This window comes from Mesorhizobium sp. P2_F7 (genome assembly GCF_056403695.1).
The window spans coordinates 53212-109551 of sequence record NZ_JBFUFA010000003.1 but is presented as its reverse complement, the minus strand read 5'-3'; the positions used below and the strand labels follow the sequence as shown (position 1 = coordinate 109551).

General features: G+C 63.4%; 53 protein-coding genes (2 of these 53 cut by a window edge). 27 read left to right on the top strand and 26 right to left on the bottom strand.

All coding sequences use genetic code 11. The features are described 5' to 3' along the window. On the top strand, positions 1–555 hold the 3' portion of the coding sequence (locus AC1DZ8_RS10305; protein WP_477303741.1) for a hypothetical protein. The gene continues 327 nt to the left of window position 1, outside the view; the window shows 555 of its 882 coding nt (coding positions 328–882); its start codon lies beyond the left edge, outside the window; the stop codon is at positions 553–555. 146 nt (positions 556–701) lie between these two features. On the opposite strand, the gene AC1DZ8_RS10300 is transcribed toward AC1DZ8_RS10305, so the two are convergent. Further along, entirely contained in the window at positions 702–908 is a 207-nt protein-coding gene (locus AC1DZ8_RS10300; protein WP_477303743.1) for a hypothetical protein, read from the bottom strand. A gap of 286 nt (positions 909–1194) precedes the next feature. Here AC1DZ8_RS10300 and AC1DZ8_RS10295 point away from each other — a divergent pair, with 286 nt between their 5' ends. Further along, complete coding sequence (locus AC1DZ8_RS10295) at positions 1195–3240, top strand: alginate lyase family protein (RefSeq protein WP_477303745.1); 2046 nt, start codon at positions 1195–1197, stop codon at positions 3238–3240. 4 nt (positions 3241–3244) lie between these two features. On the opposite strand, the gene AC1DZ8_RS10290 is transcribed toward AC1DZ8_RS10295, so the two are convergent. The 5 genes from AC1DZ8_RS10290 to AC1DZ8_RS10270 form a co-directional block, all read right to left on the bottom strand. After that, on the bottom strand, positions 3245–3649 hold the full coding sequence (locus AC1DZ8_RS10290) for a hypothetical protein (protein WP_477400843.1): 405 nt from the start codon (positions 3647–3649) through the stop codon (positions 3245–3247). Positions 3650–3731: 82 nt separating this feature from the next. Further along, positions 3732–4721: a hypothetical protein gene (locus AC1DZ8_RS10285; RefSeq protein WP_477400841.1), complete on the bottom strand. Its 990-nt coding sequence runs from the start codon at positions 4719–4721 to the stop codon at positions 3732–3734. Further along, on the bottom strand, positions 4666–5634 hold the full coding sequence (gene fcl / locus AC1DZ8_RS10280) for a GDP-L-fucose synthase (RefSeq protein WP_477400839.1): 969 nt from the start codon (positions 5632–5634) through the stop codon (positions 4666–4668). Before fcl ends, AC1DZ8_RS10285 begins: the two co-directional genes overlap by 56 nt. Before the next feature lie 9 nt (positions 5635–5643). Further along, positions 5644–6714, bottom strand: a complete 1071-nt coding sequence (gene gmd / locus AC1DZ8_RS10275; RefSeq protein ID WP_477303751.1) for a GDP-mannose 4,6-dehydratase — start codon at positions 6712–6714, stop codon at positions 5644–5646. 102 nt (positions 6715–6816) lie between these two features. After that, a complete protein-coding gene (locus tag AC1DZ8_RS10270; RefSeq protein ID WP_477303753.1) occupies positions 6817–7971 on the bottom strand; it encodes a dihydrodipicolinate synthase family protein in 1155 nt (384 codons plus the stop codon). A 229-nt stretch (positions 7972–8200) separates the two neighbouring features. On the opposite strand from AC1DZ8_RS10270, the gene AC1DZ8_RS10265 reads away from it, so the two are divergent. The 14 genes from AC1DZ8_RS10265 to AC1DZ8_RS10200 all read left to right on the top strand — a co-directional run bounded on the left by AC1DZ8_RS10265 (position 8201) and on the right by AC1DZ8_RS10200 (position 24207). Next, on the top strand, positions 8201–9253 hold the full coding sequence (locus AC1DZ8_RS10265) for a LacI family DNA-binding transcriptional regulator (RefSeq protein WP_477400836.1): 1053 nt from the start codon (positions 8201–8203) through the stop codon (positions 9251–9253). Continuing rightward, a complete protein-coding gene (locus AC1DZ8_RS10260; protein ID WP_477303757.1) occupies positions 9250–10266 on the top strand; it encodes a Gfo/Idh/MocA family protein in 1017 nt (338 codons plus the stop codon). The genes AC1DZ8_RS10265 and AC1DZ8_RS10260 overlap by 4 nt, the downstream gene beginning before the upstream one ends. Beyond that, entirely contained in the window at positions 10263–11864 is a 1602-nt protein-coding gene (locus AC1DZ8_RS10255) for an acyl CoA:acetate/3-ketoacid CoA transferase (RefSeq protein ID WP_477303759.1), read from the top strand. The genes AC1DZ8_RS10260 and AC1DZ8_RS10255 overlap by 4 nt, the downstream gene beginning before the upstream one ends. Then, positions 11857–12633, top strand: a complete 777-nt coding sequence (locus AC1DZ8_RS10250; RefSeq protein ID WP_477303761.1) for an enoyl-CoA hydratase/isomerase family protein — start codon at positions 11857–11859, stop codon at positions 12631–12633. Before AC1DZ8_RS10255 ends, AC1DZ8_RS10250 begins: the two co-directional genes overlap by 8 nt. A gap of 10 nt (positions 12634–12643) precedes the next feature. Beyond that, positions 12644–14155: an aldehyde dehydrogenase family protein gene (locus AC1DZ8_RS10245; protein ID WP_477303763.1), complete on the top strand. Its 1512-nt coding sequence runs from the start codon at positions 12644–12646 to the stop codon at positions 14153–14155. 59 nt (positions 14156–14214) lie between these two features. Continuing rightward, positions 14215–15468: an ABC transporter substrate-binding protein gene (locus AC1DZ8_RS10240; protein WP_181057433.1), complete on the top strand. Its 1254-nt coding sequence runs from the start codon at positions 14215–14217 to the stop codon at positions 15466–15468. Between the two features lie 156 nt (positions 15469–15624). After that, positions 15625–16575: a carbohydrate ABC transporter permease gene (locus tag AC1DZ8_RS10235; RefSeq protein WP_477286142.1), complete on the top strand. Its 951-nt coding sequence runs from the start codon at positions 15625–15627 to the stop codon at positions 16573–16575. After that, entirely contained in the window at positions 16572–17516 is a 945-nt protein-coding gene (locus AC1DZ8_RS10230) for a carbohydrate ABC transporter permease (protein ID WP_477400834.1), read from the top strand. The genes AC1DZ8_RS10235 and AC1DZ8_RS10230 overlap by 4 nt, the downstream gene beginning before the upstream one ends. A gap of 21 nt (positions 17517–17537) precedes the next feature. Then, a complete protein-coding gene (locus AC1DZ8_RS10225) occupies positions 17538–18653 on the top strand; it encodes an ABC transporter ATP-binding protein (RefSeq protein WP_477400832.1) in 1116 nt (371 codons plus the stop codon). A 5-nt stretch (positions 18654–18658) separates the two neighbouring features. Then, entirely contained in the window at positions 18659–20161 is a 1503-nt protein-coding gene (locus AC1DZ8_RS10220; RefSeq protein WP_477303770.1) for an FAD-dependent oxidoreductase, read from the top strand. Next, positions 20158–20919, top strand: a complete 762-nt coding sequence (locus AC1DZ8_RS10215) for a 3-ketoacyl-ACP reductase (RefSeq protein ID WP_477303772.1) — start codon at positions 20158–20160, stop codon at positions 20917–20919. The genes AC1DZ8_RS10220 and AC1DZ8_RS10215 overlap by 4 nt, the downstream gene beginning before the upstream one ends. Positions 20920–20931: 12 nt before the next feature. Further along, positions 20932–22560: a GMC family oxidoreductase gene (locus AC1DZ8_RS10210; protein ID WP_477303774.1), complete on the top strand. Its 1629-nt coding sequence runs from the start codon at positions 20932–20934 to the stop codon at positions 22558–22560. Positions 22561–22580: 20 nt separating this feature from the next. Next, a complete protein-coding gene (locus AC1DZ8_RS10205) occupies positions 22581–22898 on the top strand; it encodes a Dabb family protein (protein ID WP_477303776.1) in 318 nt (105 codons plus the stop codon). 91 nt (positions 22899–22989) lie between these two features. Then, complete coding sequence (locus AC1DZ8_RS10200) at positions 22990–24207, top strand: MFS transporter (RefSeq protein WP_477303778.1); 1218 nt, start codon at positions 22990–22992, stop codon at positions 24205–24207. Between the two features lie 12 nt (positions 24208–24219). Here the strand turns inward: AC1DZ8_RS10200 and AC1DZ8_RS10195 are convergent, their stop codons facing one another. The 3 genes from AC1DZ8_RS10195 to AC1DZ8_RS10185 form a co-directional block, all read right to left on the bottom strand. Beyond that, positions 24220–25065, bottom strand: coding sequence for an EamA family transporter (locus tag AC1DZ8_RS10195; RefSeq protein WP_477303780.1), 846 nt, complete (start codon positions 25063–25065; stop codon positions 24220–24222). A 7-nt stretch (positions 25066–25072) separates the two neighbouring features. Further along, positions 25073–25981, bottom strand: coding sequence for an endonuclease/exonuclease/phosphatase family protein (locus AC1DZ8_RS10190; protein ID WP_477303782.1), 909 nt, complete (start codon positions 25979–25981; stop codon positions 25073–25075). A gap of 87 nt (positions 25982–26068) precedes the next feature. Beyond that, positions 26069–27622: a cation:proton antiporter gene (locus AC1DZ8_RS10185; RefSeq protein WP_477303784.1), complete on the bottom strand. Its 1554-nt coding sequence runs from the start codon at positions 27620–27622 to the stop codon at positions 26069–26071. Positions 27623–27747: 125 nt separating this feature from the next. On the opposite strand from AC1DZ8_RS10185, the gene AC1DZ8_RS10180 reads away from it, so the two are divergent. Both AC1DZ8_RS10180 and AC1DZ8_RS10175 read left to right on the top strand, forming a co-directional pair. Then, on the top strand, positions 27748–28374 hold the full coding sequence (locus tag AC1DZ8_RS10180) for a glutathione S-transferase family protein (RefSeq protein ID WP_477303786.1): 627 nt from the start codon (positions 27748–27750) through the stop codon (positions 28372–28374). Between the two features lie 72 nt (positions 28375–28446). Continuing rightward, positions 28447–28992 (top strand): hypothetical protein, encoded by a 546-nt coding sequence (locus AC1DZ8_RS10175; protein ID WP_477303788.1) that lies wholly within the window; start codon positions 28447–28449, stop codon positions 28990–28992. Positions 28993–29036: 44 nt separating this feature from the next. On the opposite strand, the gene AC1DZ8_RS10170 is transcribed toward AC1DZ8_RS10175, so the two are convergent. The 10 genes from AC1DZ8_RS10170 to AC1DZ8_RS10125 form a co-directional block, all read right to left on the bottom strand. Then, positions 29037–30101, bottom strand: coding sequence for an ABC transporter ATP-binding protein (locus AC1DZ8_RS10170; protein WP_477303790.1), 1065 nt, complete (start codon positions 30099–30101; stop codon positions 29037–29039). 30 nt (positions 30102–30131) lie between these two features. Beyond that, a complete protein-coding gene (locus AC1DZ8_RS10165; protein ID WP_112559241.1) occupies positions 30132–30923 on the bottom strand; it encodes an ABC transporter permease in 792 nt (263 codons plus the stop codon). Then, positions 30920–31834, bottom strand: a complete 915-nt coding sequence (locus tag AC1DZ8_RS10160; RefSeq protein ID WP_112559240.1) for an ABC transporter permease — start codon at positions 31832–31834, stop codon at positions 30920–30922. The genes AC1DZ8_RS10165 and AC1DZ8_RS10160 overlap by 4 nt, the downstream gene beginning before the upstream one ends. Positions 31835–31897: 63 nt before the next feature. Continuing rightward, positions 31898–33004: an ABC transporter substrate-binding protein gene (locus tag AC1DZ8_RS10155; RefSeq protein ID WP_142866056.1), complete on the bottom strand. Its 1107-nt coding sequence runs from the start codon at positions 33002–33004 to the stop codon at positions 31898–31900. Positions 33005–33245: 241 nt separating this feature from the next. Further along, positions 33246–34418 carry an iron-containing alcohol dehydrogenase gene (locus AC1DZ8_RS10150; RefSeq protein ID WP_352556036.1) on the bottom strand — a complete coding sequence of 391 codons (1173 nt, stop codon included), beginning with the start codon at positions 34416–34418 and terminating at the stop codon, positions 33246–33248. A 17-nt stretch (positions 34419–34435) separates the two neighbouring features. Continuing rightward, positions 34436–35824: an aldehyde dehydrogenase family protein gene (locus AC1DZ8_RS10145; RefSeq protein WP_477303793.1), complete on the bottom strand. Its 1389-nt coding sequence runs from the start codon at positions 35822–35824 to the stop codon at positions 34436–34438. Between the two features lie 131 nt (positions 35825–35955). Further along, the gene (locus AC1DZ8_RS10140; RefSeq protein ID WP_477303795.1) at positions 35956–37326 is read right to left on the bottom strand and encodes a glutamine synthetase family protein; all 1371 of its coding nucleotides are present in this window, start codon (positions 37324–37326) and stop codon (positions 35956–35958) included. A gap of 86 nt (positions 37327–37412) precedes the next feature. After that, the gene (locus AC1DZ8_RS10135) at positions 37413–38969 is read right to left on the bottom strand and encodes an amino acid permease (protein ID WP_477303797.1); all 1557 of its coding nucleotides are present in this window, start codon (positions 38967–38969) and stop codon (positions 37413–37415) included. Between the two features lie 76 nt (positions 38970–39045). Beyond that, positions 39046–40590 carry an amino acid permease gene (locus AC1DZ8_RS10130; protein WP_477303799.1) on the bottom strand — a complete coding sequence of 515 codons (1545 nt, stop codon included), beginning with the start codon at positions 40588–40590 and terminating at the stop codon, positions 39046–39048. An 18-nt stretch (positions 40591–40608) separates the two neighbouring features. After that, positions 40609–41427: an N-formylglutamate amidohydrolase gene (locus AC1DZ8_RS10125; protein ID WP_477303801.1), complete on the bottom strand. Its 819-nt coding sequence runs from the start codon at positions 41425–41427 to the stop codon at positions 40609–40611. Positions 41428–41573: 146 nt separating this feature from the next. Here AC1DZ8_RS10125 and AC1DZ8_RS10120 point away from each other — a divergent pair, with 146 nt between their 5' ends. The 3 genes from AC1DZ8_RS10120 to AC1DZ8_RS10110 all read left to right on the top strand — a co-directional run bounded on the left by AC1DZ8_RS10120 (position 41574) and on the right by AC1DZ8_RS10110 (position 46853). Continuing rightward, entirely contained in the window at positions 41574–42398 is an 825-nt protein-coding gene (locus AC1DZ8_RS10120) for a MurR/RpiR family transcriptional regulator (protein ID WP_203278607.1), read from the top strand. Between the two features lie 169 nt (positions 42399–42567). Then, positions 42568–43725 carry an efflux RND transporter periplasmic adaptor subunit gene (locus AC1DZ8_RS10115; RefSeq protein WP_477303804.1) on the top strand — a complete coding sequence of 386 codons (1158 nt, stop codon included), beginning with the start codon at positions 42568–42570 and terminating at the stop codon, positions 43723–43725. Then, the gene (locus AC1DZ8_RS10110; protein ID WP_477303806.1) at positions 43722–46853 is read left to right on the top strand and encodes an efflux RND transporter permease subunit; all 3132 of its coding nucleotides are present in this window, start codon (positions 43722–43724) and stop codon (positions 46851–46853) included. The genes AC1DZ8_RS10115 and AC1DZ8_RS10110 overlap by 4 nt, the downstream gene beginning before the upstream one ends. A 29-nt stretch (positions 46854–46882) precedes the next feature. On the opposite strand, the gene AC1DZ8_RS10105 is transcribed toward AC1DZ8_RS10110, so the two are convergent. From AC1DZ8_RS10105 to AC1DZ8_RS10085, 5 genes are read right to left on the bottom strand one after another with little or no spacing between them, the layout of a single operon-like run. Next, entirely contained in the window at positions 46883–47383 is a 501-nt protein-coding gene (locus tag AC1DZ8_RS10105; protein ID WP_477303808.1) for a hypothetical protein, read from the bottom strand. A gap of 26 nt (positions 47384–47409) precedes the next feature. Further along, positions 47410–48447, bottom strand: coding sequence for a zinc-binding dehydrogenase (locus AC1DZ8_RS10100; protein WP_477303810.1), 1038 nt, complete (start codon positions 48445–48447; stop codon positions 47410–47412). 10 nt (positions 48448–48457) lie between these two features. Further along, a complete protein-coding gene (locus AC1DZ8_RS10095; RefSeq protein WP_477303812.1) occupies positions 48458–49426 on the bottom strand; it encodes an NADPH:quinone oxidoreductase family protein in 969 nt (322 codons plus the stop codon). A 4-nt stretch (positions 49427–49430) separates the two neighbouring features. Beyond that, complete coding sequence (locus AC1DZ8_RS10090; protein ID WP_477400824.1) at positions 49431–50672, bottom strand: acyl-CoA dehydrogenase family protein; 1242 nt, start codon at positions 50670–50672, stop codon at positions 49431–49433. Then, entirely contained in the window at positions 50669–51310 is a 642-nt protein-coding gene (locus AC1DZ8_RS10085) for a TetR family transcriptional regulator (protein ID WP_477303816.1), read from the bottom strand. The genes AC1DZ8_RS10090 and AC1DZ8_RS10085 overlap by 4 nt, the downstream gene beginning before the upstream one ends. Before the next feature lie 140 nt (positions 51311–51450). On the opposite strand from AC1DZ8_RS10085, the gene AC1DZ8_RS10080 reads away from it, so the two are divergent. From AC1DZ8_RS10080 to AC1DZ8_RS10055, 6 genes are all read left to right on the top strand, one after another. Continuing rightward, complete coding sequence (locus AC1DZ8_RS10080; RefSeq protein ID WP_477303818.1) at positions 51451–52266, top strand: SDR family oxidoreductase; 816 nt, start codon at positions 51451–51453, stop codon at positions 52264–52266. Further along, on the top strand, positions 52263–52778 hold the full coding sequence (locus tag AC1DZ8_RS10075; RefSeq protein WP_477303820.1) for a MaoC family dehydratase: 516 nt from the start codon (positions 52263–52265) through the stop codon (positions 52776–52778). Before AC1DZ8_RS10080 ends, AC1DZ8_RS10075 begins: the two co-directional genes overlap by 4 nt. After that, entirely contained in the window at positions 52775–53812 is a 1038-nt protein-coding gene (locus AC1DZ8_RS10070) for a phosphotransferase family protein (RefSeq protein WP_477303822.1), read from the top strand. The genes AC1DZ8_RS10075 and AC1DZ8_RS10070 overlap by 4 nt, the downstream gene beginning before the upstream one ends. An 18-nt stretch (positions 53813–53830) precedes the next feature. Beyond that, positions 53831–54607 carry an SDR family NAD(P)-dependent oxidoreductase gene (locus AC1DZ8_RS10065; RefSeq protein WP_477303824.1) on the top strand — a complete coding sequence of 259 codons (777 nt, stop codon included), beginning with the start codon at positions 53831–53833 and terminating at the stop codon, positions 54605–54607. 124 nt (positions 54608–54731) lie between these two features. Continuing rightward, positions 54732–55376: a TetR/AcrR family transcriptional regulator gene (locus AC1DZ8_RS10060; RefSeq protein ID WP_477303826.1), complete on the top strand. Its 645-nt coding sequence runs from the start codon at positions 54732–54734 to the stop codon at positions 55374–55376. 195 nt (positions 55377–55571) lie between these two features. Next, positions 55572–55805 carry a DUF680 domain-containing protein gene (locus AC1DZ8_RS10055; RefSeq protein WP_477303828.1) on the top strand — a complete coding sequence of 78 codons (234 nt, stop codon included), beginning with the start codon at positions 55572–55574 and terminating at the stop codon, positions 55803–55805. Between the two features lie 120 nt (positions 55806–55925). Here AC1DZ8_RS10055 and AC1DZ8_RS10050 read toward each other — a convergent pair whose 3' ends face one another. Both AC1DZ8_RS10050 and AC1DZ8_RS10045 read right to left on the bottom strand, forming a co-directional pair. Next, complete coding sequence (locus tag AC1DZ8_RS10050) at positions 55926–56156, bottom strand: hypothetical protein (protein ID WP_477303830.1); 231 nt, start codon at positions 56154–56156, stop codon at positions 55926–55928. Positions 56157–56234: 78 nt separating this feature from the next. Next, a protein-coding gene (locus tag AC1DZ8_RS10045) for a sarcosine oxidase subunit gamma (protein WP_477303832.1) crosses the window boundary here: on the bottom strand, positions 56235–56340 show its 3' end. The gene runs 467 nt beyond the window's last position; the window shows 106 of its 573 coding nt (coding positions 468–573); its start codon lies off the right edge, out of view — the gene reads right to left on this strand; the stop codon is at positions 56235–56237.

Below are 56340 nucleotides of genomic sequence, written 5' to 3'. Positions count from 1 at the left end.
TACTGCCCAGCCATCCCGTTTCCGTATTCAAATGCCGGCGGCCGGCAGATCGACGTTCTGACCAACATCATCAACACCCGCGAGCCGAGGCGGGCAGCCGTGATCGAGAAGCTCGAGGGATTTCCGGGCTACCGGAACGCGCAAGGCATTTACGACCTGCCTGGGCTGCAGTCGCTGTACCGGAGCGCGAAGATCGTCGTGAACCCGCACCAGACCTGGCACCATCATTCGATCGAAGAGTTCAGGGTGCTGCCGGCGCTGTCGCAAGGCTGCCTCGTCATCAGCGAGGAGGTGCCGCTGCGAACGCACATCCCCTACCATGAGCATGTGATCTGGTGCCGTTATGAAGACATCCCGGGCGTCGTCGCCGCCACGCTTGCCGATTATGACGCCATCGTCGACAGGCTGCACGGTCCCGCGCTGCAGGCGTTGCTGGCGTCGATGGTGACCGAATTCGAACGGTCGATGGATGCGGTGTTGGCAGCCGACGCCGTCCGGTCTTCTCGGGTTTCGAGATTTCTTTCAGCCATTCGGCGCACTCTGACCCGGGCATGATCCCGAAAAGTGGAACCCGGTTTTCGAAAAAGATCATGCTCAAACAAAGAGATAGAGTGGTTCGGCGTTTTCCTGAAACGATGAACCGCTCTAGGGAAAACCGGGAAACGTCCCGGCGCGAAACCGGGACGATTCAGGCTCGTGGATCATTGCGGCCGCGGATCGGGCCTGTCGGGCTTGTCATGAGGGGCGTTGCGGCCTTCACGGCACGGGGTTCCGATGCCGCAGCATTTGCCGTTATAGGTGACACCAGGCTTGGTCTTCTCGCATTCCCTCGGCGGTGCCGTCTGACACCCCGCCAGCACCGAAACGGCGATGGCGGCGAGAAGGACGTTTCTTGAAGTGATAGACATGGACGTTCTCTTTGATGGACCGTGTTTGCTACACAGCGCTTGGTCGCGGGCGGCACCGAAATGGTTCACGAGCAAACTGAATTGCCGGCAAAGCCTTCCCGGCGCAGGCGGCTGAGCGGGCACGACAAGGCCTGGGACAAATTTTCAGTCGTGACGCCCGGGCGCGATGGCTTTAAGGCTGGGGACAGACGCGATGTTCGGGGGGAACAATGCGAATGACGACATCAGGATGGTCGAGGATCGGCTGCGGCCGTAACCATCGGCGCGCTCGCTTCGGCGGGTGGCCATGACGTCAACTCCGGCGGAGCGGAAGCCGGCCTGGCAACGCATCTACCTCGAGCTCAAAAGGGCGAGGAAATATCTCCAATCGCCAGGCGCGAGCCTTGGCGGCGTCCTGGTTGCGGCAAAGCGAACGCTCGAACACAGGCGCGATGTCAGGCTTCGCATCAGGGCGGCACGTGACGCATACCCCGCCTTGCCGATTGCGGCGACGAAGGACAGCTTCATGCTCGTCCGCATCATTGGCAACGATCTCGAGCCGCGGCACCGCAAAGGCCAGTCCTTCGACAATGCCCGCTTCATCCTGGACAACGAGCCCGCCTTTCCTGACTGCGACAAATTCTGGATCGTCAATCGTATAGCCGATCCAGATGAGGAGGCCCGCATCGTCCAGCTGCTGGAGGGGCGCGGCCAGAGCTTTCTGCGCATCCCTTTCGATCTCGAGGCCTATGGCAGGATTGCGTGGGACATCGACAGGCTGGCAGCAAAGGAAATCCGGTTTTCCGGCAAAAGCGGCCAATCGGCTGAGCTCACAGCGCGCTACGAAACGCTCATCAGGCGCAGCAAAAACCGTTATCTGATGAACAACAACGGCGCCCGCAACAAGGCGCTCGAGATCGCACGCACACGGGCGAAGTGGCTGATGCCGTGGGACGGAAACTGCTATCTGACCGAGCAGGCATTCCGGCAGATACGCGAAGCAATCGAGGCGCGGCCGTATCTGCCCTATGTCATCGTGCCGATGGCGCGCATCGTCGAAAACGCGGGCCTGCTCGACGAGAATTTCAAGCCGCCGGCCAGGGAAGAGCCCCAGATCATCTTTCGCACCGACACGACTGAGCTGTTCGACGAAAACTATGCCTATGGCCGCCGGCCCAAGGTCGAAATGCTGTGGCGGCTCGGCGTTCCCGGACCGTGGGACCGTTTCCGCGACGACCCGTGGGATTTCCCACGTCCGTCGCTGGCCCCCGATGCCGGGCTTTTCCAGAATGCCGGCTGGGTGGCGCGTCTGGATTCCGGGCGCGCGCATCTGGAAATCGGCAAGGTCGGTTTCGTCGCCCGCTGGAGCAGCCGCGACGAAGCGATCGTCGACATGATCGACCGCTGCGATGCCCTCGCAACCGCCGCCAGGCTCGATCCGTCGCGCCTGTTTTTTTACGATGACGCTGCTCTTGCCGCGGCATCCAGAAACCATGACGCCGAGCTTCGCCGCCAGCTTGAAACGGCCGCGAGCGAGGTGCTGGCCCGCGCTCATCGCACCGATCTCCATCAAGCAGGCGATCCTGCCCGCCTGCCCCATGTCCTGCAAGACATCACCGTGCTGGCGCTGGCGGCGGCCGTGCTTGGCGAGCAGCGCTTTGCCACCCATGCCGCGCAAGGGATCCGCGCCTGGTTCATCGACCCCGGCACAAGGATGAAGCCGCCTTACGCGCAGCAAGATGTCCTGGGGCTTGGCGATCTCCACTTCCTCCTCGATGCCGTCCGCCTTGTTGAACGCGCCGGGGTGCTGGATGGGCAGGCCCGGGAGGATTTCCAAGCCTGGCTTGCCAGCTACGGCAAATGGCTGGCCACCGCGCCGGCGACGGCGTTTGGCAATCGCGGTGTCGTCAGCGATCTGCAACGGGCATCGATCGCACTGTTTCTGAACGACGGCGCGACGCTGGCCAGGGTCCGCCTCCACGCCCGCGAAAGGCTGGTTGCCGAGATCGCATCCGACGGCTCGCTTTTGAACGAACCGTCCAGCCTGCACGACGCCATGTTCGCCTTGCAGGCTTGGACTTCCCTGGCGCGGCTCTTGTCCTCGGTCGGCGACGATCTGTGGCGGCACAAGGCTGCCGAGGGACAGGGGCTGGTCATGGCGCTGCGGCGGTTTGCAGCCGATATCGGCAGGCAAGATATCGAGACCATCGACCAGGATCTGGCCCTGCCGCTGCTGTTCGATCTCGCGCGCCAGGACCCTGAGGCGACAGCGCTTGCCGATCTCACCGCCGGGAGACCGCTTTTCCATCCCGACCGGGGCATCGCGCCGTTCTGGGTCTGGCGAAGGCAGTGATGGACTAAATCCTGATCCCGGCCTTCCAAAGACGCAGCCGCGCTTTCAATAGCGGGCTGGATTCACGCGTCGCGATCGGCCGGATGTAGCGCCTGATCTTTTTGAACAATGCATTGGCCGGTTCGGCAGCCTGCGATCCGGCGATCATCTCGAGCGCCGGTTTCAGTTCGCCAAACCCGTCATGCAGAATATGGGCCGCGCAGGCCGTGGCAAAGGGATGACCGGCCTTCGCCGCGGCAAAATAGAACGCGAAATCCTTGCCCATGGCGTGGCCGTGCACTGTTTTGCGCGACAGGGCCGAGAGCATTGGCAGCGGCACCTTGGGACACGCCTCGAATTGTGCAGTCATGCGCGATTTCAAAATGGCTTCGCCTGCAGCGTAATCCCCCTCGCGAAAATAGGAGGCCACGATCTTCAGCGCATAGGCATCGTTTTCAGGATCGAGCGCGCAGCCTTTGCCGAGAATGTCCCTTGCCCTGGCCGGGCTGATTTCATCCTCGACAGCCAGGAACGCCGACAGATAGCCGAAGGCCGCTTCGAACGGATGATAGTCGGACTGATGCTGCGCCAGCTCTTCGAGCATGAGTTGCGAGGCGCGGGGCGGGCTGAACAGAGCGGTGGTCTTGATGCGCGGAGAACCGCCGATCACCGAGGCCACCGATGCGAACACGCTGCTGCCGGCATAGATCCGCTGGCAGCGCGCCAGAAGCGCCATCTCGAAAAATGCCCTCAGCGTCTGATCCTCGAATGCGTTGGCGCCGAAATCGTCGGTCAGCAACGCGCCGGTTTGCGATCTCAAATAGTCGAGCGTCGCTCGGTCCTGGCCGACCAGCAGCGCCCTGTGACGCGAGCTCCGCCACAATCGCCTTGGCCAGGGTCGAAGGAATCACCTTGCCGTTGAAATTGAGCGTCGAACGGTATTTGCCGCGAACGATATCGCCGCTGCGCAGGTGCAGCCCGGCCATTTGCCCCGGAAATTGACAGGACTGGGCCGCGCGCAGCGCGTGGTTCACCGGCTCGGCAAAGCCGATCGTCCTGATCGTGTCGGATGTCGCGAGCGGCTTTCCCTTGTCGCGAAAAGATTCCAGAACGTTGAAATCGTTGCAGAGCCAGCCGCGAAAAAAGCTTCGCCGGGCTGACGCGTTCAGGCTTGCGCGGGTAAATTTCCCTTTCTTGAGAATCTCAAGAGATGCGCCTGTGATCTTTTCGCCCAGCCAGTGCTTTTCGATGAAGTTGGGAGCAAATATTTTGTCGACCGTATCGACAATGTGAAACGTCTTGTCCGAGACGGCTCGCTTCCAGGTGAAACCGAAGCGGTGGCCTGTTGCATCGGCAAGCGCCTTTGCGTTGACCATGGCCAGAAGCCGGCCGCCCAGCCCGTCATCCCGGGTCGCGGCAATCAACTTTGCATGCCGAGGATTGCGATCAGGCCGCGCCGAGGCGGACGTCACCCTTCTCAACATGCTGGAGAAACCAGGCATATGTCTGTTCCAATCCACTGCGAAGCGCGTATCGCGGGCGCCATCCCGTAGCAAACAGCCGCGACACATCCATCAGCTTGCGCGGCGTGCCATCGGGCCTCGTCGTATCGAAGGCGATCGTAGCCTCGACGCCGGCGACGGACGCGACGGTTTGGGCGAGTTCGGCAATGGTGACATCCTCCCCCGAACCGACGTTGACGTGGCTGTCGCCGGCATAATTCTTCAACAGCCAGACCAGCGCATCGGCTGCGTCGTCGACATGCAGCAATTCGCGCCGCGGTGTGCCCGAGCCCCAAACCTCGAGGCTGGTGTCGCCGCTCAGCGCCAGCGCATGCGCCTTCCGCATCAGCGCCGGCACCACATGGCTGCTCTGCAGGTCGAAATTGTCACCCGGGCCGTAAAGGCTGGCCGGCATTGCCGAGATGTAATCGACGCCGTATTGGCGCCGATAGGCCTGGCACAGTTTAAGCCCGGCGATCTTGGCGATCGCATACCATTCGTTGGTGGGTTCGAGCGGGCCGGTCAGCAGCGCGTCTTCCCGGATCGGCTGCGGCGCGAGCCTGGGATAGATGCAGGACGAGCCGAGAAACAGCAATTTGCCGACCTCGCTGCGAAAGGCGCCGTCGATGACGTTGCTCTGGATCACCAGATTTTGCTGCAGGAAGTCGACCGGGAAGCGGTCATTGGCCAGGATGCCGCCGACCTTGGCGGCCGCCATCACCACGGCGTCCGGGCGGTGGTCGGCCATCCAGCGCCGCACCCCTGCCTGGTCGAGCAGATCGAGCCTGTCGCGGGACACGGTGAGCACTTCGCAGTCCTCGCTCGCCAGTCGTCGCACGACGGCCGAACCGACCATGCCGCGATGCCCGGCGACGAAGACGCGCTTGCCTTTCAGCTCAAATGTCGCGTCCATCGGCCTGCCTCACGCAGAGCGGCTGTTCTGTAGCGTGCCGCCGGCAGCGCGCGCCAGATCGGCCTGCACCATTTCCGCCACCAGATCCCTGAACCCGGTCGTGTGCGACCAGCCAAGTCTTGCCTTGGCCTTGGCGGGGTCGCCGAGCAAAAAGTCTACCTCGGTCGGCCGGAAATAGCGCGGATCGATGCGCACCAGGACGGCGCCCGAACCGGCATCGACGCCGACCTCGTCGACACCCTCGCCTTGCCAGCGAATGGCCCGTCCGGTCTCGGCGAAAGCCAGTTCGACGAATTCGCGCACCGAATGCGCCTCGCCGGTCGCCAGCACGAAATCGTCGGCTTCGCTGTGCTGCAGAATGCGCCACATGCCTTCTACATAGTCGCGCGCATGGCCCCAGTCACGCCTGGCGTCGAGATTGCCGAGATAGAGCGTGTCCTGCAGGCCGTGTTGGATCGAGGCGACGGCCCGCGTAATCTTGCGGGTGACGAAGGTTTCGCCACGCGTCGGGCTTTCGTGGTTGAACAGAATGCCGTTGGCGGCGAACATGCCGTAGGCTTCGCGGTAATTGACCGTGATCCAGTAGGCATAGAGCTTCGCCGCAGCATAGGGCGAGCGCGGATGGAACGGCGTCGTCTCGGTTTGCGGTACCTCGCGCGCCCTTCCGTAAAGCTCCGAGGTCGAGGCTTGGTAGAAGCGCACCGACTTCTCCAGCTTGAGGATGCGGATCGCCTCCAGCAGCCTGAGCGTTCCCAGAGCATCGGCATTGCCAGTGTATTCGGGCGTCTCGAAACTCACCTGCACATGGCTCTGGGCGCCGAGATTGTAGATCTCGCTGGGCTGCGTCTCCTGCACCAGACGAATGAGATTGGTTGCGTCGGTCAGGTCGCCATAATGCAGGAAGAAGCGTGCGCCGCGCTCATGCGGATCGACATAGATGTCATCGACGCGCTCGGTGTTGAACGAGGACGAGCGGCGTTTGACGCCATGGACAACATAGCCCTTCCGCAGAAGCAGCTCTGCAAGATAGGCCCCGTCCTGCCCGGTTACACCGGTGATGAGCGCCACTTTTTCCGTCATTGCCGTATTCGTCCGCTCCCAATCCCGGCAACGGAATACAGATTTGGCGCGAGAACGCAAATCCCCCATACGGGGGATACTTTTCAGACGGCTATGCTGTTCTCAGGCACCCGCGACCGCGCAGAAATGCTTCATTCTGGTCAGCGCAAGCGCGGGATCGGCCAGCAAGCCTGCCTGGTCGGCAAGGCGGAAGATGTCGGCATAGTGCAGGACGCCGCGTGCCGACTGCATGCCGCCGACCATTGTGAAATGGTCCTGGCGGCCGTTGAGCCAGGCCATGAAGACGATGCCGGCCTTGTAATACTCGGTCGGCGCCTCGAAGATTTTGCGCGAAAGCGGCACCGTCGGCGCCATCAGCGCGTCATAGCCGGCGCGGTCGCCGTCGGCCAGCTTCGCCAGGGCCGCATTGGCGACCGGGGCTATGGCGTCGAATATGCCGAGCAAGGCATGCGAATGCCGCTTCCCGTCGCCGGCAATCAGTTCGGGATAGTTGAAATCGTCGCCGGTGAACATGACGACGCCTTCCGGCAGCCGGTTGCGCAAGGCGACCTCCTTGTCGGCATCGAGCAGCGATATCTTTATCCCCTCGACCTTGCCAGCATGGCGCTCGATGATGGCGACGACGGTATCGAGCGCGGCCTCGAAATCGCCGCTGCCCCAATAGCCCTTCAGTGCCGGATCGAACATGTCACCCAGCCAGTGCAGGATGACCTTGCCGGAGGCCTGGCTGAGAATGCGGTCGTAAACCCTGACATAATCATCCGGGCCTTTGGCGACCGCCGCCAGCGCCCGGCTGGCCATCATGATCGCCTTGCCGCCCTCGCCCTCGATGAAAGCGAACTGCTGCTCATAGGCGGCGATCACATCGTCCAGCGTTCTGGTGGCCGTCGGCGCCAGATGATCGGTGCCGGCGCCCGATGCCAGATCGGCGCCTTCGACGCTGCGTGCCTCGGCGATCGAGCGCCGGATCAATTCCTGCGCATTCGCCCAATCGAACCCCATGCCGCGCTGCGAGGTGTCCATCGCCTCGGCGATGCGGAAGCCGAGCCGCCACAGATGATGACGAAACGCCATCGTCTTGTCCCAGTCGACTGCAGGCTTCGACCACGGATTGGTCATGGCAAGCGGGTCGGCGACGACATGGGCCGCGGCATAGGCGATGCGCGGGAAAGCAGCGCCTATCCTGGGCTCCACCGGGTCACCCACGAGCTTGTAGCTGACGCGGCCGCCATTCTCCGCAGGCAGGGCAATATCCATGGCAACCTCCGTTTCCGGCATCCTATAAATGGAACGTTCCAATAAATCAAGAACCTTTATGATTCCTGAGATTGAACCGGTCCAAATGCCGAAAAGAGGTCAAGAGCCTTGCTGAGCACCGCATTCATCAATTTTTTGATCCTCGCTAGAATCCTGATTGACTCTCGTTTGGCACAGTGATTAGAACGTTCCAATAGATTTTCCAATTCAGGCGGAGGAAACCACCCATATGGCCAGCCGGCCCAAGGCAACGATCCTGGACATCGCCCGCGAGGCCGGTGTGTCCAAATCGACGGTGTCGCTCGTGCTGCAAGGCTCGGGGCTGATCCGGCCTGAAACCGCGGTCAAGGTTCGCAAGGCGATCGAGGATGTCGGCTATGTCTACAACCGCGGCGCCGCCAATCTGCGCAAGGCCCACTCCAACGTCATCGGCATGGTCATCAACGATCTCACCAACCCCTTTTTCGCCGAGCTGGCTGTCGGCATGGAGCGCGTCTTCCAGTCGGCCGGCATCGTGCCGTTCATCGCCAACACGGCGGAAAATCCGGTGCGCCAGGAAGAAGTGCTGAAGTCGCTGATGGAACAGGGCGTCGCCGGGCTGATCGTGTCGCCGGCGCGCGGCACCACGCCGGGCGCCTTCCGCCGCCTCGAGACGGCGGGCGTGCCGGTGGTGTTCGCCATGCGCCGCCTGCCGGACAGCCGCATCCCGGTGATTGCGCCCGACAACCATCGCGGCGCGTACCTCGCCGCCGCCCATCTTATCGGCAAGGGCCACCGCCGGCTGGCCTTCTTCGGCGGCTCGTCCGATCTGGTCGTCTATCAGGAGCGCCTGGGCGGTTTTCGCGAGGCCTGCGAAACATCAGGCATTGCCCGGCGCGACGTGCTCGTCGTCCAAGGCGAAACCAGCCGCAAGGGCGGCATCGCTTGCCTGGAGACCGCCCTTGCCCTGGCTGAACCGCCGACGGCCGCGCTTTGCTTCAACGACGCCGTCGCCTTCGGCGTCATGCTGGCGCTACGCAAGCGCGGGTTGGAGCCCGGCGCGGATTTTGCCGTCGTCGGCTTCGACGACGTGGTCGAGGCCGAGCATTACATGCCGGCGCTGACCAGCGTCTCGGTAGACACGGCAGGCCTTGGCGAGCGCGCCGCGCATGTCATGCTGAAGATGATCCAGTCGCGTACCACGCGCGCCGAGGACCATATCGGCGCCGTCAATCTGGTCGTCAGGGAAAGCTGCGGTCCCGATCGCCACGCCCAGAACACCGGAATGGGAGACGCGGCATGAGCGTCAGATGGGGACTGATCGGCGCCAGCACGATCGCCAAACAGTTCATGATCGGTGCCATCCGTGCCCAGGAAAACGGAGAAATCGCCGCGGTGATGAGCTCCAGCCCGGAGCGGGCCAAGGCCTATGCCGCGGAACAAGATATTCCGCTCGCCGTCTCGACGCTGGACGATCTGCTCGGCGCCGGCATCCACGCCGTCTACATCTCGACCACCAATGAACTGCACCTCGAACAGGCGCTGGCCGCCATCAAGGCGGACAAGCATGTTCTGTGCGAAAAGCCGCTAGCGTTGACCAGCGCTGGCGCGCGCAAAATGGTCGCCGCGGCCAAGGCAGCCGGAATCGTGCTGGGCACCAACCATCATTTGCGCAATGCCGGCGCCCATCGCGCCATGCGTGACGCCATATCGGCCGGCCGCATCGGCAAGCCGATCGCCGCCCGCGTCTTTCATTCCGTCTACCTGCCGGAAAACCTGCAGGGCTGGCGCATCACCAGGCCGGAGGCCGGCGGCGGCGTGGTGCTCGACATCACCGTCCACGATGCCGACACGCTGCGCTTCGTGCTCGGCGACGATCCGATCGAGATTTCGGCTTTCACCCAGTCGGCAGGGATGGCCGGCAGCGGGTTGGAAGACGGCGCCATGTGCATCTGGCGCTTCAAGTCCGGCCTCATTGCCCAGTCCCATGAAGGCTTCACCACCCGGTACGCCGACACCGGCTTCGAGGTGCATGGTTCCGAAGGCTCGCTGATCGCTAAAAATGTGATGACGCAGAAGCCCATCGGCTCGGTGCTGCTGCGCACAGCCAAGGGTGAGGAAGAACTGAGCTTCTCCCGCGAAGACCTCTATGTCCGGTCGCTGCGCAAGTTCCATGCAGCCATAAGCCGCAAGGGCCAGCCTTCCGCCACCGGCGAAGACGGCGTCTGGTCGCTGGCCTCGGCCGAAGCGGCATTGCAATCGGAGAAATCCGGCAAAGCGGTCGCCATCGATCCCAAGCTCGGGAGTGCCAAGTGAGCAAACTCGTTTCCGCCGCCGAAGCCGCCGGCCTGATCAAGGACGGCATGACCGTGTCCGTCTCGTCGTCGAGCGGCCTCGGCTGCCCGGATGCGGTGCTCGCCGCCATCGGCGAGCGCTTCGATAGCGAAGGCCATCCGAAAAATATCACCACGCTGCATCCGATTGCCGCCGGCGACATGTATGGCATCAAGGGCATCGACCATCTGGCCAAGCCCGGCCTGTTGAAGCGCACGCTCTGCGGTTCGTACCCGTCGGGCCCCTCCTCGTCCGAACCGCCGCAGATCTGGAAGATGATCGGCGACAATTCCGTTGCCGCCTACAATGTGCCCTCCGGCATCCTGTTCGACATGCATCGCGAGGCCGCCGCCAAGCGGCCGGGTGTGCTGACCAAGGTCGGTCTCGACACTTTTGCCGACCCGCGCCATCAGGGCTGCGCCATGAACGCGGCGGCCAGCGAGCCGATCGTGTCGGTGCAGCAGTTCGACGGCGAGGAATGGCTCTATTTCCGCTCGATCGTGCCTCACGTCTCGATCATTCGGGCCACCACAGCCGACGAACGCGGCAACCTCACCTATGAGCATGAAGGCGCCTATCTCGGCGGCCTCGAACAGGCGCTCGCTGCCCGCAACAATGGCGGCATCGTCATTGCGCAGGTCAAGCGCGTCGTCGAAAACGGTACGCTGAAGCCGCATGACGTGCGCGTGCCCGGCGTGCTGGTCGACCATATCGTGGTGGCGCCCGACCAGTTGCAGACGACGCTGACGCCTTACGACCCGGCGATTTCGGGCGAGATCTTCCGGCCGCTGTCGAGCTTCCGCAATGCCGAGATGAACGTGCAAAAGGTCATCGCGCGCCGCGTCGCCATGGAATTGCGCGACGGCATGGCCGTCAACATCGGCTTCGGCATGTCGGCCAACGTGCCGCGCATCCTTCTCGAGGAAGGCCAGCACGGCAAGGTCACCTGGGTGATCGAACAGGGCGCCGTCGGCGGCGTGCCGCTGCTCGACTTCAAGTTCGGCTGCGCCTCCAACGCCGAGGCGATCATGCCCTCGCCGCACCAGTTCATCTATTTCCAGGCCGGCGGCTTCGACGCCTCGCTGCTGTCCTTCCTGCAGATCGACCGCCATGGCTCGGTCAATGTCTCGAAACTTTCGGCAAGGCCGCATGTCACCGCCGGCGCCGGCGGCTTCGTCGACATCACGGCGCGGGCCAAGAAGATCGTCTTCTCCGGCTTCTTCAACGCTGGCGCAAAGCTCTCGCTCGCCGATGGCGGCATCCGCATCGACGCCGAAGGCAAGGTCAAGAAGGTGGTCAACGAGGTCGAACACATCTCCTTCTCAGGCAAGCGAGCGGTCGCTCAGGGACAGGACATCACCTATGTCACTGAGCGCTGCGTGATGAAGCTGACGCCGGACGGGCTGATGGTGACGGAACTGGCACCCGGCATCGACCTCGAGCGCGATGTGCTGGCGCAGTCCGAAACACCGCTCGGCGTCGCCAACGACCTCAAGGTCACGCCGACGGCCCTCTACCAGGATCGGCCGATCGGCCTGTCGCTCAATGGCGGCGCTTCGCTCGGAGGCGCGCATGGCTGAGCGCCCCGTCACCTTCGAGCAGGACGGCGCCATCGGCATCGTCACGTTGCGCCGGCCGGAAAAGTTCAACGCGTTGGACATTCCGATGCTGCGTGCTCTCGAAGCAGCGCTCGACGAAGCCGAGATGGCTGAAGGCGTGCGCGTCGTGCTGGTCCGCGCCGAAGGCAAAGGCTTTTGCGCCGGCGGCGATGTCGAGGCCTGGGGCGAGATGAGTGCTGCCGATTTCCAGGTGCAATGGGTGCGCTACGGCCACCGCGTGTTCGACCGGCTGGCAAGGCTCAGGCAACCGACCATCGCCGTGCTCTCCGGCCATGCGCTGGGCGGCGGGCTGGAACTGGCGGTCGCCTGCGACTTCCGTGTCGCGGAAACACAAATTAAGCTTGGCTTCCCCGAGACATCGATTGGCGTCGTCCCCGGCTGGTCCGGCACGCAGCGCGCCGTGCGCCGCTTCGGTGTCCAGATCGTCCGTCGCATGGCGCTTGGCGGCGAGGTTTTTGCCGCCCCCGACGCGCTTGCCCTCGGCATTGTCGACCGCGTGGTCGCGACCGGCCAGGCGCTGGCAGAGTCCAAGACTTGGGCGCAAAAAATCGCCGAGCGCGGACCGCTCGCAACCGAAGCCGCCAAACTGATGATCGCCGTCGCCGAAGGCGAGGAAAGCGCTGCCGCCATCGAGGCGCTCGCCAGCGGCTTCATTGCGCTGACCGGCGACATCAAGACCGGCGTAAGCGCCTTCAAGGCCAAGCAGAAGCCGGCCTTTTCGAGATCCTAGAGAAAGCACGATGAACGCACCGCTCAACATTTCCATGCCAACTGAGGCGTCCAGGACGCCGAAGACTTATAAGCTCCTGATCGACGGCAAGCATGTCGATGCCCATGATGGCCGCACGCTGGAGCGCAACAGCCCCGGCCACGGCTTCACCGTCTCGCGCTATGCACAGGCCGGCGAGACCGAGGTGGAAGCGGCCATGCAGGCCGCGCACAAGGCTTTCGAGACCGGCCCGTGGCCGCGCATGAAGGCGGCCGAGCGCGCCGCCATCCTGCTCAAGGCCGCCGATCTGATCGAAGCCCAACTCGAAGACATCGCCCGCCTCGACGCATTGGAATCCGGCAAGCCGATCGCCCAGGCGCGCGGTGAGATCGGCGGCGCCGTCGACATCTGGCGCTATGCCGCCTCCCTCGCCCGCACGCTGCACGGCGAGAGCTATGCCAATCTCGGCGACGCCATGCTGGGCGTGGTGCTGCGCGAGCCGATCGGCGTCGTCTCGATCATCACACCTTGGAATTTCCCCTTCCTCATCGTCAGCCAGAAACTGCCCTTCGCGCTCGCCGCCGGTTGCACGGCGGTGGTGAAGCCGAGCGAAATGACCTCGGCTTCGACCTTCGTGCTCGGCGATATCCTGATGCAGGCCGGCCTGCCCGCCGGCGTCGTCAACATCCTTGCCGGTCTCGGCGCCGATGTCGGCGCGCCGATGGTCAGCCACCCGCTGGTCGAGATGGTGTCCTTCACCGGCTCGACCCGGGTCGGCAAGATGACCATGGCGTCCGCCGCGCAGTCGCTGAAGAAAGTCTCGATGGAGCTCGGCGGCAAGAACGGCCAGATCGTCTTCCCCGATGCCGATCTCGAGGCTGCCGCCGATGCGGCGGTGTTCGGCGGCTTCTTCAATGCCGGCGAGTGCTGCAATGCCGGCAGCCGGCTGATCGTGCATGAGGCGATTGCCGACGATTTCCTCGCCGCCGTAAAGGCCCTGACCGCCAAGGTGAGGGTCGGCGATCCGCTCGACGACCAGACCAAAGTCGGCGCGATGATTTCCGCCGATCATCTGAATAAAGTCGCGGGTTACGTTACGGCAGCGGCAAAAGACGGCAGCAATGTCTACAGCGGCGGCGCGCAGCGGGCCTCCAATGCCGGACAATACCTCGATCCGACCATCATTCGCGGCGTCACCGAAGACATGGCCATTGCGCGCGAGGAAGTGTTCGGCCCGGTGCTTTCCGTGCTGACTTTTGAATCGATTGAAAAGGCGTTGCACATCGCCAACAACACGCCTTATGGTTTATCCGCGGGTGTGTGGAGCGCCAGCATCGACACGTGCATGTCGGTGGCGCGTGGTGTGCGTTCGGGGACGGTTTGGGTGAACACATTCATGGAAGGCTACCCCGAGCTGCCATTCGGGGGCTACAAGCAGTCCGGCATCGGACGCGAACTCGGCAAACGCGCTGTCGAGGATTATACCGAGGAAAAGACAATCCAGTTTCATCGCGGCCAGCGCACCGGTTGGTGGGTCGGCTGAGTTTGGAAGAACCCGGCGGGCATCCGTCGGTTATGTGACTGCAACAAGGGAGGTAGTACATGTTGCGCAAACTGCTTATCGGAACGGCTCTTGCGACGACCTTTGCTTTCTCGGCGCATGCCGAGGACGTCAAGGAAGTGCAGATGCTGCATTGGTGGACGTCGGGCGGCGAAGCGGCTGCTCTCAACGTCCTCAAGGGCGACCTGGCCAAGGAAGGCTATGCCTGGAAAGACGTGCCGGTGGCCGGCGGCGGCGGCGACGCCGCCATGACCGCGCTGAAGGCAATGGTCGCGGCCGGCAATTACCCGACGGCATCGCAGATGCTCGGCTACACCGTGCTCGACTATGCGGCGGCCGGCGTCATGGGCGACCTGACCGAGACGGCGAAAAAGGAAGGCTGGGACAAGTCGGTTCCGGCAGCCCTGCAGAAGTTCTCCGTCTATGACGGCAAGTGGGTCGCGGCTCCGGTCAACGTCCACTCGGTCAACTGGCTTTGGATCAACAAGGCGGTGATGGACAAGATCGGCGGCGCTGAGCCGAAGACCTTCGACGACTTCGTCGCTTTGCTCGACAAGGCCAAGGCGGCTGGCGTCATCCCGCTCGCTCTCGGCGGCCAGAACTGGCAGGAAGCCACCATGTTCGATTCGGTCGTTCTGTCGACCGGCGGACCTGAGTTCTACAAGAAGGCCTTCAACGACCTCGATGACGCTTCGCTCAAGTCCGACACGATGAAGAAGTCGTTCGACAACCTCGCCAAGCTCGTCACCTATGTCGACCCGAACTTCTCGGGCCGCGACTGGAACCTTGCCACCGCCATGGTCATCAAGGGCGACGCCCTTGTCCAGGTCATGGGCGACTGGGCCAAGGGTGAGTTCCACGCTGCCAACAAGACCCCGGGCACGGACTTCCTGTGCTATCGCTTCCCGGGCACCGACGGCTCCGTGATCTACAACTCCGACATGTTCGGCATGTTCAACGTTCCGGACGACCGCAAGGCCGCCCAGGTCGCGTTGGCCACCGCCACCCTGTCAAAGAGCTTCCAGTCGGCCTTCAACGTGGTGAAGGGTTCGGTTCCGGCCCGTACCGACGTTCCGGACACCGACTTCGACGCTTGCGGCAAGAAGGGCATCGCTGACCTGAAGGCTGCGAACGACGGCGGCACGCTGTTCGGCTCGCTCGCCCAGGGCTATGGCGCGCCTCCGGCAGTCGCCAATGCCTACAAGGACGTCGTGTCGAAGTTCGTCCATGGTCAGATCAAGACCTCGGACGAAGCCGTGACCGAACTGGTCAAGGCAATCGACGACGCCAAGTAAGCACTACGCCTAAAAACACCTTCCCCGCTTCGGCGGGGAAGGTATCCATCTCGCAATTGGCCGGCTTGAACACCATGCCGACTGAAGACCCGTATGCACGGGGCCGCCTTGCCGCCTGACGGCAGAGCATGGACGACCCGAAACGGGAGGAGCCTCATGAGCAGTGTAGCGACAAGCCAGATCAAGCTGACGCCGGAGCGGTCGCGCCCCTCGGTGCGCTCGCGCCTGCAGGACGCGCTGCCGAAGATCGTGCTGGCGCCGAGCTTCGCCATCACCATCGTCTTCGTCTACGGCTTCATCCTGTGGACAGTCTATCTGTCCTTCACCAATTCCAAGACCTTCCCGTCCTATGTCATCACCGGACCGCGCGCCTATCAACGGCTATGGGGCTGGACTTTCGACTCTGACCCGCCATCGAGCTGGTACACGTCGATCGTCAATATGGGCATTTTCGGCTTTCTCTACATCGCCATTTGCCTGGCGCTCGGCCTGTTCCTAGCCATCCTGCTCGACCAGAAGATCCGCGGCGAAGGCGTCTTGCGGCCGATCTATCTCTACCCGATGGCGCTGTCCTTCATCGTCACCGGCGTCGCCTGGAAATGGTTCCTCGATCCGGGTCTCGGCCTCGAGCAGACCTTGCATCAATGGGGCTGGACGAGCTTCCATTTCGACTGGATCAAGAACAAGGATTTCGTCATTTACACGGTGGTCATCGCCGGCGTCTGGCAGGCCTCCGGCTTTATCATGGCGATGTTCCTGGCCGGCCTGCGGGGCATTGACGGCGAGATCATGAAGGCGGCGCAGATCGACGGCGCCACCACCTTCCAGCTTTACCGCCGCATCGTCATTCCGCTGCTGCGCCCCATCTTCCTGTCGGCCTTCATCGTGCTCGCTCACCTCGCCATCAAGTCGTACGACCTTGTCGTCGCACTCACCAGCGGCGGCCCTGGCGGCTCGGCCTGGCTGCCGTCCAACTTCATGTATGAGTACACCTTCAAGCGCAACGAAATGGCGGTCGGTTCGGCAAGTGCCGTGATCATGCTGATGACCATCGTCGCCATCATCGTTCCCTATCTCTATTCCGAACTGCGGGAGAAGCCGCGATGAACGCCGTCGCCACCCCTGCCCGCCAGGCCTCCGGCGGCATGAGCACCAAGACCCTCAACCGTGTCGTCATCTACGGGTTGCTGGCGCTGTTTGCGCTGTTCTACCTGATGCCGCTGTTCGTCATGCTGGTCACGTCGTTCAAGACCATGGACGAGATCCAGAACGGCAACATGCTGGCGCTGCCCAAAGCGCCCACCTTCGACCCCTGGCTGAAGGCCTGGGGCGAGACCTGCGTCGGCCTGACCTGCGCCGGCATCAAGGGCTATTTCTGGAACTCCATCAAGATGGTGGTTCCGGCCGTGCTGATCTCGACCATGCTCGGCGCGCTCAACGGCTACGTCTTGACCAAATGGCGTTTCCGCGGCGCCACGCTGGTGTTCGGGCTGATGCTCTTTGCCTGCTTCATTCCGTTCCAGTCGGTGCTGCTGCCGATGGCGACCATCCTCGGCAGCCTGGGACGCTTCGGCGTGTCGTTGCAGAACTCGGTCGGCACCAGCTTCGGCCTCGGCAACCCGACGGTAAATCTGGTCTTCGTCCACGTCGTTTACGGCATCGGCTTCACCACGCTGTTCTTCCGCAACTATTACGAAGCGTTCCCGAACGAACTGATCAAGGCGGCACAGGTCGACGGCGCCTCGTTCTTCCAGATCTTCCGCCGCATCATGCTGCCGAACTCGATGCCGATCTTCGTCGTCACCGTGATCTACCAGTTCACCAACATCTGGAACGACTTCCTGTTTGCCTCCGCTTATGCCGGCACAGGCGACTCCATGCCGATGACGGTGGCGCTCAACAACGTCGTCAACACCTCGACCGGCGTCGTCGAATACAATGTCAACATGGCGGCCGCGATGATCGCGGCCCTGCCCACCCTGATCGTCTATGTCGTCGCCGGCCGCTATTTCGTGCGCGGGCTGATGGCAGGTGCGGTCAAAGGCTGAGCTATCAGGAAGGAATAACCCATGGCTTTTCTGGAAATTGATGGGCTGAAGAAGCGCTTCGGGAATGTGGAGATCCTGAAGGGCATCGATGTCGAGCTCGAAAAGGGCGGCTTCCTGGTGCTGGTCGGCCCGTCCGGCTGCGGCAAGTCCACTCTGCTCAACACCATCGCCGGCCTGGAGCAGATCACCGAGGGGGAGATCCGCGTCGACGGCCGCGCCATCAACGATCTGCATCCTTCCAAGCGCGACATCGCCATGGTGTTCCAGAGCTATGCGCTCTACCCGAACATGACGGTGGCCGGAAACATCTCCTTCGGCATGGAGATGCGCGGCGTACCGGCCGACGAGCGCCAGAAGGCGATCGACAAGGTGGCCAAAGTGCTGCAGATCGGCCACCTGCTCAACCGCAAGCCGAGCCAGCTTTCCGGCGGCCAGCGCCAACGCGTCGCCATGGGCCGCGCGCTGGTGCGCGACCCCAAACTGTTCCTGTTCGACGAGCCTTTGTCCAACCTCGACGCCAAGCTGCGCGTCGACATGCGCATCGAGATCAAGCGCCTGCATGCCACCACCGGCACGACCATCGTCTACGTCACCCACGACCAAATCGAGGCGATGACGCTGGCGACCAAGATCGCCGTCATGCGCGACGGCGAGGTGCAGCAGTTCGGCACCCCGGCCGAGATCTACAACAACCCGACCAATCTGTTCGTCGCCGACTTCATGGGCTCGCCGGCGATGAACCTGATCCCGGCGACCATTGCCACGTCGGGCAATGCGCTGTCCGTCGTCTTGCAGCGCGAGGCGCGCGAGCCGATCACGCTGCCGATGGCCAATGCACCGGCGGGTCTCTCGGCCTTCCAGGGCAAGCCGATCATCTTCGGCGTGCGGCCTGAAGCGCTGACCGATCCGGAAGGTGCGGAACGCAACGCCTCCAACATCGCCACCGCCGACCTGCACATCGAGGTGGTCGAGCCGGCGGGCTCCGACACGTTCGCGGTCACCAATCTCGGCGGCAAGCCCGTTGTGGCGCGGCTGCGCGCCGACGCCAATATCCAGCCGGGCACCAGCACGCCGCTCGCCTTCAACCTAACCAAGGCAGTGTTCTTCGATCCGGCGACCGAACACCGCATCCGCTGATCGAGATGAACAGCCCCGATATCGTCATCATCGGCTCCGGCATCGGCGGCGCCACGATCGCCTCCGGTCTGGCCGGCAGTGGCGCCTCGATCCTGATGCTGGAGCGGGGCGAACCCTTGCCGGCAACGCCACATGCCCGCGACACGCGCTCGATCTTCGTCGATGGCCACTACCGTCCCAATGAGATGTGGCGCGAGGCCGGCGGCGCCGCCTTCAACCCCGGCAATTACTACTATGTCGGCGGCAATTCGAAATTCTACGGCGCGGTTCTGATCCGCTATCGCAAGGAAGATTTTGCGGCCATGGAGCACTTCGGCGGCGTGTCGCCGGCCTGGCCGTTTTCCTATGACGAGTTCGAGCCCTGGTATTCGAAAGCCGAACAACTGTTTCGCGTCCGCGGCACGCTGGGCGAAGACCCGACCGAACCGTTCCATTCAATCCCTTATGCCTTCAAGCCGGTACCCGACGAAGCGCCGATCGCGCGCGCCCGCGCCGAACTCAAGAGCCTCGGCCTGCACCCGGCCTCGCTGCCGCTCGGCGTCGACATCGACACATGGCTGAAGGAAGGCAAGACCGGCTGGGATGCTTTCCCGAACACCGGCCAGGGCAAGATGGACGCCCAGACGGCACCGCTGGCGGCAGCGCTCAAGGACAGCAACATCCGGCTCGAGACCGGCTGCTATGTCGAATATCTCGAGGCTGCGTCGGACGGCAAAAGCATATCGGTCATCCACTACCGGCAGAATGGCGAGCTGAAGAAAGTGTCGCCGAAGCTGATCATCCTGTCCGCCGGCGCCGTCAATTCCGCCGTGATCCTGCTGCGTTCGCCATCCTCAGATGGCAAAGGTCTCGCCAACCGCTCCGACCAGGTCGGCCGCAATTTCATGAACCACAATTCGAGCGCCATGCTGGCGATCGATCCGCGTCGCCGCAACGATTCCGTCTACCAGAAGACGCTGATGCTGAACGACTACTATCTCTCCGACGGCAAGGGCGGCAAGCCGCTCGGCAATGTCCAGTTGCTCGGCAAGATCGACGGCAACATGCTGAAGGCCAATGTGAAGTCAGTGCCGAAATTCGTGCTCGATTACATGGCCGGCCACGCCGTCGACTGGTATTTGATGTGCGAGGATCTGCCCGATCCGGAAAGCCGTATCATGGTCGACGGCAAGGACATCGTCATGCAGTGGCGGCGCTCCAACATGCAGTCGCTCGACGGGCTGACCAAGGTCATGCGCGAACATTTCCGCGCCTGCGGTTATCCCATCGTGCTGTCGCGTCCCTTCGACAAGCGCACGCCCTCGCATCAATGCGGCACGGTCAAGATGGGCGACGACCCAGCGACGTCGCCACTCGACCCCTTCTGCCGCGCCTTTGATCATCCGAATCTGTTCGTGGTCGACGCTGGTTTCCTGCCGAACTCGGCCGCGGTGAATCCCGCGCTGTCGATTGCAGCACAGGCACTGCGGGTTGCCGATCATATTCGCCGAACGGACCTCGCGGCATGACCCGCCCCGCGGCAATCGTCACCGGCGGCGCGCGCGGCATTGGGCTGGCCTGCGCCGAGGCGCTGGCCGATGCCGGCTTCGACATTCTGGTCGCCGATCTTGCCGACAAGGCCGCTGACGGGCTGTCAGAGAACATCACCGGGCGCGGCGCGACGTTCGCCTATACCAGCTGCGATATCGCCGATCTCGCCGGTCACGCCGCGCTGGTCGACAAAGCCACAAGCGCCTTCGGCCGCATCGACTGCCTCGTCAACAACGCCGGCGTCGGCGCCGTCGTGCGCGGCGATTTGCTGGAGCTGAAACCGGAAAATTTCGACCGCGCGCTCGGCATCAATCTGCGCGGCACTGTCTTCCTCAGCCAGGCCGTCGCCAAGGCGATGCTGGCAGCGCCCGGCGATCTTCCCCGGTCGATCATCACCATCACCTCCGTCAGCGCCGAAATGGCCTCGCCGGAACGCGCCGACTACTGCATCTCGAAAGCCGGGCTTTCCATGTGGGTGAAGAACCTGGCGCTCCGCCTGGCACCTGAAAACATCGGCGTGTTCGAGCTACGCCCGGGCATCATCCGCACCGAGATGACGGCGGGCGTCACCGCCAAATACGATGCCTTGATCGATGGCGGGCTGGTGCCAGCAAAGCGCTGGGGCGAAGCATCCGACATCGGCGCTGTGGTGGCGACGCTTGCTGCCGGCAAGCTCGGCTTTTCGACCGGCTCGATCATCAATGTCGACGGCGCACTCTCCGTGCCGCGACTGTAAGTGGATGGTGTCATGACCGACTATATCATCGTAGGCGCCGGCCCAGCCGGCTGCGTTCTGGCCAACAGGCTGAGTGAGGAACCCTCAAATTCGGTTCTGTTGCTGGAAGCCGGCGGCAAGGACTGGCACCCCTATATCCACATGCCGGCGGGCTTTGCCAAGATGACCAAGGGCATCGCGTCCTGGGGCTGGTCGACCGTGCCGCAGAAGCACATGCAAGACCGCGTCTTCTGGTACACGCAGGCCAAGGTGGTCGGCGGCGGCTCGTCCATCAACGCCCAGATCTACACGCGCGGCAACGCCCGCGATTACGACGCCTGGGAGAAGGAAGAGGGCCTCGCGGGATGGGGTTACCGCGACGTGCTGCCCTATTTCAAGCGGGCCGAGAACAACCAGCGCTTCGCCAACGATTTTCATGGCGACCAGGGGCCGCTCGGCGTGTCGAACCCGATTTCGCCGCTGCCGATTTGCGAGGCCTATTTTCGCGCCGGCCAGGAGATGGGTATTCCCTTCAACCCGGACTTCAACGGCGCCAGCCAGGAAGGGGTCGGCTACTACCAACTGACCCAGAAGGACGCCCGGCGTTCATCCGCTTCGGTCGCCTATCTGAAGCCGATCCGCGCCCGCAAGAACCTGACCGTCAGGACCGATGTGCTGGTGACCCGCATCGTCGTCGAGAAAGGCCGCGCCATCGGCGTCGAGATCGTCGACAAACCCGGCGGCCAGAAGACCATCCTGCGCGCCGAACGCGAAGTGATCGTCTCGTCCGGCGCCATCGGTTCGCCGAAGCTGTTGATGCAGTCCGGCATCGGCCCGGCCGATCATCTGAAATCGGTTGGCGTGACGCCGGTGCATGATCTGCCCGGCGTCGGCTCCAACATGCAGGACCATCTCGATTTGTTTGTCATCGCCGAATGCACCGGCGACCACACCTATGACAACTACGCCAAGCTGCACCGCACGGCATGGGCCGGCTTGCAGTATCTGCTGTTGAAGAAAGGACCGGTCGCCTCCAGCCTGTTCGAGACCGGCGGCTTCTGGTACGCCGACCCGACCGCCGCCTCGCCCGACATCCAGTTCCATCTCGGCCTCGGCTCCGGCATCGAGGCCGGCGTCGAGAAGCTGAACAACCCGGGCGTCACCTTGAATTCGGCCTTCCTGCGCCCGCGCTCGCGCGGCACGGTGCGGCTGAAGAGCGGCGATCCGGCCGACCACCCGCTGATCGATCCCAACTACTGGTCTGACCCTTATGACCGCGAGATGTCGGTCAAGGGCCTGAGACTGGCGCGCGAAATCATGCGGCAGAAGGCGCTTGTCCCTTACGTTCTGCGCGAGGTGCTGCCTGGCCCGTCGCTTGCCGGCGATGACGAGCTGATCGATTACGCCTGCCGCACCGCCAAGACCGACCATCATCCGGTTGGCACCTGCCGCATGGGCAATGATGCCATGGCCGTGGTGACGCCGGATTTGCGCCTGCGCGGCATCGAAGGCCTGCGTGTCTGCGACGCTTCGGTGATGCCGCGCGTGCCCTCCTCCAACACCAATGCGCCGACCATCATGGTCGGCGAAAAAGGCGCCGACATCATCCTCGGCCGCGAGCCGCTGCCGCCGGCGGTGTTTTCCGGCAATCGCGCCGCATAGCCACTCAGGAGAGCCAATCAATGATCAGGCACTGCGTCTTCGTCCGCTTCCGCAGCGATGTCGCCGACGCCGAACGGGCGACAATCCACGCCGATCTCGAGGCGCTGCGCTCCGTTGTCGACGGCATGGACACAGTCCATTTCAGCGCCAATGTCAGCCCGGAGCCGTTCGCGCGCGGCTTCAGCCATGGCTTCACCATCGACTTCCGCGATGCCGCCGCCCGCGACGCCTATCTGGTGCATGAAGCGCATCAGCGCGCCGGCGCCCGCTTGGTCACCGCACTTGAAGGCGGCACCGACGGACTGATGGTATTCGATCTCGATATCTCGAAAAAGTGACCGCGCTTCTTTCAAAAGCCGGCTGACCACCTGTTCTCTTTTGCGGCCCGAGGAACATATCGTTGCCTGGGGGGTGCATTGGAGCAACGTCGTGGCCCTCACCTCGCAACAGAAGAAAACCGTCCTTGCCTCCTTCCTCGGCTGGACGCTCGACGCTTTCGATTTCTTCCTTCTGACCTTCCTGCTCACCGACATCGCAACCGAATTCAACACCGACGTTCCTGCGGTCTCCAAGGCGCTGTTCCTGACGCTGGCGACGCGCTTCATCGGCGCCTTCTTCTTTGGCATGCTCGCCGACAAATACGGCCGCAGGCCCATCCTCATGCTCAACATCGTCAGCTATTCGGTGATCGGCGCGCTGGCCGCCTTCTCGCCCAATCTCGGCATTTTCCTCGCGCTGCGCGCTCTGTTCGGCATCGCCATGGGCGGCGAATGGGGGCTGGGCAGCTCGCTCGCCATGGAGTCCATTCCGCCGAATGCGCGCGGCATGGTCTCGGGCATCCTGCAATGCGGCTATCCGACCGGCTATCTGCTGGCGGCCGTGGTCTATGGCCTGCTCTACCAGCAGACGATCGGCGGCTACACGATCGGCTGGCGCGCCATGTTCCTGCTCTCCTTCCTGCCGGCGCTGATCGTTCTGTTCATCCGCTCGCACGTGCCGGAATCGCCGGCTTTCGTCGAGGCGCAGAAATCCGTCAAACCGGGACTTCTTGAAACGCTGCAGAAGCACTGGGGCGTTGCCGTCTATGCGGTCGTGCTGATGATGTTCTTCAACTTCTTCAGCCACGGCACGCAGGATCTCTATCCGACCTTCCTGAAGAAGCAGCATGGCTTCGACCCGCATACGGTGAGCTGGATCACCATCGTCGCCAATATCGGCGCCATCGTCGGCGGGCTTGCGTTCGGCGCGCTGTCGGAGAAGATCGGCCGCATCAACGCGATCACGCTCGCCTGTCTGATCGCGCTGCCGGCGATCCCGCTCTGGGCTTACAGCTCGACCCCCTTCATGCTGGCCATCGGCGCTTTCGTCATGCAGGTCGCCGTGCAAGGCGCCTGGGGCGTCATCCCGGTGCACCTCAACGAGCTGTCGCCGGGTGCGGTGCGGGCGACCTTGCCCGGCTTCATCTACCAGGCCGGCAATCTCGCGGCGTCCTATGGCGGCCCCTACCAGGCCGGCATCGCCGAGGCGCCCGGAGGCAGCTATGGCTACGCGCTGGCGCTGTTTGCCGGCGTGGTCGCCGTCTGCATCATCGTCGTCATCCGCTTCAGTCCGGAGCGGCGCGGCCGGGTGATGACGGTGCTCGGCTGAAGAACTAGGCCCTCATCCCATTCTGAGGGCCACGACGCCGGCGACGATGCTGAGCGCAGCGGCGCCGCGCCAGCCAGTCATCTTTTCGCCCAGCGCGAAGACCGAGATCATCATGGCAAACAGGATCGAGGTCTCGCGCAGCGACGCCACCGAGGCGATCGGCGCCTTGGTCATCGCCCACATCACGATCCAGTAGGCGGCACCGCTGAGCACGCCGGTGAACAGCCCCGCCTTCCAGTCGCGCGCCAGCACGGGCAGTGCCTTGGGCCCGCGGAAGACGAGGCACAGCACCAGCGCGCCAAAGGCGTCGCAGATGAACAGCCAGGCGGCATAGCTCTGCGCCGTCGCCGCCAGCCGAGCACCGCTGCCGTCGGAGAGCGTGTAGCTGGAGATAAAGATCGAGGTGCCGAGCGCAAAGCCGACCGCGCGAAGATTGAACCGCTCCAGATGTACGCCGCCGCGAAACGACATCACCAGCGTTCCGGCCGACAGCAGCAGGATGCCGAGGATGGCGAAAGGCGCCGGCATCTCCTGCACCACGACAATGCCGCCGAGCGCGGTCAGCAGCGGCGCCGTGCCGCGCGCCAGCGGATAGGTCTGGGCGAAATCACCCGCCTTGTAGGCGCCGATCAGGAAGGTCCGGTAGCCCATGTGAAAGATCACCGAGGCGATGATATAGGGCCACACTTCGACCTTCGGAAACTCGACGAAAGGCAGCACGAACAGCGCGGCAAAGCCCATGCCCAGCGTCATCAGCGTGATCGACAGGAAGCGGTCGAGATGCACCTTGACCAGCGCGTTCCAGATCGCATGCATGGCGGCAGCGGCAAGCACCGCGAAGAAGACGAAAAGCGTCATGGAGGGCTCAACGACCTCCCGAGCCCAAAGGCGTTTCGAGGTCGATGTCGACCCGAACCGGGAAGTGATCGGACGCCACCTCGCCGATATCGGCACGGACCGAGCGGACGCGGTCCGAGAACATGCCACCGAGGAAGCAATGGTCGAGCCGGCGCTTCGTCACCTTGCCGTCGATGGTCTTTACGTGGGTGTGGAAATCCGCCGTCGGCTCGCTGGCGACCGAAGCCGCATCGACAAAGCCATCGAGATAGGCGGCGCCGCGATGGTATGGCGTGCTGCCGACGATGCGGCGATACTCGGCACTTCCCGGTTCCATGTTGAAATCGCCCATCCAGATAGCTGCCGTCGGGCTTTCCGGCTCGGCTTCCCCGCTGGTCCAGTTGCGCGAAGGCTCGTCGTCGATGCCGCTCCACGGTCCGCCTTCGGACGGCGCGCGGCGATGCTCGTTGAGCAAATAGTCGATCTGTTCCAGCCGCTCCTCCGCCGCGATATGGGCGAGATGCAGCGACAGGAAACGCACCGGGCCGGCCGGTGTGCGGATCATGCATTCGAGTGCGGCGTTGCGGGTGTTGAGCGGCCTCAGCGTGCGCCGCATTGGCAGCGCGTGCAGCCGCGACCAGACGATCGGCAGTTTCGACAGCAGCATGGTGCCGAACTGCCGGCGGCGGCTGACGATGCGTCCGTCGCGCCGCTCGCTGGCATCCATGTCGAAGGCCGGGCCGTAGACCCAGTGATAGTCGGGCAGCAGTCGCGACAGGACCTCCGGCTGGTCGTCCTCATTGCTCCGCTGCCAGTGCCGCTCAACCTCCTGCAGAGCGATGATGTCAGCGCCGTCAACGATCCGCGCGGCGCGCGTCAGATCGTAACGGCCGTCGCTGCCGAACCCGTACTGGATGTTGTAGCTGACCAGCTTCATTGCTTATCCGGCTCAGTTTCGCTGTTGGCAGTAGCGGTTCGGCGATAGGCTTGCAATGGACCGCCGCGGCAACGGCGCTGGGCCAGCTTACCAAGTGGTGAGCGGCTGAAAACTTCCCGCCGGCGACGCCGCCAGTTCCGCCCAGTCGATCTCTTCCTCCAGCCGATGATAAGCCTCGTCGCCGATCGTGCCGTTGCGGCGCAGTTCTTCCAGCGTGTCGCGCTGGCGGTTGATGGCATAGAGGCGCAGCCGGTCATATTCGGTCGCGGCTTGAGCGTCATCCGGATTTTCCGCGATCACGCGCTGCGCCTCATACTGCTCGCGCACGACGGCGGCCGCGGCGGAAGTCTTCCGGTTCAGCACGTCGAGTGCGGCCTGCATGATAGCAACGCGCGCCTGCGCAACCTCGTTGTCGACCGTTCTGTCCGGATCGAAGTTGATCCAGCGCAGCAGCGGCTTCAGGGTCATGCCCTGAAGCACCAGCGTGCCCAGAACCACTGCGAAGGCGGCAAGCACGATCGGGTCGCGGTGGGGAAAATCGGCCGGCAGGGCAATGGCCACCACCAGCGTCACCAGCCCGCGCATGCCGCACCAGCCGACCAGCACGGCGCCGCCAAATGTCGGCAGATCGCGCCGTGCCTCTTCGCTGCCGAGGCGGGCAAGCCATCTGATGATGGCGACGTAACTCCCGACCCAGACCAGCCGCGCCACGATGACGACCACCAGCACGGTTCCCGCGAAGAGAAAGGCTTCGCCCTGCCCGTCGCCGGCAAGCCGGCCGACGATCGAGCGAGCCTGCAGGCCCATCAGCACGAAGGCCAGCACATTGAGCACGAACACCGCCGACTCCCACACCGAGTAGGTGCTGACACGGCGTCTGGCCGACATACGCCGCGGCGCCCTGCGTGCGATAGTGATCGCGTAGACGACGATGGTGATGATGGCGGACAGACCGAGCTTGTCGGCGATGATCCAGACGGCAAAGGTTCCGGCGAACTGCACCACCGTGCTGCTCGCCGCGTCCTCGATCCGGCCAAGCGTCAGCAGCGAGATCCGGCCGAACACATAGCCCGCGACCAGACTGCCGATCGTTGCCAACAGGATCACCGGAATGGCGTTGCTCAGCATGATCGTGCCGAGCGCGGCCGAAACCGCCAGCCGGTAGATCAAGAGCGCGGTGGCATCGTTGAGCAGGCTCTCGCCCTGCAGGATGGCGGTGATGCGGTGCGGCACCTTGAACTGGCTGAGCACGGCAGATGCGGCCACCGCGTCCGGCGGCGCGACGATGGCGCCAAGCGCGACCGCCGCCGCGATCGGCAGGCCGGCCATTTTCCAGCCGACAAAGGCAACCACCACGGTGGTGAAGACCACGGCGCCAAGCGCCAGCAATGCCAGCGACAGCCGGTAGCGTTTCAGGTCTCGCAGCGAAGTGTCATAGGCGGCATCGAGAAGCACCGGTGCGATGAACAGCGCAAGCGCCAGTTCCGGATCGATCTCGATCGTCGGCGCACCCGGCACGAAGGCGATCGCGACGCCGGCAAGAGCCAGCAGGGACGGATAGGGAATCTCCAGCCGTCGCGACAGCGCCGTCAGCGCGACGGCAGCCAGAAGCAGGACAAGGGTCAGTTCGAAAAGGGCCATGGCCCATCGTAGCGGCGAAGCGGCATCATGGGCAGTGGCTGGATGGCAAGATGCTGTTGATTGTCCAGCGCATTCCCGCTCCTGGCCGTAGGCGCGGGTCGGATTGCCTGCGTATAGGATGGGTCATGATCCTCATTGGCCAGTATGACTCGCCCTTCGTCCGCCGCGTCGGCATCGCCATGACCCTCTATGGCATTGCCTTCGAACATCGGCCCTGGTCGGCCTTCGGCGAGGCCGATGAGATACGCCCCTACAACCCGCTGACGCGCGTGCCGACACTGGTGCTCGACAATGGCGAGGTGCTGATCGAGAGCCACATGATCCTCGACTATCTCGACAGCCTCGTGCCGACCGACAAGAGGCTGTTTCCAGCGAGCGAACCGACGCGGCATCAAGCCCTTAAGGTCGCTGCCCTGGCGATAGGCCTCGGCGACAAGATCGTCAGCCTGTTCTACGAAGGGCGCCTGCACGACAAGGTCTCCGACCTCTGGGTCGGCCGTTGCCGCAAGCAGATCGAGACGGTGCTGGCTGTGCTTGAAGCGGACCGCGCCGCCCGGTCAGGCACCTGGTGGTTCGGCAACCAGTTCGGTCATGCCGACATAGCGGTGGCTGTGATGCTGCGCTTCCTCGGCGATGCTCATCCGGGGCTGGTTTCGTTGGCCGACTTCCCGAAGCTGGAAGCCCACGCCGCGCGGATGGAAGCACTGCCGGCCTTCCAGGAGATTTCGCAGCCGTTCATCGCGCCGGCTTGACCTGTCGAAGGCATCGGTCGTTTACTGCGGAACGCTGTAATTCACAGGTTTTAGCCGCATAAGGAGCTCTCCGTGCAAAGACTATTCATAGCATTGTGCGCGCTGATACTGCTTTCACCCGCTGCCAAGGCTTCCGCGCTTTACGACGAACTGAAAGCGGCAAAGATCAAGCTTTTGGGGACGCCGCGGTCTGACCCAGGTATGGGGCTGTGGGCGCAACAGACGAACGAGAAAGCCCTCCCTCTCCTGGAAGGGAAATGGCTCGATCTGGGATATGCCGACGTGACCAGCGAGGACGGCGTAAGGAAAAATTGCCTCGACTACGGCGTAAACTTCAAGAAACTGACTGACTATTCCTTTGAAATGATAATCCACCCGGTGCGGGCGAAGCAGGCGATCCACAGAGAGTACATTTTCAGAAGAGGCATGACCTACAGCTATCGATGGAACGTCCAAGAGAAAATGGACGTCCAAGGGACATTGGGGGGAAATGGCAAAGAGATCCTCAGAACGGCCAATGGCACAAGCGCATTGATGATGATGACACCCAACACGCTGATCGAGGTCGATTTCGACTACGGAATGCCTACGCTCTGGGGCCGCTGCCCGACCGAATAGAACGGCGGCCCTTTGCCCGGTGACCTAAACGGTGCCCGTCGTTCCTAGTGCAGCACCAGCATATCGCTCGACGAGAACGATATGTCGGCCTTCTCGCCGACAGCGGGTGGCGGCGTGGCCGGGCTGTTGAACGTGTCCAGCGACACCGTGTTGCCGCCTATGCCGACGCGAACGCGGATCACCGAGCCGAGGAAATGCACTTCGGTGATTTCGCCCGAAAGGCTTGAGTCACGACCGGGCTGGCGCCCCAGCGAAATCGCCTCGGGACGGAGCGCCAGCGACAGCATGTCACCGGACTTCGAACCGTTGAGCTTGCCCTTCAGCGACACTTCCTGGGTGTTGACCTGCACCGTGCCGGCCGCGGCATCGGTGACCTTGCCTTCGAGCACGTTCAGCGTGCCGACGAAATTGGCGACGAACTTGGTTGCCGGGCGATTGTAGATCTCGAACGGCGTGCCGACCTGCTCGGCCTTGCCGCCATACATGACCGCGATGCGGTCGGAGATCGACAGCGCCTCTTCCTGGTCATGGGTGACGAAGATGGTGGTGATGCCGAGCTTCTTCTGGATCGAGCGGATTTCCTCGCGCAGCGACACGCGCACCTTGGCATCAAGCGCCGACAGCGGTTCATCGAGCAAGAGCAGCTTCGGCTTCGGCGCAATGGCGCGAGCCAGCGCGATACGCTGCTGCTGGCCACCGGAGAGCTGGTAGGGATAGCGGTCGGCCATCTGCGGCAGCTTGATGATGTCGAGCATCTCGGCAACGCGGGCATCGATATCTGCCCTGGGCATGCCGGCGACCTTCAGTCCAAAGCCGATGTTCTGCGCCACCGTCAGGTTGGGGAACAGCGCATAGGCCTGGAACACCATGCCGACATTGCGCTGGTTTGGCTTCAGCCTCGTGATGTCCTTGCCTGCAACGACGATCTTGCCCGCCGACGGCTCTTCGAAACCGGCGACCATGCGCAGAACGGTGGTCTTGCCGCAGCCGGACGGCCCGAGGAAGGAAACGAATTCGCCCGGCTCGACATCGAGATTGAAATCCTCGACCACAGTGGTGGCGCCGAAGGATTTTCGCACATGCTGGATGGAGAGGAATGGTTCGGCCATGGCTTTTTCTTTCGATCAGTACTTTGTCTATCAGTTCGGGCGGTTCGCCGATCTCGGCGCGAACCGGGACAAAATCTGGATCAGCGACATGCAGCCCCAGGTGATGGCGAAGGCGATGATGGCAAGCGCCGCCGGCTCATAAGCGCGGTTGGCGCCAACGTTTTGCAGATAGGGGCCGAAGGCGGGCCGATTGAGCAGGCTGGCCATGGTGAACTCGCCGATGACGATGGCGAACGTGAGGAAGGCGCCCGACAACACCGCGATCAGCACATTGGGCAGGATCACTCGACCAATGATCGTGCCCCAACCGGCGCCCAGAATCTGCGCCGCTTCCGTCAGCGTACGCACGTCGATGGTGCGAAGTCCGGTGTCCACAGCACGGTACATGTAGGGCAGCGCCAGCATCGCATAACCGATGACCAGCAAGGCATTTGTACCCATGTCAGTCGCCAGGAACGGCAGCGGCGAATTCGAACCGTACATCCTGATATAGCCGAAGACGATGACGATGGCCGGAATGACCAGCGGCAGCAACGTGATAAACTCGACGATCGGCCGCAGTTGCGGCAGGCGCAGCCGAATCCAGTAGGCGGCGGGCACCACGATCAACACGCCGAGAATGATGGTGAAGACGGCGGCGAGCACCGAGTAGCCAAAGGTCGCCTGAAAACGAGGGTCGCCAAGCACGATCTGATAGGCATCGAAGGAATAGGCGCCGCGCCGCATGCGCATGGAAAATTCCACGGTTGCGATCAGCGGAATGAAGAAATAGGCCGCGCCCAGCGCGAAGACGACCCAGGCCCAGAATTTGCCGGACTTCATTTCAGCCACCTCTCCGAACGCGTCCGGAACCAGATGTAGAAGACATTAGCGAGCCCGGTGATGACGATCATGCCGAAGGCGATCGCATAGCCGAGATGAGCATTGTGCAGCACGTCGCCGCGGATCTGCGCATAGAGCAGGATCGGCACGATGTTGAGGGAGGAGCCGGTCAGCGCATAAGCGGTGGCGATCGCGCCGAAGGCATTGGCAAACAGCAGGATGACCGTGCCGAGGAAGCTCGGCCAGATCACCGGGATCACCACCATGCGCCAGTATTGCGCCTGGGTGGCGCCGAGCGTCGCGGCGGCCTCGCCCCATTCCTTCTTCAAACCGTCGATCGCCGGCGTGATGATGACCACCATCAGCGGGATCTGGAAATAGACATAGGTGAGCGTCAGGCCCCAGAACGACAGGATGTTGAAGCCGTGTGCGTAGATGTTGAGGCCGAACACCGTGTTCAGAAGCACCGTCGCGAGACCGAGCCGTCCCAGTGTCGCGAGGAAGGCGAAGGCCAGCGGTACGCCGGCGAAATTGGAAGCAACGCCGGAAAAGGTTAGCGTTGCCGAGCGTATCCACTCCGGCAGGCCGCCGCGCACGATCGCGATGGCGATGGCGAGCCCGGCGAAGGCACCGATCAGCGCCGAGGAAAGGCTGACCTTGAGCGAGATCCAGTAGGCGGCGACAATCGATGGCTGCGCCAGGGCCGCTATGTTTTCGAACGTGAATTCGCCGGCATCGTTCTGGAATGCGCCCAGCATCAGATAGAGCGTGGGCAAGATCAGGAACATGATTGCGAAGATGAAAAATGGCGCGACACCGAGCCATTGCGTCGGCAGTCGCAATGCGCGCGCCTCGCTGGGCGGCGCGGTCTTCCCGGCGACTGCGTGATCGGAAAGCGAGAGATCTGTCATGCGCCGGCTACCGTCTCCGAGGAAAACCGGGCGGCCGCGAGGCCGCCCGGTTGGCTTCAAGCCTTACTTGACGTTGGCGCCGACGACGGCATCCCAGTTCTTGGTGACGGCTTCCTTTGCCTTGCCCTGCTCGTCCAGCGTCGGGAACACCGCCGCAGCGTAAGCCTCAGCCGGCGGCAGCTTGGCCATCACGTCCGCCGGGAGCTTGCCGTTCTTGGCAAGATCGTTGAAGCGGATCGGGTGGCAATAGCCTTTCAGCCAGCCGATCTGGCCTTCGTCGGAGTAGAGATACTCCAGCCACAGCTTGGCAGCGTTCGGATGCGGTGCGAAAGCACTGATAGCCTGCACGTAGACGCCGGCAACGACACCCGTCTTCGGCACGACGACGTCGACGGGCGGATTACCCTTCAGCGTGTCGCGACCGGCAAGTGCATTGTAGTCCCAGGTCACCAGGATCGGCGTCTGGCCTTGAGCCAGGGTCGCCGGCTTGCCGATGACCGGCACGAAATTGCCGGCGGCATTGAGCTTCTTGAAGAAGTCGAGGCCGGCGGTACCGGCAGCTTCGCCGGCAGCCGCGCCGCCTGAAAGGCCCGCCGCGTAGACGGCCTGGATGGCCTGGTTCGAGGCGCGCGGGTCGCCTGCAAGCGCCACGGTGTTGGCGAATTCCGGCTTCAGCAGGTCAGCCCAGTCAGCCGGTGCTTCCTTGACGAGATCCTTATTCACCAGGAAGGACAGCACGCCGTAGTAGTCGCCGGTCCAGAAACCGTCGGCATCCTTGGCGCTGTCCGGGATCGAGTCCCAGGTCGACACTTTGTAGGCCTGGATAAGGCCGTCGGCCTTGGCGGTCGGGCCGAAGGATAGGCCGACATCAATGACGTCGGGAGCCTGCGGGCCCTTGTTGTCCTTGTTGGCCTTGATCGCCTCGACCTCGTCGCCGGAGCCGGCATCGGGATTGAGTTCGTTGACGGTGATTTCCGGATACTTCGCCTTGAAACCGTCGATGACGGCGCCATAGCCACACCAGTCATGCGGCAGCGCAATTGTGGTGAGCTGGCCTTCCTTCTTCGCCGCGGCAACCAGTTCATCCATGGACTGGGCCGATGAGATAGCAGAGGTCGCCATGAGGGCGACGGCCGATAGGGAAAGCACTTTCCCCGTAAACTTGAACATGTGTTCTCTCCGTTGAACTGGCGTCGCTGGACGCCTGCGATGCGGTATCTTTTTCATATGACAGCCAGATGAAAGCTTTTTGAAACTGGCCCCGGCGGTACGAAAAGTTAACTCTTTTTAACGGGCTGTAGCAATCAGCCTCCACTTAATTTCCCGGCTAATGGTTTATGGCCTTGCCCTTTGCCCCCTTGCCCTTTCCTTTCCCCTCGTTTCCAGATCACTTCCGGCGCCGCAATCCGCCTCAGACGGTGCCGGCTATTGCATTTTCGAGCAGCGTCAGCGCCGCCTTCTTGGTCAGCTTGACCGGGTTGCCGCCGGCGGTCGGATCGACCACCGCCATGTCGGCGATCAGCCCCTTGCGCTTCTTGTCCATGTCGAGCCCCTTGATCAGGCCGGGCAGCGCATGCGGCACCTTGAGCTCCTTGCGCAGCTTGATGATCGCTTTGGCAAAGCCGTCGAAGCCGCCCTTGATGCCGCAATAGGCGGCGAGCCGGGCGATGCGCTCCTCGATCGAGTCCCGGTTGAAGGCCAGGACATAAGGCATGAACACCGCATTGGTCATGCCGTGATGGGTGTCGTAAAGCGCGCCGATCGGGTGTGACAGCGAATGGATGGCGCCGAGCCCCTTCTGGAAGGCGGCGGCGCCCATGGCGGCCGCGCTCATCATATGGGCGCGGGCGACCAGGTCCTTGCCGTTGGCATAGGCCTTGGGCAGGTTCTCGAACACCAGGCGGATGCCTTCGACGGCGATGCCGTCGGCCATCGGGTGATAGCCCGGCGCGCAATAGGCTTCGAGACAGTGGGCGAGCGCATCCATGCCGGTACCGGCGGTGATGAAACCCGGCATGCCGACCGAGAGTTCCGGATCGGCAATGACGATTGCCGGCAAAAGTTTCGGATGGAAGATCACCTTCTTGGTGTGCGTCGCCTCATTGGTGATGACGCCGGCGCGGCCGACTTCCGAGCCGGTGCCGGCCGTGGTCGGCACCGCGATGATCGGCGCGATCGCATCCGAATTGGCGCGCGTCCACCAGTCGCCGACATCCTCGAAATCCCACACCGGCCGCGTCTGCCCGGCCTGGAAGGCGATCAGCTTGCCGAGATCGAGCGCTGAACCGCCACCGAAGGCGATGACGCCGTCATGCTTGCCTTTCTTGAACACGGCGATGCCGGCGGTGAGGTTGGAATCGACTGGGTTCGGCTTCACCTCGGAAAACACGCCATAGGGGACCTTGGCGTCGTCGAGGATCTTTAGGGTCGAAGCGACGACCGGTAGCTTGGCCAGCCCCGGATCGGTGACGAAGAGCGGCCGCTTGATGCCGGTGGCGGCCAGCACGTCGGGCAATTCCTTGATGCGCCCGGCGCCGAAGCGGACGGTGGTCGGATAGTTCCATTTGGAGATCAGCTTGGACATGTCTTGTCTTTCAAAAATCAGATGGCTTCGCGCAGGTGGAAGGATTTCGGCCGGGTCAGGTTGTCATAGCCGAGCGCCGACAGGGCAACGCCCTTGCCGGTGTCCTTGACGCCGGTCCAGACCAGCGCCGGATCGAGGTAGTCGCAGCGGTTCATGAACACGGTGCCGGTCTCGACACGATCGCCGATCGACACGGCGTGCTCGATGTCGCCGGTCCAGATCGAGGCGGTCAGGCCGTAGGGGCTGTCATTCATCAGCGCGATCGCCTCCTCGTCGTTGCGCACCTTCATGATGCCGACGATCGGACCAAAGCTTTCCTCGCGCATGACGCTCATCTGGTGGTCGACACTGGTCAGAACTTCCGGCGCCAGATAGGGCGAGCCGGCTTTATCGTTAGCCACCTTCATATTGATATGTGCCACCGCGCCCTTGCGCAGCGCCTCGGCCTTCTGCTCGCGGATCAGGTCGGCAAAGCGCGCCTGCGCCATCGGCCCCATTGTCGTCGCCTGCTCCAGCGGATTGCCGACGACATAGTTCTTGGTCTCGGCAATGAAGCCTTCGACGAACTGGTCGTAGACCTTCTCATGCACATAGACGCGCTCGATGCCGCAGCAGCATTGGCCGGAATTGTAGAAGGCGCCGTCGACCAGATTGGCCACCGCATGGTCGAGCTTGGCGTCGGGCAGCACATAGGCCGGATCCTTGCCGCCGAGTTCGAGGCCGAGCGTCATGAAAGTGCCGGCCGCTGCCTTTTCGATGGCGCGGCCGCCGCCGACCGAGCCGGTGAAGTTGACATGGTCGATCTTGCCTGAGCCGAGCAGCTTCTCGGTCTGCGCATGGTTGAGCACGACATTCTGGAACACGCCCTTGGGCAGACCAATCTTGTCGAAAGCCTGCTGGAAACGTTCGCCGACGAGCAGCGTCTGCGCCGCATGTTTCAGGATGACGGTGTTGCCGGCCATCAGCGCCGGCACGATGGTGTTGACTGCGGTCAGATAAGGATAGTTCCACGGCGCGATCACCATGACGACGCCGAGCGGATCCTTCTTCACATAGCGGCGGAAGCCGTCCTTCGGATTGGATGCCGGCACGGATTTCAGCGCCTGTTCGGCAATCTCGACCATATAGTTGGTGCGTTCTTTGACGCCGCCAAACTCGCCGCCATAACGCACCGGCCGGCCCATCTGCCAGGCGATCTCCGGCACGATCTCGTCGGTCATGGCGACCAGCGCTTCCAGCATCGCCAGCATATACTTGCCGCGCTCGACGATCGGCGTCTGCGCCCACTTCTCCTGCGCCGCCTTGGCGCGCTCGACCGCGGCATTGATCGCCTGGTCGGTCGCAATCGGGCGCTCGGCATAGATCGAACCATCGATGGGGGATTTGAGTTTGACCGTTTCGGTCATTTTGTAAGTCCTTGTACTTTTACAACAATCAAGAATGACATGGCTTGGCGCTGCCCGCTCCAACGCTGGCGCACTCCTTCCCCATTCTCAACGGGGAAGAGTGCGAGGCAGCCGACGTTTCGCAGGCTACCCTAGTACCGCTCGAACCCCCTGTGCAGTTCCCAATCCGTAATCCGGCGGTCGTATTCGAACTGCTCCCACTTGGCGGTGTGGACATAATGTTCGAGCACATCGTCACCGAGCGCCTGCTTCAGCATCTTCGACTTCGCCAGCGTCTCGGTGGCGTCGCGCAGTGTCTTCGGAATCTCCGGCAGGCGCGAGGCCTGATAGGCGTCGCCGACGAAAGGCTTCTGCAATTCGAGCTTCTCATCGATGCCAGCAAGGCCGGCCGCGATCAGCGCGGCGAAGGCGAGATACGGGTTCAGATCGGCGCCGCCGATACGGCATTCCATGCGGATGCCCTTGGTGCCCTCGCCGCACAGGCGGAAGCCGGCGGTGCGGTTGTCCTCGCTCCACATGATCTTGGTGGGCGCGAAGGTGCCGGCCTGGAAGCGTTTGTAGGAATTGATGTAGGGCGCCAGGAACCAGGTGAACTCCTTGGCATATTTCAACTGTCCCGCCGCCCATTGCTGGCCGAGTGTCGACAGCGTCCAATCCGCCTTTTTGTCGAAGAACAAAGGCGTCTTGCCGTCGGCGCTCCACAGCGAATTGTGGATGTGGCTGGAATTGCCAGCGAGCCCGTAATTGTATTTCGACATGAAGGAAATCGACTTGCCTTCGGACTCGGCAATCTCCTTGGCGCCGTTCTTCAGGATGACGTGGCGGTCGGCCATGTCGAGCGCTTCGGCATAGCGCACATTGATCTCTTCCTGGCCCGGACCCCATTCGCCCTTGGAGTTCTCGATCGGGATGCCGGCCGCTTCCATCTCGTTGCGAAGCCGGCGCATGACGCCTTCTTCCTTGGTGGTGATGCCGATCTGGTAATCGCCGATATAGGGCGAAGCGGTGTCAAGACCCTGCCAGTGCTTCTTGCGGGCGGAATCGTAGGTCTCGTTGAACAGATAGAATTCGAGCTCGGAAGCGAAGTAGCCGATATAGCCGCGCTCTGAGAGCCGCTTGACCTGCTTCTTCAGAATGGCGCGCGGCGAATGCGGCAAGTCGTCATGGGTGTGGTGGTCGAGCACGTCGCAGATCACCAGCGCTGTCTTTTCCAGCCACGGAATGCGCCGCAGCGTCGAAAGATCCGGCTTCATGACGAAGTCGCCATAGCCCTTCGACCAGCTTGCCGCCTTGTAACCTGGCACCGGCTCCATATCGATGTCGGCGGCCAGCAGATAGTTGCAGCCATGCGTCTCGTCATGGGCGGAATCGACGAAATATTGCGCGAGGAAACGCTTTCCCGCGAGCCTGCCCTGCATGTCGACGATACAGGCGAGCACCGTGTCGATCTCGCCATTGGAGACCGCTTTCTTCAACTGATCGAATGAGAAATTTCCGGCCATTCCTTTGGCACTCCAGCGCTGGTCGTTGAGAGGGGTAAACGAAACCATGGCCGGCGCGAGGCCGGCCATGGTCGTGATGGATGACGTCAGTGGCCGGTTTCGCCGACCGCCTGTTCGGCTGCCTTGATCGCTGCCTGACGCGCCGCGATGATGTCGCCGAGCGGCGGACCCTGGAAGCGGTTGCGTTCGAAAGCGAACCACACGATCGCCGTCAGGATGAAGAAGCCGACGGTGATGTAGAGCGCCCAGTCGTTCGGCGGCTGGATGCCGATGACGAAGATCAGGATCATCGAGATGATCGAGAGAACGCCAAACAGCATGAAGATGCCGCGGCCCAGATTCCACGGGCCCATCTTGTCCCACTTCGGCGTGCCCCAAGCCAGCATGCCGAGCACGATCGGCACGGTGAACGACAGGAACAGGAAGATGACGGTGCAGGACACCACGATGGTGTAAGCCGAGGTGCCGGCGACCGAAACCAGCGTCGAACCCCAGACGAACAGCACCGACAGGATCGATGCCGTCCAGATCGCCGCCACCGGCGTGCGGTAGGTCGGGCTGACCTTGGCGAGCGCCGCCGAGCCGGGCAGGCCGCCGTCACGCGAGAAGGCGAAGATCATGCGCGAAGCCGATGTGACGGTCGCGAGACCGCACAGCAGCTGGGCGATGAACACCACGAGGTACACGAACTCCTTGAGGCCGGGGCTGACGCGCTGGTCGAAAGCCCAGAAGAACACGTTCCAGCCCTGCTTGGCGGCGTCGTCCATGTTCGGGATCATCAACACGAAGGCGGCCAGGAACAGATAGCCGAACACCGCCGACCAGATCACCGACATGACCATGGCGCGCGGCACCGAGGACGCCGCCTTGATGGTTTCTTCCGAGGTGTGCGCCGAAGCATCGTAGCCGGTGATGGTGTAGATCGGCAGGAGCAGGCCGAGCGCGAACACCCAGGCATTCGAGACCGACGGCCAGACGCTGGCGCCGGCCTCACCCGAGTAGTTGTGGAAGGTGAAGAGCCGGCTGAAGTCCCAGGTCTCGGCGGAGAACAGGCAGACAACCGCGATCAGGATCGAGCCGAAGAAGATCAGATAGCCCGAGAAGTCGGTCAGCTTCGCCGTCAGCTTGATGCCGAGATGGTTGATCAGTGCCTGGGCGCCGGTGATGATGACCAGGAAGATCATCTGGTTGGTCAGCGTGCCCTCGATGCCGAGCGTCGGTCCGAAGGCGCCGACGAAGAACGTCCAGGTGCCGACATTGATGGCGCCGAGCACGGTGATCAGTCCGAGCAGGTTGAGCCAGGCCGTCACCCAGCCGGTGCCGCGATTGCCGAGGATCGAACCCCAGTGATAGAGGCCACCGGCCGTCGGATAGGCCGAGCTGATCTGCGACATGGCGACCGCGAAGGTCAGCGAGACGAAGCAGCCGACCAGCCAGCCGATGCCGATGCCGATGCCGCCGGCGCCCGACGTTGCCTGCGCCAGCGAGTTGATGCCGCCCGACAGGATGCAGATGATGGAGAAGGAAACCGCGAAGTTCGAGAAGCGGCTGAGCCGCCGCTCCAGTTCCTGGGCATAGCCCATGCTGTGGAGGTGCTTTACGTCCTCCGCCTTGTCGACGTCTGAATAACCCGGTGCTGCCATTTGAAGTCCCCTTTGCGTTCTTAGCTGGCGGGCCCTGCTCCGGCCGGCGTGCGCGGCCGGAGCAGTAGTCTTGCTGTTAGCCGGCCGTCTGGCCAACGGCTTTTTCCGCCGCCGCGATCTCCACAGCGCGGCGGGCGATATCGGCGCCGATCGGCGGGCCTTTGAAGCGGCGCGACTCGATGCCGAACCACAGAACCACGAGCAGAACGATCAGGCCGATGGCGTAGTTGATCAGGATGTCGAATGGCGGCTGGATGCCGGCATACATCAGGACCAGAACGCCAAGCACCGTGATGACGGCGAATGGCTTGGACCAGATGCCGAGGCGGAACGGACCGAATTCGGTCCAGCTCTTGCCCTCGGCAAGCAGGCCAGCCGCCACCGGCATGGCGTAGGACACGTAGAGGAACAATGCACAGCCGGCGGCTAGTGCGGCAAAGGCCGGCGAGTACAGTGTCGCCGCGATTGCAAGCACCGCTCCGAGCCAGATCGCCGCCACCGGCGTACGCCATGTCGGGCTGACGGTCTTCCACACCGACGAACCGGGCAGGCCGCCGTCACGCGCAAAGGCGAAGATCATGCGCGAGGTCGACGTCAGTCCGGCGAGCGCGCAGATGAAGTTCGCCAGCACGATCGCGATGGCAATGATGCTCTTCAGCCAGAATGGTGCCGGCAGGTTGTTGAAGAGATTGAACCAGGCATTGGCGCCATCCTTGGCTGTTGCTGCCAGGTCGGGGCTGGCCAGCACGAACGACACGGCCATGACGAGGCCGAAGACCAGCGACCACAGAACCGAATGGATCATGCCGCGCGGCACCGCCACGCGGGCATTGTGGGTCTCTTCGGACGTGTGGGCCGAGGCATCGAAGCCGGTGATCGTATAGAGCGGGTAGAGCAGGCCGATCAGGAAGGCGACGAGTGCCGTCCGTGCGGTGGGAACGTATCCGGCGCCCGGATCACCGGTGTTGTTGACGAAGGTGGTGAGCCGCGAGAAATCCCAGCTTGCGCCCCAGATCAGGAACATCGCCGTCAACACGACGGCGACGATCAGAATGAGGTAGCCCGAGAAATCCGTCAGTATGGTGGTGAGCTTGATGCCGAAATGGTTGATCAGCGCCTGTGCGACGGTGATGATCACAACGCCGATCACCTGCTCCTGATAGCCCCACGCCGATACGTCGTGGCCGAACACGCCGGACCAGACGAGATCTTTGAACAGTGCATAGACGCCGACATTGACCGATGCGACGACGAAGATCAGGCCGAGCAGGTTGATCCAGGCCGTGGCCCAGCCCCAGCCGCGCCCGCCAAGAATTGACGACCAGTGGTAGAGACCGCCGGCCGTTGGGTAGGCCGAGCCAATCTGCCCAAGGGACGCAGCCACGATAAGAGCAAAGACACCGCCGATGATCCAGCCGACAGTCGCCTCGAAGCCGCTGCCGGTCGCCATGGCCAGTGGGAAGGACGTGATGCCGCCCGCCAGAATGCAAATGATCGAAAAGGAAATTGCGAAGTTCGAGAAGCCGCTCATCCGGCGAGCCAACTCCTGGGCATAGCCCATGCTATGGAGGGTTTTTACGTCCTCCGACCTCTCATGGTCTGATGTATCCGGTCCTGCCATTTTCGTCCCCTGTTGTTTCTAGCTGGCCGATTGAACTGATTTTCCCATTGCGTGTCGTCGGGAGCCCTTGGCCTCCTCGGGCTCCAGATCCGAAAAAATGCCGGTGAGCAGATCCGCCCATTTCCGCTGCCCGGTCTCGCCGGAGATTTCGTCGTTGCGGATTTCGATCATTGCGCAGGCAAGGCCGCGCGAGCGCGCATGGCGCTCCAGGGTGAAATAGACGCGGTCGGCCGGCGAATAAGGTTCGTTGACGCCGACGGTGACGCCGGAGAGACGCTGCAGCGCCGCTATCAGCGGCGACGCCAGCCGGCGGTCGTCATCATGGATGATGCCGATATGCCAGGGCCGGCTCTTGCCTTTGTAGACTGGGGTAAACGAGTGCACCGACACCAGCCGCGTCTCCTGCCCGCGCGCCAGCCGGTCGTCGATGATGTTGGCGATCGTGTCGTGGAAGGGGCGCCACGACAAAGCGATGCGTTCGGCGCGCTCACTGTCCGACAGGCCGGCATTGCCGGGGATGGTCGTCGTCTCGCTGACCGGCGGCACCAGGTCGGGCGCGTCGAGCGGACGATTGCAGTCGACGATGAGCCGCGAGATGCGGGTTTCGATGAGCGCCGCATCGAGCGCTTCCGCCATGCGGCTTGCCACAGGCAGCGCGCCGGGGTCCCAGGCGATGTGGCGGGAAAGATCTTCTGCGCTCAGGCCGAGCGTGCCGAATTCGGCCGGCAGGAAGTTGGAAGCGTGGTCGCAGGTCAGCACGAAAGGACTGGACCCGCCGGGGTTCGTCACCCCTACGGTATCAGACGATGCAAGGCTGGCGGGCCGTGCTCTCTCCATACTGCCGTCCCCTGGGGAGCGCTGTATCTTATGTTACGTATTTTGCCTCATTGCGTCCCTGTGGATGATTTCATACAGTTTATCCGGCTTTGTCAAACGCGATTTCGGGGAAGCGGTGTAGACCGGGCCAAGGGCGGGGGAAAACCATGATTTCCAGCATTGCCGAACTGATTTCGGACCGCATCGGCACGATGCCGGCCGGCGAGCGCCGCGCCGCGCAGACGCTGATTGCCAACTATCCGTTGATCGGGCTGAAGACGGTCGCCGAGTTCTCGGCCGCCGCCGGCGTGTCGTCGCCGACCATCCTGCGCTTCGTCTCCAGGCTGGGTTTCCAGAACTATCCTGAATTCCAGTCGGCGCTGCAGGACGAACTGGCGGCGCAATTGCAGTCGCCGGCATCGCGCACGCTCAACCCGGCCTCCCCGAGCGGCGCGATATCGCCGATGCTGGAGGCGACGCTGGACAATATGCGCGAGACCTTCCGGCATCTCTCCGACCGGCAGCTTGCCGATATCGCGGCCAGGCTTGCCGAGCGGCGCGGCAAGACCTTCTTGATCGGCGGCCGTTTCACCGATCCGCTGGCGCGCTACATGGCTGCCCACCTCGCCATCATCCAGCCCGATGTCTATCACCTCGCCGGCCAGGAGAGCATCTGGCGCGATCGGCTGATCGACATGGGCAAGCGCGACGTGCTGGTGATCTTCGACATAAGGCGCTACCAGGACAGCCTGGTGCGCTTTGCCGAGACGGCGCATCAGCGCGGCGTGCAGATCGTGCTGTTCACCGACCAGTGGCTGTCGCCGATCGCCCGCTTCGCCCGCCATGTCATCGCCGGACGCACCGCCGTGCCCTCGGCCTGGGATTCCTCGGCGGCGCTTTTCGTCGTCGCCGAGACGCTGATCGGCGCCGTCACCCGGCAACTCGAGGCCGACAGCGCCAAGCGCATCCGCGACCTGGAAGGACTGCGCTGACAGCCTCAATCCCCGCCGCAGGCGCGCAACGTTACGCAGATTTAATGTGCATGGCCGCGGCAGAATTGCCATAAAGCCATGATATTGCCGTGGCTTCGCACATACCGGGTGCGTCGCTGCGCGTTTTTGCTTGGGGAGACCGGTAGACGTTTTGCCAACCGGAGTGCCGATGGCCGCCTGGAAACAGATCGTTTTTGCGCTTGTGATCCTGGTCGCGGCTGCCCTCGCCTGGGCGCGCTTCTTTCCGGGCGCGCCGGAGGTTCTGGCACGCTGGGGCATCGACTGGGCCTATGCCTCGGCGCCCGCCACCACCGGCGCGGTCGACACGACGAAACAGGCAGGCGGCCGTAACGCCGCCGGCCGGCCGGCGAATGTCGTCGCCTTGCCGGCAGGCACCGCAACCATCAACGATCGCTTGCAGGCGATCGGCACCGGCCGCGCCAACGCCTCGGTCACGGTCAACCCGTACAGCTCCGGCCGGCTGGTTGAATTCCTCGTCCAGTCCGGCACCCGCGTCGACAAGGGGCAGGTCATCGCCGTCCTCGATTCCGAAACCGAGGTGATCTCCCAGGATCGCGCCAAGCTCGCTCTCCAGGATGCCCAGGACAAGCTCGAGCGGGTGAAATCCCTGCGCGCCTCCAACGCCGCGACCCCGGTCGCCGTCGCCGATGCCCAAGTGGTGCTGGCCGGCGCAAAACTCGCGCTGCAGGACGCCGAACTCGCCTTGCAGCGTCGCTCGATCGTAGCACCGATAGCGGGCACGGTCGGCATCCTGCCGATCTCGGCCGGCAACTACGTGACCAGCCAGTCAGCAATCGCCACGCTCGACGACCGCTCTTCCATCCTGGTCGAGTTCCTGGTGCCCGAGCGCTTTGCCGCCGCCGTCAAGGTCGGCGCGCAGCTGTCAGCGACGCCGATCGCCAATCCGAGCAAAGCCTATACCGGCACGGTGTCGGCCATCGACAACCACATCGACGAAAAGAGCCGCACCCTTCTGGTCAAGGCGGCTATCGCCAATCCGGCGGATTCGTTGCGCGCCGGCATGTCGTTCGGCATCACCATGCGCTTCCCCGGCGACACCTATCCGGCCGTCAGCCCGCTGGCGATCCTGTGGGGCTCGGATGGCGCCTATGTCTGGCAGGTCGAGGATGGCAAGGCCAGGCGCGTTCCCGTGCGCATCATCCAGCGCAACACCGAGACGGTGCTGATCGACGCCGAGATCGAGGATGGCGATATGGTGGTGACCGAAGGCACACAGAGTGTCAGCGAAGGCGGCGAGGTCCGCATCGCCGGCCAGCGCGCCGCGAACGCCGCCGAAGGCTCATGACCACGACCACAAACGCCGCCAGCGAAACCGGCTTCACCGCGCTCTTCATCCGCAGGCCAGTCATGGCCTTCGTGCTCAACACGCTGATCGCGGTGGCTGGCCTTGCCGCTTTCTACGGCGTCGAGATCCGCGAACTGCCCGATGTCGACCGCGCCGTCGTCACTGTGTCGACCGTCTTCGAGGGTGCGGCCGCCGAAACCGTCGACCGCGAACTGACCGACACGATCGAAGGCGCGGTGGCCCGCGTCTCCGGCGTCAAGTCGATCTCGTCGACCTCTTCCTTCGGCCAGAGCCGCGTCACCATCGAGTTCAATGACGGCGTCGACTTGAACGTCGCCGCTTCCGATGTGCGCGACGCCGTCGGCCGCGTCGCCAACATGATGCCGGAGACCGCCGATCCGCCGCGCATCGTCAAGGCCGACGCCAATTCCGATGCGGTGATGCGGCTGGCGGTCACCTCCGATAGCATGTCGGTGCAGGACATGACGGTGATTGTCCAGGACCAGATCGAGGACGAGCTGGCTGCCGTGCCCGGTGTCGCCGACGTCCAGGTCTATGGCGACCGCGACAAGATCTTCCGCATCGATGTCGACCAGAACAAGCTGGCCAGCCTCGGCTTTACCGTCGCCGATTTGAGGGCGGCACTTGGCTCTGTGGCCTTCGATTCACCGGCCGGTTCGATCACCACCACCAACCAGGACTTGATCGTTCGCACCACAGCCGATGTGACGACGCCGGAGGAATTCGAAAACATCATCATCGGCGGCACGACGCGCATCCGCGACGTCGCCACCGTCACGCTTGGCCCCGATATCGGCCAGACCTCGCTGCGCTCCGACGGCAAGACCGGCATTGGCCTCGGCATCATCCGCCAGGCGGAATCGAACACGCTGGATATCTCCACCGGCGTGAAGGCGGCAGTCGCCAAATTGCAGGAGAACCTGCCCAAGGGCATGTCGATCAAGATCACCAGCGACGACGCCGTCTTCGTCAACGGCGCCGTGCACGAGGTCGAGATCGCACTCGGACTGTCCATCTCCATGGTGCTGATCGTCATCTATGTCTTCCTGCTCGACTGGCGCGCGACGCTAATCCCCGGCCTGTCGATGCCGGTCGCCATGATCGGCACCATCGCCGCCATCTATCTCGCTGGGTTTTCGATAAACATCCTGACCCTGCTGGCGCTGGTGCTGGCGACAGGCCTGGTCGTCGACGACGCGATCGTCGTGCTCGAAAACATCGTGCGACGGCGCAACGAAGGCATGGGTCCTCGCGCTGCCGCCGTGCTCGGTGCACAGGAAGTGTTCTTCGCCGTCATCGCCACCACGCTGACGCTGGTTGCCGTCTTCGTGCCGATCTCGTTTTTGCCGGGGCAGACCGGCGGCCTTTTTCGCGAATTCGGCTTCGTGCTCGCCATGTCGGTGCTGCTCTCCTGCGTGGTGGCGCTGACGCTGTGCCCGATGCTGGCCTCGCGCATGCTGACCGGCGCCTCCCTCCACCACGAAGGTGGCCATGGCATGGGCGCGCGCATCGGCGGCGCGCTGAATTCAGCCTACAAGCGCGGCCTGCATGCCTGCCTCGGCGCGCCATGGATCGTGCTTCTGGTCGCGGTGCTGTTTGCAGGCGTCGCCTTCAGCCTGTTCGGCACCATCCGCCAGGAGCTGACGCCGAGCGAAGACCGCGCCGTCGTGCTGTTGCGCATCAATGCGCCGCAAGGCGTCAGCCTCGACTACACCACCCAGCAGATGCAGAAGATCGAGCGGTTGATCCAGCCGCTGCGAGATTCCGGCGAGATCGTCTCAACCTTCGAAAACGCCGGCCAGAACGGCGCCTATAACTCCGGCTTCATGGTGATGACGCTGGCCCCGTGGGACGAGCGCACGCGCAGCCAGCAGGAGATTATGGCGCAGATCACCCAGCTGACCCGCCAAGTGCCGTCGGTGCGCATCTTCCCGGTGCAGGCCAACAGCCTCGGTATCAGAGGCGCCGGCAACGGCCTGCAATTCGCGCTGGTCGGCAACGACCGCAAGGCGCTCGGCGACGCGGCAGTGAAGATCATCGCGCAGATGCAGGCCGACCCGCGCTTCCAGACGCCACGGCTTTCCGTCGACCCGACGCAGCCGCAGCTGGCGGTGGCCATCGACCGCGAGCGCGCCTCCGATCTCGGCATCGACATCACCGGGCTCGCCAACACCTTGCAGGCGATGCTCGACGGCAACGATGTCGTCGACGTCTACATCGCCGACCGCAGCTATGGCGTGAAGCTGGTCTCGACCACCAACCCGATCAACGATCCCACCGATCTCGAAAACATCTTCCTGAAAACCGCCGACGGCCGCTTCGTGCCGATGTCGACCATCGCCACGCTGACCGAGCGCGCCGTGCCGCCATCGCTGACGCGTGAGCAGCAGCAGCCCTCGGTGGCGATCACCTCCAATCTGAACGGCAATTTCGCACTCGGCGATGCGCTCGGTGTCGCCGAGCAGATCGCCACGCCGCTGCTGCCGCCGGGCAGCCGCATCCTGCCGCTGGCCGAGGCCGCGACGCTTGGCGAAACCAACAGCGCCATGGTCACCATTTTCGGCTTCGCCCTGGTCATCATCCTTCTGGTGCTTGCCGCGCAGTTCGAAAGCTTCGTCAGCGCAATCATCATCATGGCGACGGTGCCGCTCGGCCTTGCCTGCGCGATCTTTGCGCTGCTTTTGTCCGGCACCAGCCTCAACGCCTACAGCCAGATCGGCCTCGTGCTGCTGGTCGGCGTCATGGCCAAGAACGGCATCCTCATCGTCGAATTCGCCAACCAGCTTCGCGACCGTGGGCTGGGCGTGCGCGAGGCGATCGAACAGGCCTCGATCATCCGCCTGCGGCCGGTGATGATGACGATGATCTGCACCATCCTCGGCGGCGTGCCGCTGGTGCTGGCCGCCGGCGCCGGGGCGGAGGCGCGCATAGCGCTTGGCTGGGTCATCGTCGGCGGGCTGGGGCTGGCCACCGTCTCGACGCTGTTCCTGACCCCGGTCGCCTATCTCCTGCTCGGCCGCTTCGTCACGCCGAAGACGCATGAGGAAGCAAGGCTGAAGCGCGAGCTGGAAGAGGCGGCTTATACGAATGTCGAGCCGGCGGAGTAGTTGGCTCTCCTGTCAATAGTGCGCCTGCACTATTGACCAGTGAACTCTGCCAGCTGGATGTACGGATTGGCCGGGTCGTAGCGGCGCTTTGGCTCACCTTTCCCCGGTGATATGGCACCCGCGATCAGTGCTCCTTTCGGCCCGAATTGATAGTCTATTCCGGCACAGAGGTGGGCGAGATCTTGATAGTCGAAGCCGCGCAGTGCAACGCCGGTTTGAAACGCTGCCGCCTTGAGGGCGTCAGGCGAAAGCCCACCGAGCGTGCTGTCGCCATATGCTTTGAGCTTGGCCTTGTTGAGTTTGGACGACTGGCACTCCGAACCGAGTTCTCGCGCCAGCACGATATTTCTGACTGCGGTCGCAGCAGGATCGTCCAGGGCTGCCGAATATTTCTTGAGGAAGAAGTTTGTACTCGGATCGTTGGTCATCGACTTGCGCCAGGAAGGCGGGAACTTGTCGGCGGCCTCGGCAGAAATCGTACCTGCCATCGACGTGAGGACGACTGCAACGAACCATAGCTGCTGCTTCATAGGGAGAAACCTCGAACTCGTCTGATCTATGGCCTAATAAACACCTTCCCGTTCGGCTTCGCCAGTTCCGCCGGCACCTTCGCCATCGCTTCGTCCAGCGGCAGCACCGCCGTCACATCCGTCGACCAGCGCCCGTCGGAAAAGCGCTTCTGCGCTTCCATGATCGCCGGGCCGCGCTTGTCGCGGAACTGGCGCATCCATTCGACCAGCCAGAAGCCCTCAATATGCTTGTTCTGGAAGATCAGCTGGCCGGGCTCACGGATGACAGTGGTGTCCGGGTCGAGCCGGCCATAGATGATCCAGCGCGCGCGCTTCGGCATGGCGTCGAAGATGACTGAGGCCAGCGGCCCGGTCACCGCGTCGAGGAAGATGCGCGGCTGCTCGGTCTTGATCACCTCGCGTAGCGCGGCCTTGAAATCCGGCGCCTTCTCGTTGAGCACATGGACAGCGCCGATCTCCTTCAAGAGCGGGATCTGCTCGTCGCGGCGCACGGTGACGATCGGCCGATATCCTGCCTCCTTGGCGAGGCCCGCGATCAGTTTGCACAGCTGACTGGCGCCGGCGGTCATGATGAAGGCCTTTTCGCCGGCCTCCTTGACGATGTCGAACATCGCGATCGCGGTCAGCGGGTTGACGATCAATGCGGCGCCGTCCTCGTCGCGAACCGTGTCGAGCAACGGGATGCAGACGGCGGCTTCGGCGACCGCGTATTCGGCCCAGGAACCCCAGTTGGTGACGCCGGTGGCGAAGGCGACGCGCTTGCCGATCAGGGTTTTCGGATAAGGCTCGTCGCCGGTGGCGACAATGGTGCCAACGCCCTCGAAGCCGGCCGGCTGGCCCTTGGCGCGCGGCTGGCCGTACTGGCCTTTGATGAACATCACATCGGACGGATTTATCGAAGCGAGGCTGACCTTGATCAGCACCTGGCTCGGCCCGGGCGTCGGCACGCCGATGCTGCCCGGCACAAGATATGGCTCCATCGCCTCCAGCACGGTGCCGGTCGGCGTCCTGGTGTAGCCGTCGCCGGTCAGCAACAGCGCTTTCATCTCGGAGGGGATGGCCATGGCGGGCTCCTTACGGTTTGAGGATGAGCTTGCCGGATGCGCCGCGGCCGAGCACGCGCTTCAGCACGGCGGCGGCATCGGCCAGCGGGTACGTGCCTTCGATGACCGGCCGGACCTTGCCGCCCAGGTACCAGCCGACAAGCTCCTTCATATTGTCGGCATAGACGCGCGGCTCCTTGGCCGTGAACGCGCCCCAGAACACGCCTACGACCGAAAAGCCCTTGACCAGCGCCAGGTTGACCGGGAATTGCGGAATGGTGCCGGAGGCAAAGCCGATGACCAGCAGCCTTCCGTTCCAGGCCATCGAGCGGGCCAACACGTCGAAGGTTTCGCCGCCGACCGGATCGAAGCCGACATCGACGCCCTTGCCGCCCGTCACCTCTTTCAGCGCTTCCTTGAGGTTGTCGTAGCCGAGAGCAATGTCGGCGCCGGCTTCGGCCGCAATGCGGCGCTTTTCCTCTGACGAGGCGACGCCGATGACGCGGGCGCCAAGCGCCTTGCCGAGCTGGATGGCGGCAATGCCGGTGGCGCCGGCCGCGCCCAGTACGCAGAGCGTCTCGCCTTCGCGCAACACGCCGCGCTGCTTCAGCGCATAATGCGAGGTGCCGTAGCCGGCCAGCAGCGCGCAGGCGTCGGCAGCAGGCATATCGGGCGGCAGCGGCATGACCAAGGGTTCGGCTACACCCACCCGCTCGGCATAGCTGCCATGGGTCGAGAGCGCGGCAACGCGGTCACCGACCTTGACCGTTTTCACGTCAGGTCCGACCGCGAGCACCCGTCCCGCGACCTCCATGCCGGGCACGAAGGGCAGTAGCGGCTTCATCTGGTAGAGACCCTGGACGAGCAGGCCGTCGGGATAGTTCACCCCGATCGCCTCGGCCTCGATGACGACAATATTGCCCTTGGCCTCCGGCTCCGGCCAGTCGCCATAGACGAGCTGGTCGAGCGGCGCGAAGTCGCGGGCGATGATGGCTTTCATGCCGTCACACCTTTTCCTGCGTGTATTTCCTCAGTTCCGTCCGCGCCACTTGCCGGCGATGCACCGCGTCCGGCCCGTCGGCGAGCCGCAGCGTTCGCAGATGTGTCCACGAGCGCGCCAGCGGCGTGTCCTGGCTGATGCCTTGCGCGCCGAACATCTGCACGGCTTCGTCGGTGACTTTCAGCGCGACGCGCGGTGCGATGACCTTGATCTGGCTGATCCAGGGCGCAGCGGCGCGCGCATCGCCCTGGTCGATCATCCACGCCGCCTTGAGGCAGAGCAGCCGCGCCATCTCGATCTCCATCCGGCATTCCGCAATGATGTCGAAATTGGCGCCGAGTTTTGCCAGCGGCTGGCCGAAGGCCTCGCGCCGCACAGAGCGCTGGCACAGCATTTCCAGCGCCATCTCGGCCTGGCCGATGGCGCGCATGCAGTGATGGATGCGGCCCGGGCCGAGCCTGCCTTGCGCGATCTCGAAGCCCCTGCCCTCGCCAAGGATCAGGTTCGATGCCGGCACCCTCACATTGTCGAAGCGAAGATGCATATGGCCATGCGGCGCGTCGTCGTCGCCATAGACCTGCATCGGCCGCAGCTTGGTCACACCCTTGGTATCGGACGGCACCAGGATCATCGAATGGCGGCGGTGCTGCGGCTCGCTATCGCCACCGGTGCGGACCATGACGATGTAGATGGCGCAGCGGGGATCGCCGGCGCCCGACGCCCACCATTTCTCGCCGTTCAGCACATAGTAGTCGCCCTGCCGTTCGCAGCGCATGGCGATGTTGGTGGCGTCGGAGGATGCAACGTCCGGCTCGGTCATCAGATAGGCCGAGCGGATTTTTCCCTCGAGCAGCGGCTCCAGCCATGCCTTCTTGTGATCCTCCGAACCATAGCGCTCCAGCACTTCCATATTGCCGGTGTCGGGCGCCGAGCAGTTGAAGGTCTCGGCGCCGAGATGCGCCTTGCCCATCTCCTCGGCGAGATAGGCATATTCGACCGTCGAGAGCCCATAGCCGCGCTCGGAGCCGGTCAGCCAGAAATTCCACAGGCCGCGCTCCCTGGCCTTATTCTTCAGCCCTTCCAGAATTTCGGTCTGCCGCGCGGTGTAGATCCAGCGGTCGCCGGCCTTGCCGACCTCGCTCAGAAATTCGTGGTCGAGCGGCATGATCTCCTCGCGCACCATGGCGGCGACGCGGGCGTGGATCGGCTTCAGCCGCTCGGTCATGCCGAGATTCATGTCGCTCATCGAATGTTCTCCTCAGCCGCACCCAGACCACGCGCCGCGAAAGCGACGACCTCGCCGACAATTGCCTCGACATCGCCGTCGGTCTCGGCCGGTCGCGGCGTGTACCAGAACAGCGGGGAGTTCAGCGTCAGGAACATCAACTGCTCGGCAATGCCGATCGTGTCGAAGCGCATGTCGCCTTCGTCGCGCGCAGCCGCAATCGCCTCTCGAAAGATGCGGCCATAGGCATCGCGATACTGCATCAGCCGGGTAAATTCCTCGCGCTGTTCGGGCGTGGTCGCACCGCGCAAATAGAGCTCGACACCTTCCCAGACCACGCGCTGGAACGGCTTGGTGCGGATCATCTGACCGCAATGGATGGAAGCCATCTTGCGCCAGCGTCCAATCGCCGGGCCGGGAAGCGCGCGCACCGGCTCGATTGCAGCAAAATTCATGTCCATGCCGGCGCGAAACACATCGGCGAACAGATCGGCCTTGGACCGATAGTGATGGTAGATGCGGCCCTTGGTAGAGCCGAGGCTGCGCGCGACGTCGTCGATAGAACTCGCGGCATAGCCCCGCTGCATGAAACAAATGGCGGCGGCGCGCAATATGTCGGCGCGCGGGCGATCGAGCAGTGGAGCTTCGACGCTGAGCATCGGTTATTTTGCCTTCCGCCTGCTTTCCGCCGAGATGCGGCATTGAGGCCTTTACCTCTGCCGAAAAGATGAACATACTACCGGGTATGTTGTCAATGCGGCAACCGCCCGAAGAGGCGATATCGCCGCGGGGAGGATCGATGAGCTATCTCGACGAGCTGTTTACGGTTGCCGGCAAGACCGCGCTGGTAACGGGAGCTGCGACCGGCATCGGCCGCATGGTGGCGACCGCTTTGGTTCAGGCCGGCGCCACCGTAATGATCGCCTCGCGCAAGGGCCAGGACTGCATCAAGGTCGCCGCCGAATTGAACGCGCTGGGCGCCTCCGGCCGCGCCGAAGGTTTTGCCGGCGATGTCTCGACCGAGGCCGGCATTGCCGCGCTGGTCGCCGAGGTCAAGGCGCGCACCGAGCGGCTGCACATACTGGTCAACAATGCCGGCATATCCTGGGGCGCCACTCTCGAGGATTTTCCCTACAGCGGCTGGGCCAAGGTGTTCGCCGTCAACGTCACCGCCGTCTTCCACCTGACGCGCGAATTGCTGCCGCTGCTGGAAGCCGCGGCCAGCGATGCCGATCCGGCCCGTGTCATCAATCTGGGCTCGGTGATGGGCACGCAGCCGCTGGCTGACGATGCCTATTCCTACACCGCCTCCAAGGGCGCCGTTCACCATCTGACGCGCACGCTGGCGATCGAGCTCGCGGCGCGGCGCATCACCGTCAACGCCTTCGCACCCGGCCCCTTCCAGAGCCGCATGACCGCCTTTGCCACCGGCACCGAGGAAAAGGCCAGACATGTCGGCAGCCATGTCCCCATCGGCCGTATCGGCGTGGCGGATGACATTGGCGGCGCAACGCTCTATTTGTGCAGCCGTGCCGGTTCCTATGTCACCGGCGCCATCCTGCCTATCGACGGCGGGCAGTCGGTGCAGCATGGGCTGACACTGTTCAAGGAATGAGCCGCGGGCGGCGGCAAACGGAGGACATCGCAGTGGAACCGATCAGTCTCGATGTGCTTCTGGCCAGCGTCGGCAAGGAAGTCGGCGTGTCGCCCTGGCGCGTGGTCACGCAGACCATGATCGACCAGTTCGCCGACGCCACCGACGACCACCAGTTCATCCATTGCGACCCCGAGCGCGCCAAGCGCGAAACGCCGTTCGGCGGCACTATCGCGCACGGCTTCCTGTCGCTGTCGCTGCTCTCCGCCATGACCTTCGAGACCATGCCGCCGCTGGAAAAGAGCAAGATGGGCGTCAATCACGGTTTCGATTCGCTGCGCTTCCTGGCGCCGGTGAAGACCGGTTCGCGCATTCGCACCCGTTTCGTGCTGGCCGACGTCAAGGTCAGGCCCTCGGGCTGGGTGCAGACGGCACATGACGTGACCATCGAGATCGAAGGCTCGAAGAAGCCGGCGCTGACCGCGCGCTGGCTGACGCTGACATTGATCGAGCGTGAGCCGGAGACTGCATGAGCGGCGACGCCAACGCCCTCGATCAGACAGCACTTGCGCCCTATCTTGAGGCGCACATCCCGGGTTTTGCCGGGCTTTCCTCAATCGAAAAATTCAAATCCGGCCAATCGAACCCGACCTATCTCTTAACCACGGCCAGCGGCCGCTATGTGCTGCGCGCCAAGCCGCCGGGCCAGTTGTTGAAATCGGCGCACCAGGTCGACCGCGAATTTACTGTCATGAAGGCGCTTGCCGGCACCGCCGTGCCGGTGCCCCGAATGCTGCATCTGTCGGGCGAGGACTCGCCGATCGGCCGCATGTTCTACGTCATGGAGTTCCTCGACGGCCGTATCTTCTGGGATCCGGCCGTGCCGGAAGCTGGCGGCAACGAGGAGCGCGCCACGCTCTACGACGCCATGAACGCCACGCTTGCGGCGCTGCACGACGTCGATGTCGAGGCCGTCGGGCTCGGCGATTTCGGCAAGCCCGGCAATTACTTCGAACGCCAGCTGGCTCGCTGGACCAGCCAGTACCGCGCCTCGGAGACCGGCATTGTGGCCTACATGGACCGGCTGATCGCCTGGCTGGAGACGCATATGCCGGCCGATGACGGCCGTGTCTCGCTGGTGCATGGCGACTACCGGCTGGACAACATGATCTTTGCAGCCAGTGAGCCAAAAGTGCTGGCGGTGCTCGACTGGGAGCTGTCGACGCTTGGCCACCCCTTCGCCGACCTCGCCTATCAGTGCATGCAATGGCGGCTGCCACACGCGTCGAGCCTGCGCGGCCTGCGCGGTATCGACCGGGCCGCGCTCGGCCTTCCCTCCGAGGAGGCTTATGTCGCCGCCTATTGCCGGCGGCGCGGGCTGGACGGCATCGGCAACTGGAGCTTCTTCCTCGCCTTTTCCTTCTTCCGGCTGGCGGCGATCTGCCAGGGCGTCTACCGCCGCGCCCTGGACGGCAACGCGTCCAATCCGGGAAAAGCCCAGATCTATGGCGAGATCGTCAAGCAGCTGGCTGGCCTCGCCGTGGAAATCATCGACAAGAAGACCTGAAGAATACGGGAGAGCTGAATGGGCCGTTTTGACGGAGCAACGGTGCTGATCACGGGTGCCGCCGGCGGCCTCGGCCGGGGTGCTGCGAAAGGCTTTGCCGCTGAAGGCGCCCGCCTGGTGCTGTCCGACATCGACGACAAGGCGCTGGCGGATCTCGCCAGCTCGCTGCAGACCGAGACTGCCATCCTCGCCGGCAACATTGCGGACGAAAAATTGTCCGAAGATCTGGTCAAACTGGCGGCGGAGAAATTCGGCCGGCTGGATATCGCCATCAACAATGCCGGCATCGTCCAGAGTTTGGTGCGCCTGCCGCAAGTGGCCTCCGACGAGGCGCGCCGCGTGCTGGAGATCGACCTGCTCGGCGTCTTCTACGCCATGAAGCACCAGATCCCGCAGATGGAACGGCAGTTCAAATTGGACGGCAAAGGCGGCGCCATCGTCAACATCGCCTCGGTTGCCGGGCTGGTCGGCGCGCCGAAACTGTCGGTCTATGCCGCCGCCAAGCATGGCGTCGTCGGGCTGACCAAATCGGCGGCCGCCGAATACGCCACCAAGGGCATACGCATCAACGCCGTTTGCCCGGCGCATACGAGAACGGCCATGGTCGACGGCTTCGTGCGCATCTCCGGTGCGCCGGAAGCCGAAGCGCTGGCCGAGCTGACGCGCGGCGTGCCGATGAAGCGGGTCGCCGAAGTCGACGAGGTGGTGACCGCCATCCTGTTTGCCGCCGACCCCGCCAATTCCTTCATGACCGGCCACACGCTGGCCGTGGATGGCGGCGTCGGCGCGATTTGATAGCGCCAACTTTGACAAGCGCACTTTGGTAACCATTGCCGTTGCGGGAACCTGTGGCGGCCTTGTTCGTTTTCGTACAGCGTATATAATTTAGCCAACACCCACCCCATGAAGGCAGACTCACGTGCCGCTGAGCGTCCAGAAACGCCGCGAAAAACAAAAGGCCGAACTGCGTTCCGAGCTGCTCGACGCAGCCCACAAGCTTGTCAAGGAAGAGGGCTATGAAGGCCTGACGATCCGCAAGCTGGCCAACCGGGTCGGCTATGCCCCGATGTCGGTCTATTCCTATTTCGCCGACAAGCAGGACATCCTGTTTGCGCTGGCCGAGGATGCGTTCGAAACACTTGCCCGCAACATCGAGGCGCACCCCTCCGACGACCCGATCGAGGCGCTGAAGGCGGTGATGACCGAATATGCCGCCTTCGGGCTCGGCAACCCCAACGAATACCGTACCGTCTTCATGACTGAAAAGACCAAGCTGCCGGAGGGCAGAAGCTATGAGGACATGGAAGAGGCCAACCCGGCGATGAAAGCGCTGATCTCCAGGGTCGAGGCCTGCGTCGCCGCCGGCAAATTGCACGGCGATGCGCGAGCCATCGCCACCATGCTGTGGGCGGTCGGCCACGGCACTATCTCGTTGCTGATCACCTTTCCGTTCTACCCCTTTGGCGATCCGCAGGCTTTCGTCAGGCGGATGTGCGATTCCACCCTTGCCTCGCTCACCACGCAAGACGTGCCACCGCTGAACAAGACCCCGGTCAACTGCTGACAACCTGGGTATCGCCCGCCCCTCCAATTGAACGTCCGGGCTGACAGCTTCCGCTGTGTCAGTACGCCGCGATTTTGGGTGTTCAAAAAAAATTGTCGTACATGTACGTTTTCTGACTTGAAAACCTGTTTCCTCGGGCGTATCTGTACGTTGTATCGTACATGTACGAAAACAAATTAACCGATGGAGACTGACATGAACAAGATCCTTCTCGCTCTCGCCACCGTGCTGGCGGTCTCCGGCTCGGCCTTCGCTGCCACCAGCAACCACTCGGCCAAGCAGGCCCCGGCTGCCACCTGCGTCGACACCACGACCAATGCCAAGCTCGATTGCAGCGTGACCGGCTCGGTTGAAAAGCCGGACGCCAAGGCCAAGGGCCCGCGCCTCGGCATCGAGATCGACCCGTGGATCGTGCCGAGCACGTTCTAAATTGAGCGCGACCACCGAACAGCACAACGACTAAGGGCGGCAGGACAATCCCGACCGCCCATTTTCCCCCGGCGAATGCCGCGGTTTTCCTGAGTTCAAGCCTAAGCGTCGCGGAACGGACTATGTCTTGCGCGGCTTTCGTCCCGGCACGGTCTTGGCCTTGCCCGGCCTCGCCGGAGCGCCGGAGATGGAGGTCGCGGTGATCGACACCGGGTCGCTGGCCGGGAACGTATCCTCGAGACCTTCCTCGAGTTCCTCTTCGGCACTCACCGCGTGATGCTGCTCATGTTCGAGCGAGCGCACCGCCGACGTCTTCTTGATCGGTGACTTTGGCGTGGCTTTCGGCGGCATGGCGGCTCTCCCTCGACAGGCGGAAGCAGAACGAGCCCGCGCGGCAGACGTTCCCGGAGCAATCCGAAAAGGATTGCTCTACGCCGCTGCGTCGCTGGCTGCTTCCGACAGGAAAGTAAAGACATAGTCGGAGAAGGAGCGCCAGCACTCGACCCGGAAGGCGTCGGCTGCGGTGCGCAGCAGC

Bases quoted from the DNA above. Each gene is read 5' to 3' on its own strand.
- AC1DZ8_RS10170 (WP_477303790.1), bottom strand. From the start codon at position 30,101: ATGGCCGAACCATTCCTCTCCATCCAGCATGTGCGAAAATCCTTCGGC.
- AC1DZ8_RS10075 (WP_477303820.1), top strand. From the start codon at position 52,263: ATGAGCCGCGGGCGGCGGCAAACGGAGGACATCGCAGTGGAACCGATC.
- fcl (WP_477400839.1), bottom strand. From the start codon at position 5,634: ATGGACGCGACATTTGAGCTGAAAGGCAAGCGCGTCTTCGTCGCCGGG.
- AC1DZ8_RS10265 (WP_477400836.1), top strand. From the start codon at position 8,201: ATGGCCAGCCGGCCCAAGGCAACGATCCTGGACATCGCCCGCGAGGCC.
- gmd (WP_477303751.1), bottom strand. From the start codon at position 6,714: ATGACGGAAAAAGTGGCGCTCATCACCGGTGTAACCGGGCAGGACGGG.
- AC1DZ8_RS10300 (WP_477303743.1), bottom strand. From the start codon at position 908: ATGTCTATCACTTCAAGAAACGTCCTTCTCGCCGCCATCGCCGTTTCG.
- AC1DZ8_RS10205 (WP_477303776.1), top strand. From the start codon at position 22,581: ATGATCAGGCACTGCGTCTTCGTCCGCTTCCGCAGCGATGTCGCCGAC.
- AC1DZ8_RS10135 (WP_477303797.1), bottom strand. From the start codon at position 38,969: ATGGCAGCACCGGGTTATTCAGACGTCGACAAGGCGGAGGACGTAAAG.
- AC1DZ8_RS10295 (WP_477303745.1), top strand. From the start codon at position 1,195: ATGACGTCAACTCCGGCGGAGCGGAAGCCGGCCTGGCAACGCATCTAC.
- AC1DZ8_RS10125 (WP_477303801.1), bottom strand. From the start codon at position 41,427: ATGGAGAGAGCACGGCCCGCCAGCCTTGCATCGTCTGATACCGTAGGG.
- AC1DZ8_RS10145 (WP_477303793.1), bottom strand. From the start codon at position 35,824: ATGACCGAAACGGTCAAACTCAAATCCCCCATCGATGGTTCGATCTAT.
- AC1DZ8_RS10070 (WP_477303822.1), top strand. From the start codon at position 52,775: ATGAGCGGCGACGCCAACGCCCTCGATCAGACAGCACTTGCGCCCTAT.
- AC1DZ8_RS10210 (WP_477303774.1), top strand. From the start codon at position 20,932: ATGACCGACTATATCATCGTAGGCGCCGGCCCAGCCGGCTGCGTTCTG.
- AC1DZ8_RS10140 (WP_477303795.1), bottom strand. From the start codon at position 37,326: ATGGCCGGAAATTTCTCATTCGATCAGTTGAAGAAAGCGGTCTCCAAT.
- AC1DZ8_RS10120 (WP_203278607.1), top strand. From the start codon at position 41,574: ATGATTTCCAGCATTGCCGAACTGATTTCGGACCGCATCGGCACGATG.
- AC1DZ8_RS10105 (WP_477303808.1), bottom strand. From the start codon at position 47,383: ATGAAGCAGCAGCTATGGTTCGTTGCAGTCGTCCTCACGTCGATGGCA.
- AC1DZ8_RS10115 (WP_477303804.1), top strand. From the start codon at position 42,568: ATGGCCGCCTGGAAACAGATCGTTTTTGCGCTTGTGATCCTGGTCGCG.
- AC1DZ8_RS10190 (WP_477303782.1), bottom strand. From the start codon at position 25,981: ATGAAGCTGGTCAGCTACAACATCCAGTACGGGTTCGGCAGCGACGGC.
- AC1DZ8_RS10285 (WP_477400841.1), bottom strand. From the start codon at position 4,721: ATGCCTGGTTTCTCCAGCATGTTGAGAAGGGTGACGTCCGCCTCGGCG.
- AC1DZ8_RS10240 (WP_181057433.1), top strand. From the start codon at position 14,215: ATGTTGCGCAAACTGCTTATCGGAACGGCTCTTGCGACGACCTTTGCT.
- AC1DZ8_RS10220 (WP_477303770.1), top strand. From the start codon at position 18,659: ATGAACAGCCCCGATATCGTCATCATCGGCTCCGGCATCGGCGGCGCC.
- AC1DZ8_RS10160 (WP_112559240.1), bottom strand. From the start codon at position 31,834: ATGACAGATCTCTCGCTTTCCGATCACGCAGTCGCCGGGAAGACCGCG.
- AC1DZ8_RS10235 (WP_477286142.1), top strand. From the start codon at position 15,625: ATGAGCAGTGTAGCGACAAGCCAGATCAAGCTGACGCCGGAGCGGTCG.
- AC1DZ8_RS10130 (WP_477303799.1), bottom strand. From the start codon at position 40,590: ATGGCAGGACCGGATACATCAGACCATGAGAGGTCGGAGGACGTAAAA.
- AC1DZ8_RS10065 (WP_477303824.1), top strand. From the start codon at position 53,831: ATGGGCCGTTTTGACGGAGCAACGGTGCTGATCACGGGTGCCGCCGGC.
- AC1DZ8_RS10090 (WP_477400824.1), bottom strand. From the start codon at position 50,672: ATGAGCGACATGAATCTCGGCATGACCGAGCGGCTGAAGCCGATCCAC.
- AC1DZ8_RS10055 (WP_477303828.1), top strand. From the start codon at position 55,572: ATGAACAAGATCCTTCTCGCTCTCGCCACCGTGCTGGCGGTCTCCGGC.
- AC1DZ8_RS10250 (WP_477303761.1), top strand. From the start codon at position 11,857: ATGGCTGAGCGCCCCGTCACCTTCGAGCAGGACGGCGCCATCGGCATC.
- AC1DZ8_RS10155 (WP_142866056.1), bottom strand. From the start codon at position 33,004: ATGTTCAAGTTTACGGGGAAAGTGCTTTCCCTATCGGCCGTCGCCCTC.
- AC1DZ8_RS10050 (WP_477303830.1), bottom strand. From the start codon at position 56,156: ATGCCGCCGAAAGCCACGCCAAAGTCACCGATCAAGAAGACGTCGGCG.
- AC1DZ8_RS10225 (WP_477400832.1), top strand. From the start codon at position 17,538: ATGGCTTTTCTGGAAATTGATGGGCTGAAGAAGCGCTTCGGGAATGTG.
- AC1DZ8_RS10165 (WP_112559241.1), bottom strand. From the start codon at position 30,923: ATGAAGTCCGGCAAATTCTGGGCCTGGGTCGTCTTCGCGCTGGGCGCG.
- AC1DZ8_RS10215 (WP_477303772.1), top strand. From the start codon at position 20,158: ATGACCCGCCCCGCGGCAATCGTCACCGGCGGCGCGCGCGGCATTGGG.
- AC1DZ8_RS10095 (WP_477303812.1), bottom strand. From the start codon at position 49,426: ATGAAAGCCATCATCGCCCGCGACTTCGCGCCGCTCGACCAGCTCGTC.
- AC1DZ8_RS10150 (WP_352556036.1), bottom strand. From the start codon at position 34,418: ATGTCCAAGCTGATCTCCAAATGGAACTATCCGACCACCGTCCGCTTC.
- AC1DZ8_RS10080 (WP_477303818.1), top strand. From the start codon at position 51,451: ATGAGCTATCTCGACGAGCTGTTTACGGTTGCCGGCAAGACCGCGCTG.
- AC1DZ8_RS10110 (WP_477303806.1), top strand. From the start codon at position 43,722: ATGACCACGACCACAAACGCCGCCAGCGAAACCGGCTTCACCGCGCTC.
- AC1DZ8_RS10100 (WP_477303810.1), bottom strand. From the start codon at position 48,447: ATGGCCATCCCCTCCGAGATGAAAGCGCTGTTGCTGACCGGCGACGGC.
- AC1DZ8_RS10085 (WP_477303816.1), bottom strand. From the start codon at position 51,310: ATGCTCAGCGTCGAAGCTCCACTGCTCGATCGCCCGCGCGCCGACATA.
- AC1DZ8_RS10245 (WP_477303763.1), top strand. From the start codon at position 12,644: ATGAACGCACCGCTCAACATTTCCATGCCAACTGAGGCGTCCAGGACG.
- AC1DZ8_RS10185 (WP_477303784.1), bottom strand. From the start codon at position 27,622: ATGGCCCTTTTCGAACTGACCCTTGTCCTGCTTCTGGCTGCCGTCGCG.
- AC1DZ8_RS10180 (WP_477303786.1), top strand. From the start codon at position 27,748: ATGATCCTCATTGGCCAGTATGACTCGCCCTTCGTCCGCCGCGTCGGC.
- AC1DZ8_RS10270 (WP_477303753.1), bottom strand. From the start codon at position 7,971: ATGGATATTGCCCTGCCTGCGGAGAATGGCGGCCGCGTCAGCTACAAG.
- AC1DZ8_RS10260 (WP_477303757.1), top strand. From the start codon at position 9,250: ATGAGCGTCAGATGGGGACTGATCGGCGCCAGCACGATCGCCAAACAG.
- AC1DZ8_RS10195 (WP_477303780.1), bottom strand. From the start codon at position 25,065: ATGACGCTTTTCGTCTTCTTCGCGGTGCTTGCCGCTGCCGCCATGCAT.
- AC1DZ8_RS10230 (WP_477400834.1), top strand. From the start codon at position 16,572: ATGAACGCCGTCGCCACCCCTGCCCGCCAGGCCTCCGGCGGCATGAGC.